Raw genomic sequence first — 55,100 nt, 5'->3', positions numbered from 1 at the left:
TGCTTCTGGGCGTCACGGGGTGCGTGAAGGACGAGGGGCCCAACCCCTCCGAGGAAGAGCGGGCCTCCACGGCTGCGTCCCCTTCAGCGGGGGCCACGCCGGGCGCGGGGGGCGCCCCCCAGGCCGTCGAGGGAGACCCGGACACGCCGATGCCCGTCCCCGGCTCCTCGCCGGAGGCGCCGGCGGACCTGGTGGACGCGATCGAACAGGCGGCCCTGACCCGTGTCACCACGCGCTTCGAGGCGACCGCCACCCTCAACGGCATTCCCAGGGCTCGGGCCTCCGGTGGCTACGCCTTCCATGAGAAGGACCGCGTCGACTTCACCGCGGACCTGGAGATGAGCAGCAGGGAAGGCGACGACTACTCGGCGCGCTCCGTCGCGGTCGGCGAGGACTTCTACCTGCGGCCCCCCAGCACCGAGGGAATGCCTGAGGGAACCTCCTGGGTCCTGCGCTCCCGGGAGGACTTCGAGGATCCCCCCGAACCACGGGCGCTCTACGCCGAGACGATCAGGGCGATCTCCGGCATCCGCGACTGGAGCATGATCGCCGCGGCCTCGGACCTGGTGCCGGCCGGCGCGCGAACCGTCGACGGGGTGCGGGGCAGCGGCCATCACGCGACCTTCGACGTCCTCGACGGCATGGCGAACGTCAGCGGGAAGGGCGGCGCGTGGCGGGTACTCCAGGATCTGCACGCCCAGGGGGTGGAGGAGATCTCCTTCACGGTGTGGGTGGACGACGAGTATCTGCCGCTGGCGGTCCTCGTCCACATGGACACCGAGGAAGGACCCGGACATGTGGACCTGACCTTCACGGACTGGGGGACCACGATCGAGTTTCCGCTACCGCCGCGGGCCGAAGTCTGGCAACGTTCCTAACGCGCCGTACGGGGGAAGATCCATTACGTGTGAGCCGTCCCGAAGACGATGGCGCGCGTACCCGGAGACCCGGGTGAGGCCATAGGCTCTCAGGTGCAGGACGGTAATCCAGCGACAAGGGGTGCAGGAACTGGTGGCGACGAACGGCGCGGCGGGCAACATCAGCCAATTCAGACTGGACAACGGACTGCGGGTGGTGACCGCTCCCGCGGCCACCGGACAGGTGGCGGCGCTCAACCTGTGGTACGGGGTCGGCTCCCGTCACGAGGTGCCCGGCCGTACCGGCTTCGCGCACCTGTTCGAGCACCTGATGTTCCAGGGCAGCGGGAACGTCGCCAAGGGCGAGCACTTCGACGCGGTGGAGCGTCTGGGCGGCGACATCAACGCCTCCACCTCCACCGACCGCACGAACTACTACGAGACCGTTCCCGAGCACGCTCTCGATCTCGTCCTGTGGCTGGAGGCGGACCGCCTCGCCACCCTCCGGGACGGGATGACCCAGGAGGTTCTCGACAACCAGCGCGACGTCGTCAAGAACGAGCGGCGCCAGCGGTACGACAACGTTCCCTATGGCACCGCGTTCGAGCGGATCCTCGCCCTGGGCTATCCCGAGGGACACCCCTACCACCATCCGACCATCGGTTCGATGGCCGACCTGGACGCGGCCGACCTCGACTACGTGCTGTCCTTCCACGAGCGCCACTACGGCCCGGACAATCTCGTGGTGACCGTGGTGAGCAATCTCGAACCCGGCGACGTGCGCGACCGGGTGGAACGCTACTTCGGCGGGATCCCGGCCCGCGAGGTCGTCGCCGAGGCGCCCGACGCGACACTGGAGGGTCTCATCGGCGGTCCGCTGCGTGAGACCGTCACCGAGAAGGTCCCGGCGCCGGCCGTCTTCCTCGGCTACCGCGTCGGCAACTACGGCAGCCGCGACTTCGACGTCATGCACCTGGCCTCGGCCGTCCTGGGACAGGGGCAGGGAAGCCGGCTGTACCGCAGGCTCGTGGTGGAGCGCGGACTGGCCAGCGACGACGGCGGAGGGGCGGCCGACCTCCTGCCGTTCCGCTACGCGCCGAGCCTCATGCTCGTCAGCATGATCGCGCGCGAGGGGGTCAGCGGCGACGAGCTGGAGGCCGCGATCCTGGAGGAGGTCCAGGGCCTCGCCGACGGGATCTCCGAGGAGGAACTGGAACGCGCCCGCGCGGTTCTGGAGCGCGACCACCTCCAGAGCATCTCCACCCCCGGGGGACTGGCCGACGCGCTCGGCAGCTGCACCCAGCTGTTCGACGACCCCGAGCTCGTCCACACCTGGCCGCAGCGCTGGAGCGAGATCAGCACGGACGAGGTCGTGGCCGCGGCCAAGCGGTTGCTCGGCGAGGACAACCTGCTGGTCGTCCGCTTCGAGCCCGAGGCCAAGACCGGCTCCACGCCGGTCGAAGCCTGATCCGCCCCGGCCACGCCCGCCCAGACCTCGAAGGAAGAGTCGTTGTGAGTATGCTCCAGCCGCGTCCCACGCTCGGTGACGCCAGCCCCTACACGTTCCCCAAGGCACGACGTCTGCAGGTCGGTGGGGGGACCGTCGTCGCCATCGACGTCCCCGGCCAGCCCTATGCGGCGGTCCGGCTCGTCCAGCCCGCGGGCGGGACGAGTGAGCCCCTCGACCAGATGGGGGTGGCCGCGCTGGCGAACGAGGCGCTGGAGGACGGCCCCGAGGGCAACAGCTCGCTGGCGCCCGCCCTGGAACAGTACGGCGCGGAGTGGGTCTCGCGCGTCACCTGGGACAGCTTCGTCACCGGTGTGGACGCCCCGGCGAGCCGGATCGCCGACGCGACCGCGCTGTTCGCCGAGGCGGTGCGCGCTCCGGCCCTGCGGGACGATGACGTGATCCGCCGTCGCGACCAGCTCGTCGAGCGGTTCTGGCTCGAAGCGTCGATGGCCTCGACCGTGGCGGCCCGCGCCATCGGAGGCCAGCTCTTCACCGGCCGTTACGCGACGCCGCTCAGCGGTGGCCCCGCCAACCTGCAGCGGCTCACGCCCGAGACCGTCCGGGAATTCCACGCGGGTTCCGTCGCGGCTGTCGCCGGCACGCTGGTGGTCGTCGGGGACCTGTCCGGGGTGGACCTCGAAAAGATCGGAAGGACGGTCTTCGGGGACGCCCAGCCGACCCCGAGCCGTTCCACCACGGCCCCCGAGGGCGCCCCGGGGGAGCTCCCCCGCGTCCTCGTCCTGGACCGCCCGGGCTCGGTGCAGTCCGCGCTGGTCCTGGCGCACCGGGCGCCGGCCCGTTCCGAGATCGACCTGCCGCGGGCCAACGGCATGAGCGATGTGCTCGGCGGCATGTTCACCTCCCGGCTCAACATGGAGCTGCGTGAGCGCCTCGGCTACACCTACGGGGTCGGCTGCCGGTTCGACCTGCGCCGCGACAGCGGGGTGTTCTTCATCAGCACCCAGGTCGAGGGGCCGACGACCGCCCACTCGGTCACGGCGTCGTTGGAGCAGATCGAGCGGCTCCGCAACGAGGGGGTGACCGATGGCGAGCTCTCGGCGGTCCGCGAGTCCAACACGGTCGGGCTTCCGGTCGGCTACTCCACCGCGCGTAGCCTGGCGAGCGCGTTGGTCGAGGCGGTCGTGCACGACCTGCCCGAGGACCACGTCGACCAGCTGCGTGCCGGTTTCGAGCGGATCACCGCCGAGGACCTGCACCAGGCGGCGCGCGACTACCTGCACCCGAGCGAGTTCGTGATCATCGTCGCGGGCGACGCCAAGGAGGTCGCGGGGCCGTTGGAGGAGATCGGGGTCGGACCGGTCACGGTCCGCGACCCCGAGGCGTTGTGGGCCTGATCCCCGTCCCATCTCCCACCGGACGGTGAGTCGAGGCAAGGAGAGGCGAGCCACGGGACGCGGTACGGGCGGTGGGAGATCGCGAAATCGGGCCCGTGCTCCTGTGCTCCCGTGGCGACCTGCTCTAATGTCCTATGTAGCTGATATGACAGACGAATCGCCGCCGCGGCGGCGGGACGACCCCCGTACGAGTCCGCAGGAGGCCGCTGTGGCCCGTGACCTGACGCTTTAGAAGCCGTGTCCTCCATCGACAAGCCCCACGCAGAGCGGCAGACCTCGTCGCCGCTCGAATCAGCGCGCCCTGCGACTCTCGAAGTGGCTCCCGGCGAGCGCGTGCTGGCGGGGCGCTACCACCTGCGGGAGCAGATCGCGCGTGGGGGCGTCGGCACCGTCTGGCGTGCCACCGACCTCTTCCTTCACCGCGAGGTCGCGGTCAAGGAGTTGCGCCTGCCGAGCGATCTGAGCGAGTCCGAGCGCACTTCGCTGCTGCGCCGCACCACCCGGGAGGCCCGGGTCGCGGCACGGCTGACCCATCCCGCCGTGGTCACCGTCCTCGACGTCGTCAACGAGGACGGCCGGCCGTGGATCGTGATGGAACTCGTCGTGGCGCACACGCTCGCCGAGCTCATCGAGCTCGCCGGGCCACTGCCCTACCAGCGTGTGGCCGAGATCGGGCTCCATCTGATCGGCGCGCTCAAGGCGGCGCACGACGAGGGCATCATCCACCGCGACGTCAAGCCCGACAACGTGATGATCAGCGAGGACGGACGGGTCGTCCTGACCGACTTCGGCCTGGCCGCCTGGACGGGCGAGTCCGCGTTGACCACCTCGGGGCGGATCGTGGGGTCGCCTTCCTACATCCCGCCCGAGCGGGCCAAGGCCGGTCCCATCGGTCCGGCCTCCGACCTGTGGTCGCTGGGCGCGACGTTGTACGCCGCGGTCGAGGGGCATCCGCCCTACAACCGCAAGGGCTACATCGCGATCCTGCGCGGGGACGAGCTGGAGGAGCCGCCGCCGGCGGAGAACGCCGGCCCGCTCGCGCCGGTACTGGCCGGACTGCTCCACGTGAACCCGGCCGACCGGTTGACCGCGGAGAACGCGACGAAGATGTTGCGCATCGCCGCGCTCGCGCCGTGGGCGCCGGCCACCAGCCCCGAGACCGCGGCCAAGACCGCCGCGCAGGAGGTGGCCCAGCCCGCTTCCCAGGAATCGGCTCGGGAACACTTCCGGGCCGGAGCGCACGTGCTGCGCAGTTCCCTCCAGGAGTCGGTGTCGGAGTCGGTCTCCTCCCTACAGGAGGCGCTGCACCGCCACCGTCCGGAGTCGGTGAGCGCGTTGCTCACCTCGATCCGCGAGTCGACCGACACGCTCGGCCTGACCAGTTCGGGCAAGCACCGGAGTAAACGGCCGGTGGCGATGATCGCGGGCGTGGTCGTGGGGGTCGTGGCCCTGCTCGCGGTCGTGCTGTGGGCGTTGCTGTTCCGCTAGCCGGGCGGCGAACAGACAGAAGAGGCGCGGGATCGGGATCCCGCGCCTCTCGTCTGGGTAGGGCCGGCGGGATTCGAACCCGCACTGTACGCGACCTAAACGCGCCGCCTCTGCCGTTGGGCTACGGCCCCCCACCTTCGCGCTCCTCGCCGGGATGGCCGGTGACGGGTGGCTCTCCCGAGGGTGACACCGGTGGGGGAAGAGCGCAAATCCCCCGCTCCGGTGGTCCGGCGCGGACCACTGTGGTCGACGTCCCATGGTAGTGCTTCGCCACGTCGGCTGTCGCCAGGCCGGCTGAAGACGCGGTCGGCGCATCCCGTGGGCCGCGCGGTCCACTCGCCGAGCGGACCGCGCGGCACTGCTCACAGACCCAGCTCGCGCTTGATCCGTTCGACGTGACCGGTGGCCTTCACGTTGTAGAAGGCCTTCTCGACGGTCCCGTCGGCGCCGATGATGATCGTGGAGCGGATGACGCCCTGGACGACCTTGCCGTAGTTCTTCTTCTCCCCGAACGCGCCGTAGGCGCGCAGGACCTGCTTGTCGGGGTCGCCGAGCAGGGGGAAGGTGAGTCCCTGCTGGTCGCGGAACTCGGCGAGACGCGCGGTGGAGTCGGGCGAGACGCCCATGACGGTCAGACCGGCCTGTCCGAAGGCGCGGAGGTTGTCGCGGAAGTCGCAGGCCTGGGTGGTGCAGCCCGGGGTCATGGCGGCGGGGTAGAAGTAGAGGACGACGCGCCCCTTCTCCCTCACCACCTCGCTCAGCGTGACGGGCTTGCCATCGGCGTCGTCGAGGGTGAAGTCCGGCGCGGTGTCACCGGGCCTGAGGCGGACGGCGGGGTCGCTCACGGGGGCTCCTTCCAGGTCGTGGGGCGTGCCGGCCCCTTCGAGTCGTCCCAGCCTATTGCCGTCGCCGGCGCGCTGTGGCGCTGGTGTACCCCCGGTGGGCGGAGGGAACGGGCGGCGCGGCCGGTGCGGTGGAGTTCGCCCGTTCCGTGCCGAGGGGCCTGGCGCGTGACCTATGGTTGTCCGAACCCGTGCGTCCGCTCCGATCGGCCGGGGACCAGGGTGCGTAGACTCTGCGGCACTCCGGTGGCCGGTGGGCGCGCTCGGAGGACGTTGCCGATTCGCGTTGTTGGGAGAGCACCCCCGATGGCCGGTTTCACATTGGACGAGGTCAAGGAGCGCGTGTGCAAGACGCGCGATTCCTGGTGGACCGTGTGGCTGGTCGATCCATTGGCGTTGCGGTTGGTGCGGTTCGTCGCGAACCGGACGTCGATCACCCCGAACCAGGTGACGGTGGCGGCGCTGCTGTCCGGTCTGGGGGCGGCGGCCTGCTTCGCCCTGGGCTGGTGGCCCTTCCTGGTCGTCGGCGCGTTGCTGTACTACCTCTGCTTCCTGCTGGACTGCGTGGACGGCAAGCTGGCCCGGCTGACCGGTCAGGAGTCGCTGTTCGGCGCGTGGATGGACTACGTGTTCGACCGGTTCCGGGTACTGGTGTGCGCCATCGCGTTGATGGGCGGACAGTATGTGCTCACCGGCGACGTGACCTTCGTGTGGCTGGCGCTGGCGGTGGTGTTCTGCGACATGCTGCGCTATCTCAACGCGTTGCAGGTCTACAAGGTCCGCCGGGAGATGCGGTCGCACATCGCGGGGGCGTTGGAGCGGGCGCGGGCCACGCTGTCCATGCTGGAGCCGGAGTCGCGCGGACAGCGGGGAGCACTGAGCGACACGGGCGAGCAGGCGGTGCTGCGGCACGGGATCTCGGTCCTGGAGCAGATCCTGCGGACGCAGGCGGAGAAGGAGTCCCGTTACGACCGTGACGCCGGTAAGCAGCCCGACGTGCGGCTGCCGAAGGTGGACCTGCACCAGGAGTTCCGGATGCGTTTCCCCTGGTACCAGCGGTTCTGGGATTTCCTGCGCGTTCGGCGTATCCGCACCCACCTGGTGAGCGGCATCGAGTTCCAGACGGCGGTGTTCATCCTCGCGCCGTTGGCGGGGGCGGTCGCGCCTGCCGCGATCGTCTGGATCGTCGTACCCGTGGGCGTTTTGCTCCTCGCGTTCGAGATTGCGATCGTCTATAAACTGTGGTTGTCCACGCGCGACTTCTTCCGCGTCGTGGACGGAATCGAAGGCGCGTTGAACGTCACGCGCTCGCCTGAAGCGCCGACGGGCCAGGAAGGCCCGGGCGGCGATCGGTCTCAGGCGACCCTGCGCTAGCGGAAGGAAGCGGCTTTGACGGAGGGACGCGACCCCGCAGGGGCGCGACGGGACCCGGCGGCGGTCCAGGCCGAGATCGAGCGCGTCCAGGCGCGCCTGGCCCGCACCATCGACGAGATCACCGATCGCACGAAGCCGGCCAATGTGGCGCGTCGAGGCTGGGAGCAGGTTCGCGGGGCCGGAGAGCACCTGGTCGAGGAGGCTCGCTCGCTGGTGTCGGGGTCGGGGGCGGTCCGGTTGGGAAGCCACGTCGTCGAGCCGCCCGAGGGCAGTGTGCGCCTCAAGGGCGACGACGAGGTCGTGACGACCTATTCGACGAGGGCGCCGTTGCCGCCCGAACTCGTGGCGCTGGGAGTGGGCGTCGGCCTGGCCGTGGTGGTCGGTGTCGTCGTCGCCTGGCGGCGGAGGCGGGGACACTGAATCTCTGAAGAGGGGAGGGACCGGATGGTCCCTCCCCTCTTCCGTGTTCCCGCGCGTTCAGAGGAACGTCTGTCCCTCGCCCCGGTAGGTGGGGACGGTGGCGACGAGCCGGTCCCCGTCGATGAGGTGGAGTTCGGCGAAGCGCTCGCACAGCTCCCCGGCCTTGGCGTGGCGTAGCCACACCCGGTCGCCGATGGACAGGGAGGCGGCGGAGGCGCCGAGAAGCGGGGTCTGGACCTCGCCGGCGCCTTCGGTGGGGGAGAGGGAGAGACCGGCCGGGAGGTGCGGGCTGGGCAGCCGGGTGGGGTCCGCGGTGCCGGAGGCGGGGTAGCCGCCGCCCAGGACGGTGACCGCGCCGGGAGCGGGGCGGCGGACGACCGGAAGCGCGAACAGGGCGGCGGGCCGTCCGCTGAAGCCGCGGTAGTGGTCGAACAGCGTGGGCTGGTAGAAGCCGGAACCCGCGGCCAGTTCGGTGATGGCCCGTTCGCGGCGGGTGGTGTGCAGGCTGCCGGTTCCACCTCCGTTGACGAAGCGCAGGTCGGCGACGTCGCGGACGGCGTTGACGATGGCGGCGCGGCGGCGGGCGAGCTCGGTTCGGGAGTGACGCTGGACCCAGCGCAGGAGACGGCCGTAGCCGGGGCGTCCCGGCGGGTTGTCGCCGACTCCGGCGATCTGGGCCTCATAGGCCATGATCCCGTCGAGGTGGAGCCGGGGGTCCCGGGTGATCGCGCGGGCGAGCGCGGCGGCCTGGGCGGGGGTGCGTACGGGGGAGCGCAGGGCTCCGATCCGGCTGCGCGGGCCGAGGGGCTGCCAGCTGGTGTCGATGTCGATGCAGACCTTGATGGGATGGGCCGGGTCCGGCGCGGCGGCGGTGATCAGGTCGAGGTGGGCGACATCGTCCACCATGAGGGTGATGCCGCGGGCCGTGTCGGGGTGGGCGGCGAGTTCGGCGATGGCGTTGGTGTCGGCGGTGGGGTAGGCGACGAGGATGTCGTCGCAGACACCGTCGCGCGCCAGCCACAGGGCTTCGGGGAGGGTGAAGGCCATGAGGCCGCTGAAGCCGGGGAGGGCGAGGGCTTCGCGGAGGAGGTGCCGGCAACGGATGGACTTGCTGACGACGCGGATGGGGGTGCCGGCGGCGCGCCGGGCGAGGTCGGCGGCGTTCGCGTGGAACGCGGCCAGGTCGAGGACGGCGAAGGGAGGGTGGAGGTGGCGGGTCGCCGCTTCGTAGCGTTCGCGAGCGCTGCTCATGTGGGGAGCATGCCACAGATTATGAAACTTCTTCACGTATGATCCTCGGCTCCTTCCGGCGATTCCCGTCATCGAGGCGTGGGCACGCGGATAACCTGGAACTTCACGGCTGCTGACTTTGGAGTTTCCTGGCCATGACCGACCACGAGTACGTGCTGACCCTGTCGTGCCCCGACGCCCGCGGAATCGTCGCTGCTGTGGCGACCCTGCTGGCCGGAAACGGATGCAACATCACCGAGAGCCAGCAGTACGGAGACCACTACACCGGACGCTTCTTCCTGCGGGTGCAGTTCGAGGCGGGGCGGGAGGCCCCAGGGGAGGACGAGCTGCGCGCGGCGCTGGCCGGACTGGCCGGGGAGTTCGCGATGGAGTGGGAGCTGTGGCGGCGCGGCGTGCGCCCGCGCATGCTCGTCATGGTGTCGAAGTTCGGGCACTGCCTCAACGACCTGCTCTACCGGCAGCGAAGCGGCCTGCTCGACGTCGAGATCGCCGCGGTCGTCTCCAACCATCCCGACCTGGAGTTCCTCGCGCGTTCCTACGGGGTGGACTTCCACCACCTGCCGGTGACGCCCGAGACCAAGCCCCAGGCCGAGGCCAGGCTGCTCGGCCTGGTCGACTCCTACGGTGTGGACCTGGTGGTCCTGGCCCGTTACATGCAGGTGCTCTCGGAGGAGTTGTGCCAGAAGATGGCGGGACGGATCATCAACATCCACCACTCATTCCTGCCCAGCTTCAAGGGGGCCCGCCCCTACCACCAGGCGCACGCCCGGGGGGTGAAGCTGATCGGTGCGACCGCGCACTACGTCACCGCCGACCTGGACGAGGGACCCATCATCGAGCAGGAGATCGCGCGGGTCGACCACACCTACAGCCCCGAGCGTCTGGCGGCCGTGGGCCGGGACCTCGAATCGGTGGCGCTGGCACGCGCGGTGGGCTGGCACGCCGAGCGACGGGTTCTGCTCAACGGGGCGAAGACCGTCGTCTTCCGCTGAGACGCCGGTCCGCATAGCTCAGGACAGGTCGACGACCTCGACGTCCACGCGGATCAACGTCCAGCCCAGCTGGTGCCTGGCGGCGTCGCGCACGGCCCGCCGGGCCGCTTCGGCGAGTTCGGGGATGGCGGCGCCGGTCTCGACCCGAGCCGTCAGGAGAACGCTCAGGCCCTCGTCCTCCTCGCTGATACGGCAGCGGCCGACACTGATGCCGCCGACCGTCTCGGCGGCCGTTCGCAGGATCCGCGCCGCGGCGGGCTCGCGCACCCGTGTGACACCGTGCTGCTCCGGCGGGACGGGCAGGGCACGACCAGGCCGCCCCTCGGTGCGGACGACACGCATGACCTCGTCGAGCAGTTGCGGCGGCGCGGAGACCGACTCGGAGGCGAGGTCGTCGCGTGCGCTGTCCAGCGCGCGCAGTCTCCGCACGGCCCCGCGGCAGTGAGAGCAATTCCGCTCGTGCGCGGTCAGCGCTCCCTCGGCCAGATGGCCGGCGAGCGTGGTCAGATCGGTGCCGCAGGGCAGGCGGTCGTGGTCAGTGGGCTCTACCGCCATAGACGTAGCGCCTCCACGAGGTGGGTACGGGCGCGGTGGATGCGGCCGCGTACGGCGGTCGGGGTCGCGTTGACGATCTGCGCTATCTCCTCATAGCTCATTCCTTCCAGTTCGCGCAGTATCCAACACGCGCGCTGCCCCGGGGGCAGGTTGGCCAGCGCCCGAGTCAGCGCGCCCCGCAGTTGTGAGGCCATGGACTGGTGCTCGGGCCCCGGCGCGGCGGTGGGCAGCCCCTCGTCGATGGGCGCGGCGGGGATGCGGGACCGGACGGCGTTGAGCGCCCGATTGGTGACGATCCGGTAGAGCCACGCGGAGAACACCGCGGTGTTCTCCAGCTCGGGTAGTTTCCGCCAGGCCGTGATCAAGGCCTCCTGGGCGGTGTCTGCGGCGTCGGCCGCGTCGCCGAGGACGCGCAGCGCGATCCGGTAGACGGTGTCCTGGTGGCGACGGAGCAGGGTGTCGAACGCGCCGGTGTCGCCGTCCTGGGCGCGTTCGGCCAGCGTCGCGTCCGGGGAGAGTGGTCGATCCTCCATCTGGCTGTCCGCCACCTCCTTGTGCGCGCCGTCCCAACGTTACTTTAAGCGTCCGATCAACTACATTGAGTTCCGATGCGGTGAAGTCGCTTCAGTTCGCGTTCGATGACGATGTGGCGTGGATCACGCCGAATCGGGCGTGAGGAGATCGGCCCGTGCCGTGTCCTCATGGGTGAAGCGGTCGAGGGCGGCTTCCGCACGCGACCGGCCGCCCGCTTCGGGCGTTGCCGCCGCCGCGAGACAGACGCCCACCGAGCGATAAGGAGTGCACGACAGTGAGCGAGACCAAGACGGAGACCAAGGTGCCCTCGGCACGCGAGTCCGGGGCGAGCGCACAGGGCGGCAGTACACGCGACCTCGTGACCAGCAATGGCCGTACCTCCATCGCCGACCACGTCGTCGCGAAGATCGCCGGTATGGCCGCGCGCGAGGTCGGCGGGGTCCACCGGATGGGGGGCGGGGCGGCCCGGGCCTTCGGCGCGGTGCGCGACCGGATCCCCGGTGCGAGCAGCACCACCAACGCCTCACGCGGCGTCAGCGTCGAGGTCGGCGAGCGCCAGGCCGCCATCGACATCGACCTGATCATCGAATACGGGGTCGCCATCCCCGACCTCGCCGCGGCGGTTCGCCGCAACGTCATCAACGGTGTCGAGCGGATGACCGGTCTTGAGGTCACCGAGGTGAACATCACCGTCGGTGACATCCACCTTCCCGACGAGGAGGACGACGACAGCAGCGCCCCCTCCGAGCCGCGGGTGAGGTGATCCCGTGACGGGCGCCGGAACCGATTCCGTCGAGGACGTGACACGACGCATCGCCGACCGGCTGCGCGGGCTTCCCGACGTCGCCGCCCTGTCCGCGGGCAGGTTCGGCACGGTCACCACGCCTGTCGTGGGCGGGCGCATCGAGGGGGTGGCGTTGCGACCCGACAGCGTGGAGGTCGGCGTGGTGGTGCGCTACGGGCGTCCGCTGCCACAGCTCGCCGCCGACCTGCGTGCGGAGATCGCGCCGCTGGCCCGTGGACGCAGGATCGACGTGTCGATCGAGGACGTCGTCCCCCCACCGGCGGGGGCACGGCCATGAACACCGACCGCAGGGCCCTGCGCGACTGGGTTCGCCGCAACCATCCCGACGTGGGGGGCGACCCCGAGGCGTTCGCCCTGGGGTTGGCGCGCCTGCGCGGAACGATGTCCCGCGCCCCGGTCGACGGCCGAACCCACATCGAGATCCACCGCGCGCCACGGGGTCCCCTCGGCCATCTGGCCGAGGCGGTGCGCCGCAGGCGCCGCCGCCGCGCCCGTGCCCGCCGGCTGCGTTGACGGGGCGGCGCAGTAACACTCACCGAACTGGAGGAGGGGCCATGTGGCCGATCGTGGGACTGGCCTTCGGGTCGCTACTGGGGCTCGCCGGCGCGTTCGGCGGTTTCGAGGCGTTCGCCTTGGTCCTGGTGCTCGGAGTACTGGGATTCCTGGCGGGGCGCGCGTTCGAGGGCGAGATCGACCTCGTCGACCTGTTCACGCGGCGCTCGTCCTGACGCCGCCGGATCGGAGACAACGATGAGCACGACGGCCGCACCGCCACGGACGGTGCCCCGGCAACGCCCCCGACCCGCCGAGCCCGAACAGCGGGGCACCACCACCATTCCCGAACGGGTCGTCGCCAAGATCGCGGCTCGGGCGGCGGCGGAGGTCGGAGGGACACGCCGGGTGGGCGGCGGGGTCACCGCCCTGCTCGGTTCCTCGTCCCGCCCGGCCAAGGCCAGCGCCCGGATCAACGGCACAACGGTGTCGTTGCGTCTGGGGATCGCGGTGCGCTACCCCGCCCCGGTCCGTTCGACGGCCCGCGAAGTACGGGAACACGTGCGGGAGCGGGTCGAACAGACCACCGGGCTCACGGTGCGCCACATCGACATCGAGATCACCGGCCTGGTACGGGAGGGGCGCGCGGATTGACCGCCCGGCCGCACACGACGAGGAAGCCGGCGGCGAGCCGGCTTCGGAAAGGAGGGGGAGCACATGACGACAGTGGAGGACGCGTTGACCCGGCCGGACCCGGCCACCACCCGGCGAGCGCGCCGCGTGGCCGTGCACACCTTCCGGCCGCGCCGTTCCTGGCCGGCGTTCATCGTCGGTGCGCTCATCGTGGTGGTGGCCGGCCTGGCCGCCGCCGAGGTCATATCGACACTCGTCGGCAGCCCGTTGCGGATCCTGCCCGTCGACAAGGCCGCCGACTACGCGGGCAGCGCCCGCTGGAACGACCCGTCGGTACAGGTGGCCTCCGCCGTACTCGCGTTGATCGGTCTGGTGCTGATCTCGTTGGCCCTGGTACCGGGACGGGGACGCTGGACGGTGCTGCGCACCGACGATCCCGCTCTGGTCGTTGGGCTCTCCCGGGCGGGAATGCGCCGTGCCCTGACCGCCGCGGCATGCGAGGTGGACGGGGTGCGCGGGGCGTCCGTCCGGGTCGGCCGGCGCCGGGTCAAGGTGCGCGCCGAGACCGTGCTGCGTCACGCCGGCGATCTGCCCGCGCAAGTGCGCGCGGCCGTTCAGGGACGACTCGACGAACTGGATCCGGTCCGCAAACCGAAAGTACGTGCACAGGTACGGTACGCGAAGGCGTGATGGTCGATGACGGTAGGGAAGAGGGCGCGCAGATCCGCGCGTGGTAACCGGTGGGGGCTGGCCCTTGTGGGACTGCTGCTCGTGCTGGCGGGCGCGGCGGCGTTGGCGACCGGGTGGGGCCTGTTCGGTGTCGGCCCCGCGCGTTCGGCGCTGGTGGGCGCCCCCATCGTGGACGGCCTGCGACGCCCTTGGGTGCCCTACGTCGTCGCCGCCGTCGCCATCGTCGTGGCGCTGTTGGCGTTGCGCTGGCTGGTCGTCCAGGGGCGGACCGACACGGTGGGCCGGTTGCGGATGGACCCCGGCGACGAGGGCGGAACCACCGAGATGCCCGCGGGGGTGGCGCGTTCGGTCTTCGAGGAGGAGATCGGCGACTACGCGGGGGTCCGCAGGGCCCGGGCCCACATCACCGAGTCGGGGGTCGACCCGCAGCTGAGGGTGGACCTGACACTCAACGACGACGCCGACGCTTCGGCGGTGTGGCGCCGGATTCGCGCCGAGGCACTGGACGACCTGCGTACCTCGCTGGAACTGGAACGGCTGCCCGCGGTCATCCGGATGTCGATGACCGCACCGCCCCGCAACCCCCGCCGGGAGCTGGTGTGATCGGCGGTCGTTGACAACGAGCCACTGTGGAGGGACGGCGCCGGGGGTCTGTGAGGGGAGCCTCCGGCGCCGTCCCGTTTTCCCACCCGGTTCAGCTCAGCAGCGCCGCCATGACCGTGTCGGTGTCGGAGAGGTCGGGCAGGACCGTCGTGGCGCCGGCGGCGCGCAGCGCGTCGGCGTCGCTGAGCCCCGTGGCGACGGCGATGATCTGCGCACCCCCCATGAGGGCCGCCCGCACGTCGTTGGGAGCGTCGCCGACCAGCACGGTCGTCGCGGGAGTGAACTCCAGGCCGGTCGCCTCGCGTACCCGACGGCGGGCGATGCGTACCAGCTCGGCGCGATCCCAGTGGTCGTCGCCGTACCCTCCCAGCTCGAAGTCGACCAGGTGGTCCAAGGCGAGGGCGGCGAGCTTGCGCTGCGCGTTACGCCGGGTGTTGCCGGTCAGTACCGACGAGATGACGTCGGGGGCCTCGGCGCAGCGGCGCAGCGCCTCCTCCGCGCCCGGCAGGACCCGCCCGCGTTCGGGCAGTTCGTGGGCGCGACGCTGGAACTCGTCCTCCAGGATCTCCAGGAAGCGGGCGAACTCCCCCGAGCGGTCGGCCAGACCGTTCACCTCAAGCGTGTCGTTGAACCACTGCCATTCGGTACGGCCGGGGCCATGTGTGTCGATGTGGTCGGTCAGCCCGCTGAACGTGGCGAAGGCGGCGGAGAAGGCCTCGAATCCGGTCCCGTCCATGTCCACCAGCGTCTTGTCGATGTCCCACAGCACCAGCCGTTCGCCCACGACCCCTCCTCGCGCCGGTCAGCGTGCCCACCGTATCCGAGGGGAGGGTCATCCACCTCCCGGGCTCGCGACCGTGGGGACGGCCGTGCCGGGGCGTGGAGGGGGCGGGGCTCCCATTCGGCTGCCGCTGAGGATAGGCTTACCTACGAACGCCTTTTCAGGGTCGCGTAGGGGGTGCCCGTGCACAGTTGCCATCCACTGGCCGGTGTCGTGCGTTGGATCAACGAGCATGAGCTCTATCTACAGGTGGGTCTCCTCGGGGCCGAGGAGGAGGCGCCGGCCGGACCGGGATGGGTGCGACTGGACGAGCTGCCCGCCAGGGTGCCCGACCTGCTCGACCTGCTCACCGAGGTCTCCTGCGGCGGTAACCGCACCTCCGCGTCGGCCTTCCTCGCGGCCGACCTCGGGCACCAGCTGGTGTCCTTCGCCGCCGGGACCGTCTACCTCACCGCTCGGGCCCCGCTGCCCTCCGCCGACCGGTTGTGGGTGCGTGTTCACGAGAGCGGCCGGCTCTACCAGGTCGCCCTGCAACGTCCCGATGTCGCGGTACTCCCCGGCGATCCCATGGCGCGCCGTCCGGGAGTCGAGGTCGTCGAGGACGAGGACGCCCTCGACCTTCGTTTCATGTCCGCGATCGTCGCGGTGCTGGAGCCGGTGGTCGAGGCGGTGCGCGCGCACACCCGTTACGGAACCCGGCAGCAGTGGGGCATGATCGCCGACGCCGCCTACCAGGCGTTGCTCACCCTGTCCGCGGAGATCGGACGGGACCAGCGCGAGGGGTGGGAGCGCGCCGCCCGTATGGTGGGCCACCTCAACGCGGGGACGCCCCGGGCGATCACCCGGCAGCGTCCCTTCCCGCTGCGCCTGGCCGAGAAGGACACCGACCGGCTGTTCCTGGTGCGCGGGGGATGCTGCTTCTACTACCGCTACGGTGACGCCAAATGCGCCACCTGCCCGCTGGAGGCGGACGACCAGCGCGAGCGGGTGCTGCGCACCCAGTACGAGGCGCCCCAGCACGCCTGAGCGCGCGGACGCGCTGGACGGGACGTCTCGCCGCTCCACCGTGGGCCGGTGAGCAGGTCCACCGCGCCACCGGCCGCGACCCCGTGGCCGCCGTGCGCGGCTCCGGGCGGAACCGGCCGACCCCACGTGCGGCCCGGTTCGGTGCCACGCCTGCTCCGGCCGACGTTTCCGCAGGAGCCGGCCCGAAGGCCGGTCGGGGCTCCTTACCGGCATCGCGGGTGTTCGGGGCGGCCGAGGACGGCGGCGAGCTCGGCCACGCTTCCTCCGGTCCGTTCCCACGTGTCGTGGGAGGCGGGGCACCGGCACGACGCCCTGGGGGGGGAGCGGAGTGGTGCGCGTCTCCTCCGTCGTTGGGAGGTCATCGCCGTAGCGATGTCGGGTGCGGTCCCTCGTGTCTCCGGCGCGGAGCGGAGAAATGTCAGTGGTGCTTGTTACGTTGCTCACATGAACCGAAAGATCTTCGTCAACCTGCCCGTAGCGGATCTGAAGCGGTCCGTCGACTTCTTCACCGCGCTCGGCTTCACCTTCGACCAGCGCTTCACCGACGACAACGCCACGTGCATGATCGTCGGCCCGGACAGCTCCGTGATGCTCCTGGTCCGCGACTTCTTCGAGGGCTTCACCATGTCGAGGAAGGCCGCCGACACCACGACCCAGGCCGAGGCGATCATCGCGTTGTCCGCGGAGAGCAGGCAGGAGGTGGACGCCATCGTCGACGCCGCCCTGGCCTCCGGGGGAGCGCCCTCGATCGACACCATCGACCAGGGGGCGATGTACAGCCGCAGCTTCCAGGACCCCGACGGGCATCTGTGGGAGGTCATCCACATGGACATCGCGGCGCTTGAGGAGGAGACGGAGTAGGTCGGCAAAGCGCGCGGAGACCGTCGTGACGCGCTGATCGGAGCGGCCGGGGAGGCCCGAGGACCCGAGGGGAAGCGGGTTCGTCTGGGCCGTCCCCGGCCGCCTGCCGGAGAAGTGCGGTCCGTTTTTCGGAAACTCCATGTTTCCGTTCTGTTTCGCTGGGTAATTAGAGAAGTACTTGGGAGCGCTCCCAGTATCCGGAACCCCCAGCCGGAATCGGAGACCGCGCATGCACTCTGAGAAGACTGCAACCACCACCCGGCGGGCGCGTCGCGCCCTCTCCCTACTGTCCGTGTCCCTTCTCTCCCTCGTCGCCTGGACGGGTACCGCCTCCGCCCACGGGTCCGTCGTCGACCCCGCCTCCCGCAACTACGGTTGCTGGGACCGCTGGGGCAGCGACCACCTGAACCCCGACATGGCGCAGGAAGACCCCATGTGCTGGCAGGCGTGGCAGGACAACCCCAACGCCATGTGGAACTGGAACGGTCTGTACCGCGACTACGTCGGCGGCGACCACCAGGGCGCCATTCCCGACGGGCAGCTGTGCAGCGGCGGCCACGCCGAGAGCGGTCGCTACCGCTCCCTCGACGCGGTCGGGGAGTGGAAGACCACGCCGGTCGAGGACAACTTCACGATCCACCTCTACGACCAGGCCAGCCACGGCGCGGACTACTTCCTGGTCTACGTCACCAAGCAGGGGTACGACCCCACCACCGAGCCGCTCGGCTGGGACGACCTGGAACTCGTCGAGGAGACCGGCAGCTACGCCCCGAGCCAGAACTACATGATCGACGTCAACACCTCCGGGCGCACCGGCCACCACGTCGTCTACACGATCTGGAAGGCCTCGCACATGGACCAGACCTACTACCTGTGCAGCGACGTCGACTTCGGCTGACGCGCTGAGCACCACCGCGGACCCCGCCGGACGCCCTTCCGTCCGGCGGGGTCTCCCCACGCCCGGACACCTCGAAACGCGGGCGTGGGAACGCCTCTGGGAACCGGCGCGGCCGGAGCCGCGAGGGCGCGCCGAGCACCAACCGATTGCGGCCGTACCCGCTGCCGCCTCGGGACGGCGCCCACCGCGTGGGAGCGCCACCCCTCGAGGGTCACAGGTCGATACGGGCGACCTTGCGTCCCACCTTGAGGTACAGATCGGAGCCTTCGGCCACCCCCGCCTCGCCAACGACCGCACCGAACGTTCGCTGAACGGTGCCCTCCGCGAGTGGTGTGACCCGCCGGCCGTCGGCCGAGTCCCGGATCAGGCGCAGACCGTTCTGCCGGGCCACCCGGCGCACGGCGGAGATGCTGGGAGCGGAGCCGAGCGTGTGGCTGATCAGCGTGCCCGGCGTGTCCTCGGCGTGCTCCCCCAAGGAGGCGGCGGGCAGGTTGCGGGCGTCCCCGAAGGAGCGTGTGGAGAGAAGCGCGCCGTGAACTCCGCGCGGGCGGTGGCGGATGGAGGGCGGCCACCACCTCACCGGCCAGGACGCGCTCCACCCGTCACTACGCGCGAAGCGGACGGGCTCAGCACTCGATGACGTTGACAGCGAGGCCGCCGCGCGACGTCTCCTGGGACGTGCCGTGCATGTCACGGCCGGTGTCCCGCACGGTCGTGGTGATCTTGGCGAGTGCAACGGTTGACAGTGGTCCACCGGAGCGGCCTCGGGCACCACAGGGGTGATGCCTCCCCTCACTCCCGGCCGTGGCCGTCGTCCTCCTCCGCGTGGACGATCCGCTCCGCTTCCATGACCACCTCGTCCCTGAGCGTGCGCATGTAGTAGTGCTCGTCCTTCATCAGCATGAGGCCATAGAAGAGTTGGTCGAGTAGTCGGTCTCCCTCGAGCTCGTCGGGGATGCGGCAGGAGCGTCCGGTCAGCTCGACCTCGAACTCTCGGACGGTGGGTTCACGCTCGCCGTTCTCAGACCTGGTCCAGCCGTGGACGTGGAACGTCCAGCGGTTCATGCCCCGGTCCTGCAGGATGTAGTACTCGGAGTCGCTGTGGTGGAACTGCACCGGCAGCCTGACGGCGAGCGTGTGATGGACGCGCCGCCACGGCGGCTCCGGGCCGAAGTGGTACAGGTCGGAGAACAGTCTCTTGCGTAGTTCCTGGTACGACTGGGCCAGGTGGGTGAGGTTGCTCGTCACCGTGAGCAGGTCCTGGTCGTTGTCGCACCAGTCGATGCTGGAACGCCTGCTCTCCCACTCCGAGATCACCCAGTGGTGGAGTTCCTCTTCCAGGGGAGGTGGGAGGCGGTAGGCGTCTTCGATGGTCTCGATGGCGAACCGGATCCCGTTGTGGAGCTGGGCGTAGCGCTCCTGCAGGTCCATGTGACCACGCTCTCCGTTCAGATGGTGGGGGCGTTTCTCGTCTGTTCGACGCGGTGCGTGCGGCCGTGGTTCGGGTGGGGCCGTCAGCACTCGATCACGTTGACGGCGAGGCCGCCGCGCGAGGTCTCCTTGTACCTGTCGTGCATGTCGCGGCCGGTGTCCCGCATGGTCGTGATGACCTTGGCGAGCGCAACGGTTAACAACAACGTGCCGCCGTAGCGTCTTCTGGAAGATCAGGTAGCCGCGGCACTTGCGGAGCTGTCGGGTGTCGCGTCCACCATGGGAACAGGCATCCGACCAGAGAACAGCATGGGGGCCAGAGCGTCGTGCAGTTCGCTCGTGGTCCGGCTGATCTCGGCGTGGAGGCGGGCCTTGTCGTCCAGGGCTTCGAGGGACGCACCGATCTCCTGCTGAACGTGCAGGGGAGGTAGCGCTGTAGGGAGCGACCGCAGTGTGTCCACCGTGAGCGACCGGACCGTGCTTCCGGAGGCGTGTCTGTCGATCCAGTCCTGGATTGGGGGCAGACTCAGGTAGTGCACCAGGTAGACGGGGTCTATGCGATCAGAAGATCGCACCCGCAGCAGTTGAGTGCTGTACAGCCAGTCTCGCTGATCCGAGGTGACCAGGGCGAATCTGCCGATTGTTCCGGTCCTGGTGCCGACGATATCGCCCGAGCGGAGCCGGTAACGGCGCAGTCGTCCAGCCGTCGTGCGGGTGACGTGGGCCAAGCCGGTGTCCGACACCCGCCGGTCGGCGATGTCGCCGGGTCTGACCAGGGGGGTCCCCTGCTCACCGAACTCCCGGGAGGGCAGGCTCGCGCCGGAGGGGCCTGCCTGGATCTCGCAGACCTCTTCAAGCCGGTGTTCGCTCCAGGCATCGGGTAGCGGGCCGATCAGCGAATCCATTTCCGTGCCTCCTGGAGCACCCGATTGGTTCTGGCGTCGATGTAGGGAATCTGTGCCTCCAGAGAGTCCAGCCGTTGGATGAGTGATGTGAGCGCCTCCGCTTGCTCTGCCTGGCTCGTCTGCGGTGCACGTCCGGTCACATAGATCGATGGGCGAAGTGAGTACTTCTTGTCGCGGATCTCCTGAATCGTCGCGACGTGGCTGATACTCGACGCGTCACTCCCGAAGTCATCTCGCTCCCCGTCACGCCATCCGTTGTAGGCGCGTTGGATGAGTGCGATGTCCTCCTCCTGGAGAGTTCGGGTCGTACGCGAGGCCATACGGCCAAGTCTGCTGGCATCAATGAAGAGGATCTCCTCACACCCGCCTGTCGGAGCTTTCAGTATCCACAGGGTCACGGGGATGGCAGTGTGCTGGAAGAGCTGGCCGGGTAGGGCGATGAGGCATTCCACGGCACCGTCCTCGACCATGTTCGCCCTGATGGCGGCTTCCTTGGCGTTGGCGGAGCTTGATGCGCCGTTGGCCATCACCACGCCCGCCCGACCGTTCGGGGAAAGGCGATCGATCACGTGCTGGAGCCAGCGGAAGTTCGCGTTCTCCTTCGGTGGTTCTCCGTAGCGGAAGCTCTCGTGGGGGGAGCCTTCGGACGGGCCGCTCAGGTTGAACGGCGGATTGGTCAGGACGAGATCTGCGGTGTCGTGTGCGGCGTCGCGGTCCCAGGGAAATCCGGGGCGGGGACCGAACTCGGCCTCGATACCGTGGATCAGCATGTTCATGCCCGCAATACCGAAGACCAGCTCGTTGGGAACGGTACCGCTGACACGGGGGATCCGCGCTGGGTCGGTTTCCGTTCGTACGCGTACGGCCTCGGTGAGGAAGTCGCCTATCCGACAGAAGGGGTCGTACACGCTGTCGAAAGGATTGTCTGGCGTGAGGATGTCCACCATCGTGCGCACCACTGACTCCGGGGTGCGCAGAATCGAGTGGCGGGGGTCCCAGTTTTTCTCCAGGAAGGAGAGAGCGCTGTTGAAGGCGGCCAACAGGATGTCCCGCTCTTGGCCGTGGGTGTCGATCGAGTCGACTCCGCGGACCGCCGTGGTGAAGGCGTCAGGTCCCAGTCCTTGGAGGGCACCAGGGACGAAGGGAGGGAGGTGCTCACCGAAGTCGGCCGCGAACACGGACGCATCAACGGTGCCGTGACCGGTCCGCTCTCGCAGAAGGCTCCACTGGTTGGCATCTGAGGAACGGAGGAAGACGAGTACCGCGATGAGGAGCGCGGACTCGGTGGGCGCGCACAAACCCCGAAGGTCGGCCAACAAACGGAAGACGGCGTTGTCGACGTCGTCGGTGCCGACCGGGGATCGGTGTCCGGGCGCTGACGTCGCTCCCGGGGCGTCGGCGGCCGCTGTGGCGCGCACACGGTCGGCGTAGGTGGCGTCGACAGGTTCGTTCGGGCGGCGGGCCTTGGCCGGGATGGTGCGTGAGGACAGCCAGTCGATGACCTGGTCGAGATCGAAGAGCTCAGACTTCGTGTCCTCCGGTTCGGGGAAGTCATGGTGCCGCTTCTGCCACGTGGTCACCGCGGCCCGGCTGACCCCGGCGTATCGGGCGAGTTGTGCACGCGACACGAGCCTTGGTCCGTTCTGGTCCACGATGGCCTCCCTCAGAAGCTCGGCGGAAGATCGCCCCTGCACATCTGTTCCTTGACCATGAGCACCTCGGGCACCCTGTCCATGGGCTTGATCCCGGACGCGGCCTCGGGGCTGATGTAGGAAAGTACGCGGTAGAGCTTCGCGTGGTCCTTCTCCAGGTGCCGCCGGTGGATGGGCTCGTAGTGCATGATCCGGTTGCGGAAGAGGCGGAGGGATTCCAGTTCCTCATGCAGGGCATCGCGGCGACCTCGGTACCCCGGAAAGGCCTTGCGGAGGACGGGTACCCACAGAGTCCGGTCGTACCGGCGGGCGGTCAGGGAGACCCAGAAACCGAAGGTGAGCTCGGTGATCATGTCGTCCGGTGTGGTTGTTGATTTGCGACGCTGACATGCCTGCCTCGCCTGGTCGACCAGACTGGGACCGGGACGTTGCAACTGCACGCTCTCCCACCAGTCCGCTCGATCGAAGTGGGCGGACAGCTGGTTATGGACGGAGTTGCGCAGTGCCATCTCGAACGTGTGCAGCGGACCGTAGAAGGCCGCCGACACCATGACGTTCCAGTGGTACAGGTTGACGGCCATCGTGACGTCGCCGTCACACCACCGCAGGTAGGGGGCGAGGCGAGGGGACGAGTACGCGGAGACCATCCATTCCGGGATGCCGGGGCTCACGATGACCTTCGTTCTATCTCGACTGAGGGCACGAGAGGACAGGGACGAGGGGGTTTGGTATCGTTGCCGGTGTAAGCCCCGGGTTCGCCTCTGCATTGCACGCCACCCGGGGCACGGCTTTATCCGGGGTCAGGGCACGCGGGCTCGGCCCCGATCAATCCGCCTGGAACGCGATCGCGTGCACCATCCTTCGAGAAGAACGGTACAGATAGCGATCACGTCGGTCAAGCGCACTCCAGTGCGCGAAGTTTGTTAACGCGTACTCTGTGGCGCAACCCTCGTTAACACGTGCGGAGGAGACCGTCAGCACTCGATCACGTTGACGGCGAGGCCGCCGCGGCTGGTCTCCTTGTACTTGTCGTGCATGTCGCGGCCGGTGTCCCGCATGGTCGTGATGACCTTGTCCAGCGACACGAAGTGGCTGCCGTCGCCGCGGAGCGCGATCTTGGTGGCGCTGATGGCCTTCACCGCGGCCAGCGCGTTACGCTCGATACAGGGAACCTGGACCAGGCCGCCGATCGGGTCGCAGGTCAGCCCGAGGTTGTGCTCCATCGCGATCTCGGCCGCGTTCTCGACCTGGGCGGGGATTCCGCCAAGCGCCTCGGCCAGGCCACCGGCGGCCATCGAGGACGCGGAGCCGACCTCCCCCTGGCAGCCGACCTCGGCGCCCGAGATCGACGCGTTCTCCTTGAACAGGATGCCGATGGCGCCGGCCGTGAGCAGGAACCGGACCACCCCATCGTCGTCGGCGCCCGGCATGAAGTGCAGGTAGTAGTGCAGGACCGCGGGAACGATGCCGGCGGCGCCGTTGGTCGGCGCGGTCACCACGCGCCCTCCCGCGGCGTTCTCCTCGTTGACCGCCAGCGCGTACAGCGTCACCCAGTCGCTGCCGCGCATCGGATCACCGGTCAGATCGGGTCCCGGAGCGAGCAACCCGGACTCGTCACAGCGCCCGCCCAGCTGGCGGTACAGGCGGTGGGCGCGCCGGGGCACCTTCAGCCCGCCGGGCAGTGTGCCCTCGGTCGACACGCCGCGGCGCACACACTGGCGCATCGCCCGCCAGATCTCCAGCAGCCCCGAACGGATCTGTCCGGGGTCACGGCCGAACGCCCGCTCGTTGGCGAGCATGATCGCGCTGATCGACATGCCGGTGTCACGGCACAGCGCGAGCAGCTCCGCGGCCGTGGTGAACGGGTAGGGCAACGGGGTGTCGTCGGGTTTGATCCGGTCGGCGCCGACGGCCTCCTCGTCCACGACGAACCCGCCGCCGACGGAGTAGTAGACGGCGCTGTGCAGGGGGGTGCCGGCGGCGTCGAGGGCGGTGAAGCGCATGCCGTTGGGATGGCCCGGAAGACGTTCCCGCCGCCGGAATTCCACGTGTTCGCGGGGCGCGAAGGCGATCTCGTGCTCGCCGCCGAGCGCGAGACGCCCTCGGGCGCGCACCCGCTCCAACCGCTGGGACACGGAGTCGACGTCCACCCCCTCGGGCGTCTCACCGAGCAGCCCCAAGATGACGGCGGTGTCGCTGCCGTGGCCCTTGCCGGTGAGCGCGAGCGAACCGTACAGGTCGGCGCGTACCGTGGCGACGCGGGGCAACAGGCCGAGCCCGGCCAACCCGTCGACGAAGGCGCGGGCCGCCCGCATCGGGCCGACCGTGTGCGAACTGGACGGCCCGATGCCGATGCTGAAAAGGTCGAAGACACTGATGGCCATGGGTTCCCCCTGAAATCCTGCGGCGGGGTCGGGCCGCTCGGCGTGCGCGGGGCCGGCTTGTGGCCGGACCCCGCGCGTGTCTCCACCGGGAAGGGGATCGCCCGCCGAGGGCGCTACAGACCCGGGTAGAGCGGGTACTTGCGGACGAGCGCGTTGACGCGGCCCCGCAGCGCCTCGGCGTCGTACTCGGGCTTCAAAGCCGCGGCGATGATGTCGGAGACCTCGGCGAAGTCCTCCTCGCCGAAGCCGCGGGTGGCCAACGCCGGGGTGCCGATGCGCAGCCCCGAGGTGACCATGGGCGGACGCGGGTCGTTGGGAACGGCGTTGCGGTTGACCGTGATGCCGATCTCGTGCAGCCGGTCCTCGGCCTGCTTGCCGTCGAGCTGCGACTCGCGCAGGTCCACCAGCACCAGGTGGACGTCGGTGCCGCCGGTCAGGACGTTCACGCCGGCCTCGACCGCGTCGGGACGGGTGAGCCGTTCGGCGAGGATGCGCGCGCCGGCGACCGTGCGCCGCTGCCGGTCGGCGAACTCCTCGCCGGCCGCCACCTTCAAGGCCACGGCCTTGGCCGCGATGACGTGCTCCAGCGGACCCCCCTGCATGCCGGGGAACACCGCGGAGTTGATCTTCTTGCCGTACTCCTCCTTGGCGAGGATCAGGCCGCCGCGGGGACCGCCCAGGGTCTTGTGCGTGGTGGTGGTCACGATGTCGGCGTGCGGCACCGGGTTGGGGTGCAGGCCGGCCGCCACCAGACCCGCGAAGTGGGCCATGTCCACCATGAGCAGCGCGCCGACCTCGTCGGCGATCCGGCGGAACCGGGCGAAGTCGAGCTGGCGCGGGTAGGCCGACCAGCCGGCCACGATGAGCTTGGGGCTGTGCTCCTTGGCCAGGGCCTCGACCTCGTCGTAGTCGACGGTGCCGTCGGACTCGCGCACGTGGTAGGCGACGGCGTTGAGGACCTTGCCGGAGTAGTTGATCCGCATGCCGTGGGTCAGGTGGCCGCCGTGGGCGAGGTCCAGGCCGAGGATGGTGTCGCCCGGCTTGAGCAGCGCGAAGTAGACCGCGGTGTTGGCCTGGGCGCCGGAGTGCGGCTGGACGTTGGCGTGCTCGGCCCCGAACAGCTCCTTCGCGCGGTCGATCGCGAGCTGTTCGACGACGTCCACGTACTCACAGCCACCGTAGTAGCGGCGGCCGGGGTAGCCCTCGGCGTACTTGTTGGTCAGCACCGACCCCTGCGCCTCCAGAACCGCCTGGGGGGCGAAGTTCTCGGAGGCGATCATCTCCAGGGTGTCGCGCTGGCGGCCGAGTTCGGCGCCGACGGCCTTGGCCACCTCGGGGTCGACTTCGGCGAGTGACTGGTCGAGCAGGTTCTTCTCGGCGGCCATGTGGTTAACCTTCACCTTCGGTGAGCTGCGTGTACTGCTCCGGGGTGAGTAGATCGGTCGGTTCCTCGGCGAGTTCGACCTTGAACAGCCAGCCCTGGCCGTAGGGGTCCTCGCCGATGATCGCCGGATCGCCCACCGCGGTGGGGTTGACCTCCACCACCTCGCCGTTGACGGGGGAGTAGATGTCGCTGACCGATTTGGTGGATTCGACCTCGCCACAGGTGTCACCCGCCGCGACCGTCGCACCGACCTCCGGGGGCTCCACGTAGACGATGTCGCCCAGGGCCTCGGCGGCGTACTCCGTGATGCCGACGGTGGCGACTCCGTCGCTGATGGCCACCCACTCGTGTTCGCTCGTGTAACCCAGCTCCGCGGGAACGCTCAATTCAACTCTCCAGGAGGTTTTCCATTATCCAGCACGGCCGACGACCGGCGCGCGCAGCCTCGACCCGCCCGGTCCGCGGGCGGGAACCGCGGACCGGACGGGCCACACCTCGGATGGTCTAGCGCTCCCGCCGGTAGAACGGAAGCTCGACCAGGTCGACCGCCTCTGCGCGGCCACGCACGTCCACCGCGAAGGTTCCGCTCGCGGTGTCGACGTCGGCGTCGACGTAGGCCACCGCGACCGGCTTGCCCAACGTGGGGGACGGCGCGCCACTGGTGACCGTGCCGACCTGCTGATCGTCGCGCATGACGGCGTACCCCTGCCGGGGAACGCGCCGGCCACGGCCGACGAGGCCGACGAGTTTGCGAACGGGGCCGCTTTCGGCCCGGGCGGCGAGGGCGGCGCGGCCGACGAAGTCGCCGGGCTTGTCGAGTTTCACGACGCGGCCCAGCCCCGCCTCGTAGGGGGTGACGTCGGTGCTCAGCTCGTTGCCGTACAGCGGCATGCCGGCCTCCAGGCGCAGCGTGTCGCGGGCGGACAGGCCGGCCGGGAGCAGCCCGTGCGGCCGTCCCGCCGCCACGAGCGCCTCCCACACGGTGGGCGCCTGGTCGCCGGGGCGCAGGAAGATCTCGAACCCGTCCTCGCCGGTGTAGCCGGTGCGGGCCAGCAGGACCGGCTGCCCGGCGACGGTGTGCCGGTAGCCGGCGTAGTACTTGATGGTGTCCAGGTCCGCGTCGGTGAGCGGGGCCAGGATCTCGGCGGCCCGGGGACCTTGGATCGCGATGAGCGCGTAGTCGGCGGACTCGTCGGAGATCTCGGCGTCGAGGCCGGCGGCGCGCTCCCGCAGCGCGGCGGCGACGACGGCGGTGTTGGCGGCGTTGGCCACGACGAGGAACTCCTCGTCGGCCAGACGGTAGACGATGAGGTCGTCCAGCACGCCGCCGTCGGCGTCGGTGATCATCGTGTAACGGGCGCGCCCGACGGCCACCGCGGACAGGTGACCGACCAGCGCGTAGTCGAGCGCTTCGGCGGCCTGCGGTCCGGCGACGTGGATCTCGCCCATGTGGGACAGGTCGAACAGGCCGGCGGCCTCGCGTACGGCCTTGTGCTCGGCGGTCTCGCTGCCGTAGCGCAGGGGCATCGCCCAACCGGCGAAGTCGACCATGGTCGCGCCGAGCCGTTCGTGGACCTCGTGCAGCGGGGTGGTGCGGGTGGTGGGCTCCGTCATAGGCGCTCCCGAGAGGATGGACGTCGTTGTTCCACAGGCGTTGCCATCCTCCCCCTCTGTCATCGGGGCCTGAGAGCTTCACCGCGCCGTGACGCGGTTTGCACCTTCGGCGAGGGGCACGCCCCTGCTTTCCAGAGTGGTCTCGCCCGTACGGTCCGTGCGCCTGAGAGGTTGTGGGGAGGGATTGCTCCTTCGGCGGTCCGCGCAGGCTGCGTGGACGCTCTCCCGTGCGGGGTCGGCGACCGCTCGCCAGCCTAGCAGCGCCCGCCCGGCTTGTCCGGACCCGGAGGGGGCGCCGGCACGGCCGGCCCGCCGCCCGGGGAGGGGGCGGCGGGCCGGGGCGGGACCGCCGCGGGTCACCGTTGGGCAGCGGCCACCTGGTCGGGGGAGGGGGCCCTGGTCACGAGGCTGACGGCGACCAGGGCGACCAGCGCCGCCGGCAGGGCCACGATGACCCCGTTGAGGTCGCCCGGCGTCCCGGCCAGTTCCCAGCCGATGGTCGTCAGGGCGCCGACCAGCAGGGCGGCCGCCGCGCCGGCGGTCGTGGCCCGCCGCCAGAACAGCACCGCGAAGACCACCGGGGTGATCGCGGCACCGTAGATGGTGTAGCTGTACATCTGCAGCTCCAGGACCGTGGGGAAGAACAGGCCGAGCGCGAAGGCCGCCACGGCGATCCCCAGGACCGCGCCGCGCTGCACCAGGAGCCGGGCGCGGTCTCCCGGCTCCTGCTTGGCGAAGCGGACCCACAGGTCGTAGGTGATGTTCGAGGCGCCGGAGAGCATGAAGGACGACGCCGTGGTGATCACGAAGGCCACCGCTCCGGCGAGGAGGAGACCGCCGATGACGGCGGGCAGGTACCCCTGCGAGGCCAGGCCCAGCACCGACAGGTCGCCGTTGATCCCCGGCATCAGGATGGCGGCGGCGGAGGCCAGCAGGACGACGGGGACGATCACCAGGAAACTGGTGTAGAACATCCCGAGCGTCGAGGAGCGCGCGGCGCGCTCATCACTGGCCGCGGTCATGCGCTGGTAGATGTTCTGGTCGGCGAGCAGCAGCAGGAACAGCGGCAGGAAGTAGCCGAGCAGCTGGAGACCGGACAGGCCGCCGCTGAAGGTGGTGGCGTGCTCGGGCAGCGCCGCCCAGTAGGCGCCGGGCCCGTCGACGGCGGCGAAGACCAGCGGCAGCGAGACCAGCAGGGCGAACAGGATGAGGATGCCGGAGACGAAGTCGGTGTAGGCGACGGAGAACATCCCGCCCGTGACGGTCAGCACCGTGACGACGACGGCCACCAGGATCGTCCCCTGGGTGGGGCTCAGCGGGGTCACCAGGCTCACGACGTAGCCGCCGCCCATGAACTGGGAGGCGACCAGGCCGAGGTAGGCGACCGTCGTGACGATCGCGGCGACGGTGCGCACCCCCGTGCCGAACCGGGCCTCCAGCAGCTCGGGGATGGTGTAGCGCGAGGCGCGGCGGATGCGCCGGGCGATCAGGACGAGGACGAGGATGCCGCAGGGGGTGCCGGCGAAGAAGACCATTCCGGCGAGCGGGCCGTAGGTGTAGGCGAAGTTCGCGCCGCCGATGATCGTCCCCGATCCGACCCAGGTGACCAGCATCGTGATGATCATGACGGGCCGGGGCAGGCTGCGACCGGCGAACATGAAGTCGTCGCCGCCGCCGATGCGACCGGAGCGCAGGAAGAAGAACGCGACGCCCAGCATGAGGACGAGATAGACGCAGAGGATGACAAGGTGAATGGTGTGCACGGGGCCGCCTTGGAACCGGGGAGAGGACCAGCCGAGTTCGCACGATGAAAGCAGTGTCGCATCCCACAATGCAACATTTATTGCAGATAGTGTGACGCGGAACACCCTCGGCGAGACCTTCCCGGCCGGGCCTCCCGTCCCGCCGCGCGCCTCCTCAGAAGAGGCCGGCCTGCTCCCACAGGCGCTCGTTCTCGCGCGCCGCGCGCAACGCCCTCTCGCCGCCGACCCGCGCCAGCTCGGCCAGGATCGCGTGCACCACCGTCATCACCGGGGCGAGGGAGGGGAACATCCCCGCCCCCTCGCTGGGCACCAGGACCACGTGCGCGGCCGTCTCCACCAAGGGGGAGTCCCGGCGGTCGGTGAGGACCGCGGTCCGCACCGACCGCCGCACCGCGATCTCGGCGGCCGAGGCGATCGCCCGGGGCAGCCGCCACAGGTCGCACAGGATCAGCAGGTCCCCCTCCCCCATCCGGGCCAGGTCGCTGACCAGCCCGGTCCCCCCGGACTGGCGCATCTCCACGTCGTAGCCCATGATCCCCGCCGCGTGGGCGAGCTGTAGGCCCGGCGCCGCGAAGGTGCCCGAACCCAGGACCAGGGTCCGTCGCGCCCCGTGGAGCGCCGCGGCGATCGCGCGCACGGCCGCGACGTCCAGCGTGGCCGCGAGCATCCGCAGCGCCTCGCGATCCGAGCGGACCGCGGCCTGGACGGGATCCGCGTCGGAGGGGGCGTGCTCGGCCAGCACCTCGCCCGCGCTCAGGGAGGCCAGGTAGCGCGAGCGCAGTTCGATGCGGAGCGCGGGCCAGCCCGCGAAGCCGAGGTGCTGCGCCGCGCGTACCACGGTGGCCACGTTCACCCCGGCGCGCTCGGCGAGCTGGGAGGTGGTGGCGTAGGAGGCGAACCGGGGCTCGTCGCGAAGGACCCGGATCACCTGTTCGCCGGCCCTGCCCAGCCGGCCGCCGGCCAGTGCCTCCTCGATCCAGTCGGGCATGGTCTCCCTCGTCCTCCGCGGCGTGGTCGGCGCCGGTCCGGCTCCCTGTCGGACGGCACCCATGATTCCCCGTCGGTCCGGCGTGCCGTGCCGGCCCCTCGGGGGTCTTCCCCGAGCCTCTTGTGCAACATATATTGCACAAGGGCGCGGTCCTTTGCCGTGCCCGAGCACACCACCGGAGGAAACCCATGTCGACCCGACCGGTCCTGTTCACCGACGCCAACCTCATCGATCCCGAGGCCGGGACCGCGCGCCCCGGATCGTGGCTGCTGGTCCGGGACGGGCTGATCGCCGACCACGGGACCGGGACGGCGCCCGGAGCCGACGCCGACGTGATCGACCTGGCCGGCGCCAGCCTGCTGCCCGGTCTCGTCGACGCCCACGTCCACGTCACGGCGCTCAGCGCCGACCTGGGATCCGTCTCCGACCGGGCACCCTCCTACGTCGCCGCCTACGCGGCCCGCGCCCTCTCCGACATGCTGCGACGGGGCTTCACCACCGTCCGCGACGTGGGCGGAGGCGACCACGGCCTCGCCGACGCCATGGCCGACGGACTGTTCGTCGGCCCCCGCCTGATCTTCGGGGGCAAGGCGCTGTCGCAGACCGGGGGGCACGGGGACTTCCGGCCGCGCGGCCGGCACGTCCACGACGACCACGCCTGCTGCCCGGGCGCCGCGATCGTCTGCGACGGCCCCGTCGCGTTCCGCAAGGCCGCCAGGGAACAGCTGCGCACCGGCGCCCACCACGTGAAGATCATGCTGTCGGGCGGCGTCGCCTCACCCACCGACCGGATCGACTCGGTGCAGTCCGCCGACGACGAGATCCGCGCCGTCGTCGAAGAGGCCGAGGCCGCCAACCGCTACGTCACCGGTCACGCCTACACCGCCCGCGCGGTCAACCGCGGCCTGCGCCTGGGGGTCCGTTGCATCGAGCACGGCAACCTCATCGACGAGAGCAGTCTCGACCTCTTCCGCGAACACGACGCCTACCTCGTCCCCACCCTCGTCACCTACCAGGAACTGGCACGTCAGGGCGCCCGCAACGGTCTGCCCCGCGAGAGCCAGGACAAGGTCGACACCGTCCTCGCCCGCGGGCTGGACGCGCTGCGCATGGCCCACGAGGCGGGGGTCAACCTCGTGTTCGGCACCGATCTGCTCGGGGGGATGCAGGCCCACCAGAACGAGGAGTTCGCGATCCGGGCGCAGGTACAGCCCGCCCCGGCCGTCCTGCGCTCGGCCACGGTCACGGCCGCACGGCTGCTCGGCCTGGAGGGGCGGATCGGAACGGTCCGGCCCGGCGCGCACGCCGACCTCATCGTGGTGGACGGCGACCCCCTCCAGGACGTCACCGTGCTCGCCTGCCCCGAGGAGAACCTGCGGCTGGTGATGGCGCAGGGAATCGTCCGCCACGGACAGGTCGGCTGAGACGCGGCCGAACGTCGGGAGGCGGCACGGCCGGGTACGGACGGCCACCCGCGCCCGAACGTCCGACGACGAACCGACCGGCGCCGCCGGCCCGGCGGCGCCGGGGAGGGGTCAGCCGGTGGTCTTGCGCCGCCGCCGGACCGCCTCGGCCAGTCCCACGAGCACGTCCTCGGTGGTCTCCCAGCCCATGCACTTGTCGGTGATGCTCTGACCGTAGGTCAAAGAGGCCGGGTCGCCGAGCTTCTGGGCCCCCTCGACCAGGAAGCTTTCGAGCATGACGCCGATGATGCCCCGCTGTCCGTCGGCGACCTGGGCGCAGATGGCCTCGGCGACCCCCGGCTGGCGGCGGTGGTCCTTGCCGCTGTTGGCGTGGCTGGCGTCGATCATCAGACGACGCGGAAGACCGGCCGCGCCGATCACGTCCAACGCCGCGTTCACGTTGTCGGCGTCGAAGTTGGGGCCCGAACGGCCGCCGCGCAGGATGACGTGGCAGTCGGGGTTACCCGACGTGGTGACGACCGCGCCGGCGCCGGTGGGGTCCACCCCGAAGAAGGTGTGGGAGGCGGCGGAGGCGCCGCAGGCGTCCACGGCCACCTGGACGTCGCCGTCGGTGCCGTTCTTGAAACCGACCGGCATGCTCAGGCCGCTGCCGAGCTGGCGGTGGACCTGGCTCTCGGTGGTGCGGGCACCGATCGCGCCCCACGCCACCGCGTCGGCGATGTACTGCGGGGTGATCGGGTCGAGGAACTCGGTGCCGGCGGGGATGCCGAGCGCGCCGATGTCGAGCAGCAGTTGGCGCGCCGTGCGCAGGCCGCGGTGGACGTCGTAGCTGTCGTCCAGGCCGGGGTCGTTGATGAGGCCCTTCCAGCCCAGCGTGGTGCGCGGCTTCTCGAAGTAGACGCGCATCACGACACGCAGCTCGTCGTTGACGGAGGGGATGAACGCCTTGAGGCGCTGGGCGTAGTCCAGCGCCGACACCGGGTCGTGAACCGAGCAGGGGCCGACCACGACGAGCAGGCGGTCGTCGTGGCCGTCGAGCACGTTCTTGATCTCGGCGCGTGCCTCGGCGACCAGGGCGGTGCGCTCCGGACCCATCGGCAGCTCGGCCAGGATGTCCTGCGGCGCGACGAGCGGTTGGTAGCTCACGACACGGGTGTCATTGGTACTCGGCATGTCTTCCTTCATCCCTCTCCGATGGGCCCACTCGAAACACTAACGCGCTGACCTGATGTGTTTCCCGGGCTGGCCCCCAGGTGTGGCGGGTGTCATCACGCCGGAAAGAGGGATCCGGACGGGGCCCGCGGGACCGCCGCGCCCGTTCACCGGCGGGGCGCGGCGGTCCCGGCGCTCACCCCTTCAGGCCGGGGAAGTCCTCCTCCCAGTACTCTCCGGGACGGCGCGAGCCCGCGGCGATCGTCCCGCGCTCCTCCTCGACCGTCCGCAGGTGCACCCGGCGGATCTTGCCGGAGATCGTCTTGGGCAGGTCGGAGAACTCCAGCCGGCGCACCCGCTTGTAAGGCGCGAGCTTCTCCCGGGCGTGGGCGAGGATCGAGCGGGCGAGCTCGGGACCCGCCTCGGCGCCGGTCACCAGGGTGACGTAGGCCTTGGGCACGGCCAGGCGCACCGGGTCGGGGGAGGGCACCACCGCGGCCTCGGCGACCGCCTCGTGCTCGATGAGGACGCTCTCCAGCTCGAACGGCGAGATCCGGTAGTCCGACGCCTTGAACACGTCGTCGGAGCGGCCCACGTAGGTGATGTGGCCGTCGGCGCCACGGGCCGCGACGTCCCCGGTGTGGTAGCGGCCGTTGCGCATGGCCAGCGCGGTGCGCTCCTGGCTGTCGCGGTAGCCCGTCATCAGCCCGGCCGGTCTCGGGTCCAGGGCCAGGCACAGTTCCCCCTGGTCGCCCAGCTCACCGGTGACCGGGTCCTCCAGCACGACCGTGTAACCGGGCAGCGGGCGGCCCATCGAGCCGGGGCGCACCTGCTGTCCCGGCGTGTTGCCGATCTGGGCGGTGGTCTCGGTCTGCCCGAACCCGTCCCGCACGGTCAGCCCCCAGGCCCGCCGGACCTGTTCGATCACCTCGGGGTTGAGCGGCTCGCCGGCGGCGACCGCCTCGCGGATGGGCACCTTCCAACGGCCCAGGTCCGCCTGGATCAGCATGCGCCACACCGTCGGAGGCGCGCAGAAGGTGTCCACGCCACAGGCGGTGACACGGTCCAGCAGCGACGCGGCGTCGAAGCGGGGCTGCTCGACGACGAGCACGGTCGCCTGGGCGTTCCAAGGGGCGAACACACTGGACCAGGCGTGCTTGGCCCACCCGGGGGAGGAGATGTTGAGGTGGACGTCGCCGGGCTGGATCCCGATCCAGTACATCGTGGACAGGTGGCCGACCGGATAGGACAGGTGGGTGTGCTCCACCAGCTTGGGCGACGCCGTGGTCCCGGAGGTGAAGTACAACAGGAGCGGGTCCTCGGCCCGGGTGTGACCGGTCGGTTCGAACTCCGGTTCCACCGACTCCGAGTCGGACAGGGACAGCCATCCCTCCACCAGGCCCACCGCGATCCGGGTCCAGTGTCCGCCCAGCGAGGCGAACTTCGACGTCTCGGCGGCCTCGGCCACGACGTGGGCCACCCCGCCGCGTTCGATCCGGTCGGCGAGGTCGGCCTCCGACAGCAGCGTCGTGGCGGGGATGACCACCGCGCCGAGCTTCATCGCCGCCAGCATCACCTCCCACAGCTCGACCCGGTTGCCGAGCATGAGCAGGATGCGGTCCCCGCGGTGTACGCCCTGGGCGCGCAGCCAGTTCGCCACCTGGTTGGAGCGGCGCGCCAGGTCGCCGTATCCCAGCCTCGTCTCGGAACCGTCGGCGTGGGAGATCCACAGCGCGAGCCGGTCGGGGTGCTCGGCCGCCGCGACGTCGAAGTGGTCCAGCGCCCAGTTGAAGCGGTCGAGACGAGGCCAGGAGAATTCGCGTACCGCGGTCTCGTAGTCGGTACGGGTGCGCAACAGGAGATCGCGGGCGGCTCGGAACGTCTCGGTGGGCGTGCTCGGCATAGACCTACCTCCCAGTAGTCGCTGTGACGACGGTCACTCTAGCCCAGGGGGTCGTGGGCGACGCGGGGGGAGACGGCCAAGATCATCCAGCGGCACCGTCGTCGAGCGGCGCCCCAGGCCGTCATGGGCCACGGGGCAGCGGAGGCAAGCGACGGTCACCGTGTGTGCCGGGCCTTTAGGATGAGGGCGATGGACGAGTTGCGCGGTGAACCAGGGTCTTCGGCGCTGCAACGGTGGGGTCGTCCCGACCTGCCGGGGCCCGGGCCACAGAGCCCGCCGCCGGTGATCTCCGTCCCGTCTTCGCCGGGAACGCCGGGAAGCAGAGCCGCAGCTCCCGTGCCCCGTTCACAGCCATGAGCTCGCCTCCCGCGTGACGAGGCCGTGACAGCGCCGCGGACCTCCGGGCCGGACCGGCCCTCCCGCTCCAGCCCGTCCTCCGCTGCTCCCGGCTCCCCGGCCTCGCCGCTCGGTCCTCTCCCCCTTGCACGACCGACAGCCTCGTCTTTAGAAGGGCGCCTCTTCATGCGCACGCTGTATCCGCCCATCGAGCCGTATGACAGCGGGATGCTCGATGTCGGCGACGGGCACCGCATCTACTGGGAACTGTGCGGCAACCCGGCGGGCAAACCCGTGGTCTTCCTGCACGGTGGACCGGGCGGAGGGTGCGCCGCCGTCCACCGTCGGCTCTTCGATCCGCGTCACTACCGGATCCTGCTGTTCGACCAGCGCAACTGCGGACGCAGCACCCCGCACGCCAGCCGCATGGACACGGAGCTGCACACCAACACCACCTGGAACCTCGTCGAGGACATCGAGCGGCTGCGTCGCATGATCGGCGTGGACAAGTGGCAGGTGTTCGGCGGTTCCTGGGGAAGCGCCCTGGCCCTGGCCTACGCCGAGGAGTATCCGGAGCGGGTCAGCGAACTGATCCTGCGCGGCATCTTCACCCTCCGCAACGAGGAGCTGCGCTGGTTCTACCAGCACGGCGCGTCCTTCCTCTTCCCCGACCTGTGGGAGTCCTACATCGCGCCGATTCCCGAGAAGGAGCGCGACGACCTCATCGGCGCCTACGCGGAGCGGCTCAACTCCCCCGACCCGGCGGTGCGGCTGGAGGCCGCGCGGGCCTGGAGCGTGTGGGAGGGGTCGACGGTGACCCTGCGGCCCGACCCCGGCCTGCGCGCCGAGCACGCCGAGCCCTCCTATGCCCTGGCCTTCGCCCGGATCGAGAACCACTACTTCCTGCACGGGGGGTTCTTCACCCCGGGCCAGCTCATCGAGAACGCCGGGAAGCTGCGGTCGATCCCCGGCGTGATCGTGCAGGGCCGCTATGACGTGTGCACGCCGGCCAAGACGGCGTTCGACCTGCACCGGGCCTGGCCCGAGGCGGAGTTCCACCTCATCGACGACGCCGGCCACGCCTTCAGCGAGCCGGGGATCCTGCACCATCTGATCGAGGCGACCGACCGCTTCGCCCAGGAGTGAGGGGAGCGGCCGTCCCGGTCCGCCGGGACGGCCGCCAGGCCCCTTCGCCGGCCCCCTGCCGCCGCGGGTGGGACGGGGCTAAGCTCGCTGTCAGCGATCGTGAGGTGAGGACCATCCCCCTGAGGAGGGGCGCTATGCGCGTCAACGTCGATTTCGACCTGTGCGAGAGCAACGCGGTCTGCATGGGGATCGCCCCCGAGGTGTTCGAGGTGCGCGAGGACGACTACCTCTACGTGCTCCAGGAGGAGCCGGCCGAGGAGCAGTGGGCGAAGGTCGAGGAGGCCGCCCGGATGTGCCCGAAGCAGGCCATCAGGCTCCAGCGGTGATCCCGGCCGCGGCCAGCGCCTCGTCCCAGGTGGTGGGCTTCTCCAACAGTCCCCGGTAGCGCATGACCTTGGGGGTCGAACGCAGCCCCAGCACCCCGACGAGCATGCCGCCGTCGCCGAAGAAGGCCACGAACTTGCGGTCCTCCGGTGAGCCGTGCACGAACTCCACGGTCTCGGCGGGCGCGGCGCGGCCCAGGAGCTGGATCTTCATCCCGTACTGGTCCGACCAGAAGTAGGGGACCGGGGTGTAGGGGCGTCGCCCGTTCTCGCCCGCGAGCAGGTTGCGCGCGGCCAGCTCGGCCTGCTCCCCGGCGTTGGTCCAGTGCTCCAGCCGGATCCGTCCGCCGTAGCGGGGGTGCGGCCAGCTCGCCAGGTCGCCCACCGCGTAGACACCGGGCACCGTCGTCGCGCAGTAGGCGTCGCAGCGCACACCGCCCAGGCGCTCGTCGAGCTCGACGCCGGAGCCGGCCAGCCAGCCGGTGTTCATGGTGACGCCCAGTCCCGCCACGACCAGCCCGGTCTCCACCGCGGTCCCGTCGGAGAGCCGGACCCGTTCGACCCGGCCGTCCCCCTCGAAACCGGTGACGGCGGTCCCCAGCCGCACCTCCACCCCGTTGTCGCGGTGGAGGTCGGTGAGCACCCGGCCCACACGTGGGTCCACGACGCGGGTCAGCGGTGTCGGCGCGGCCTCGACCAGGACCACGTCCAGGCCGAGCGAGCGCGCGCTCGCGGCCACCTCGGCGCCGATGAAGCCGGCCCCGGCCACGACGATCCGCTCCTCGGTCTCCAGGGCCGCGCGCACGGCCCGCGCGTCGTCGAGCGTGCGCAGCACGTGCACGCCGGCCAGGTCCGTATCGGGGCGGCGGGCGGCGGCCCCCGTCGCGATGATCACACCGTCGGCGGTGACCGATGTGCCGTCGGACAGGTCGACGGCGCGTCCACCCGGCCGCAGCCGTTCGGCGCGCACGCCCGTGCGCAGGTCCAGGTGGAGCGCATCGAACTCCGGCTCGTCCCGCAACACCACGCCGAGCGGCGACCCCTTGCCGGTCAGCACCTCCTTGGACAGCGGCGGGCGCGAATAGGGGCGGTGCGGCTCCTCGCCGATCAGGGTGATCGTGCCGTCGAAGCCCGCGGCCCGCAGTGCCTCCGCGGCCCCGAGCCCGGCCATGCCGGCCCCGACGATGACGATGTCGCGCATCCGTTCTCCCTACCTGCCGCCACCGCGTCCCCGTGGACGCGCTTGTCCGAGATGTCGCCGGGGAGGTCCGGCCACATCGTGCTCAACGCGCGTCGTGGCCGGCCTGTTTCCGCCTCGCGCGCGGCCCGGCCCGGGTCAGGCCGGGATGGGGCGGATCACCCCGACCGGCTCGCCGCCCCCGAGCACGTCGCCGCTGAGGAGGTCGGAGACGGGGGAGACGTCCACGCCCATGGCGGCCAGCTCGCTCAACGCGACCATCGTCCGGCAACGGGTCAGGGGGTCGCCGTCGGCGATCTTGACCGCGACGGTGCGCCCCTCGGAGGTGGCCATCACGATGACGCCCTCGGCGCCGATCTTGGAGACCAGTCCCGGTAGCCGGCGCATCAGGACCGTGTCGTCACGCCGGTCGCCGGCGACGTACTCGGGGAAGTCCCGCATCGCCGCGATCACGGCCGCCTCCGCACTGCCCTGCGGCGCGCGGACCATGGCGTTGATGCCACGGGCCAGGCCGGTCAACGACACCGCCAACTGCGGGGCGCCGCACCCGTCCACGGCGGTGTGGGCCACCGGCTCGCCGCACAACTCCTCGATCACCTCGCGGACGAGCAGCTGCAACGGGTGGGCGGGATCGAGATAGGTGTCGGTGTCCCAGCCCCGCCGCACGCAGGCCGTCAGCATCGCCGCGTGCTTGCCGGAGCAGTTCATCAGCAGCCTGCTCCGCGCCCCGCCGGAACGGACCAGCTCGTCCCGTGCCGCCCGCCCCATCGGCCAGTCCTCGGGACAGCGCAGCGCGGAGGGCGCCAGACCGGCCTCGGCCAGCATCCGCTCCACCTCGGCGACGTGGAAGTCCTGGCCGTTGTGGCTGCCCGCCGCGATCGCCAGGGCCGCGCCCGACAGGGGCGCCCCGGCGCGCAGGCAGGCCAGAGCCTGGAACGGCTTGGCCGAGGAGCGCGGGAACATCGGGGCGTCCACCGGACCGCGGGCCCGGACCACGGTGCCGTCGGAGTCCACTCCCACCACGGCACCGTGGTGCACCCCTTCGCGCAGGCCGGATCGGATGACCTCGGCGAGGGGGACGTAGGCGGGCGGGGCCTCGGACATGGGAACTCCTCGAACGATCCGCCGGGACGCCATGGCGCTGGCCCGGCGCCGGCGGGGTGCCGGCCAGGCCAGAGCATAGACGCCGCCCGGCGGCGGCGCGTCCGCGGCCCCGGCAGCGCCGGTGGTGACGGCGATCTCCCCCAGGTGCCGCCACGTGCCTGTTTGACGGGTTTCGTCGCCGCCAGCGGGTAGTGTCGGGGCTTGGCCCGGCCGGGAGGATCCGGCGCGGGCGTCCGGAGTCGGAAAGGCCGCTGCGACAGACAGGGGACGAACGTGCTGCACGATGGGCGTGCCACCCGGCGAGCACTTCGCCTGGGGGCCTTGACGCGTGGTCGCGCCGGCCGCTTGGCGCGGGAGCTCGACTACGCCGTCGTCGATGTCGAGACCACCGGCCTGGAACCCGGTTCCGGCGCGAAGGTCTGCGAGATCGCGGTGGTCCGCATGCGCGGTGACGGCACGGTCCTGCGCGAGTTCACCACCCTGGTCGACCCCCGCATCCCCGTCACCGGTCAGGAGTTCCACGGCATCGCCGACGGTGACGTCGTCGGGGCTCCCACCGCGGGCGACATCGTCGGCGAACTGACCGAGCTGTTCTCCGGGGCGGTCCTCGTCGGGCACAACCTCGACTTCGAGGAGCGTTTCCTCACCGCGGACTTCGTCCCGCTGGGTCTGCCCGCCGACATGCCCGGACTGTGCACCCTGCGGACGCTGCGCGCCCAGATCGACCTGAAGCGCTACTCGCTGCCGCGGGCCAGCCACGCGCTCAACGGACACTGGCCGACCGGGCAGCACACCGCGCTGGGGGACGCCCGCGCCTGCGCCCAGCTCCTGGCCGAGCTGCTGTGCAACGCGCCGGGGGAGCTGCGCTACGTCGGGCCGCAACCGGTGGAGCTGCCGGGCCGCTCCGAGGGGGCGCGGCTCAAGCCGCGCCGCAGGGTCGACGGCGTCGAGCAGCGCCTGGCCGACGGCGTCGCCAGGCAGGCCCCCGTGCAGGCGTTGAGCCGCTGGCCCTCCCTGTGGCGCCCGTTGGAGCTGGACCCGCGGATGTGCGGGGGGCGGTTCGACGAGGAGGAACGGGCCGCGGCGGTGGCCGCCGCCCGGGAACGCCGTCGCCGCAGCCACCGGGCGTCGGCCACCGCCGCCCTGACCGGGGCCCTGGCGACCGCCGCCGCCGTGGCGGCGCTGACCCGCCGGCTGCGCGCCTACTGAGCGGAGGGAGGTCCGGCCCGGTGGGCCCGGACCGGTCCGGACTCCTCGTGTGCCCCCTTGTTGCGCCCGATGGCGTCGCGCACCGCCCGTTCGGCGGTCGAGGAGGCCACGCCCAGCGCCCGCAGCGTGAAGGTGGTCACCAGCGCGTGGGCGTCGTCGAACCCGGTTCCGCCGTGCAGCAGCGGGACCCGCTGCGCCCCGATCATGGCGAACACGAGCTTCGCGGTGGCCTCGGCCGGCAGGTCCGCGAACTCCCCGGATTCGGCCCCCTCGCGCAGGATCTCCACCATGAGGCGCTGCATCGGCGCGACGTGCTCGGCCAGGGCCTGGTAGGCGTCGGGGCCCAGGCTCGCGCCCAGTTCGGCCGCCGCCGGATGGGGGTGCTCGACGATGCCCTCCAGCTGGAAGCGGATGAACACCGACAGCCGTTCCGCGGCCCCGGCGCCGTGGGGAAGCTCTCGCTGGTAGCGGCGGACGAAGCCGGTGGTGACCTGCTCGGTGAAGGCGAGCAGCAGCGCGGCCTTGTCGGGGAAGTAGTTGTACAGCGCCGTGCGGGTGATCCCCGCCGCCGAGGCCACCTCGGTCATGGAGATCTCGTCGATGCCCTGTGATCGGGTGAGCGTCGCCACCGCGTCGAGGATGCGTCCGCGGATCTGCGCCCGATGGGCGGCGATGGTGGGAGCCGAGATCTTGGGCATGGCGCTATCGTGCCACGCCGGTGAGGGCGGGGGGTCAGGCGACGAGTTCCGGGGGCAGGCCCCGGCCGAGATCGGCCAGGAGCCCGGTGGAGAACCGGTAGGACAGGCGTGCCTCGTCCAGGGTGTGGCGGATCTCGGCCTCCGGCAGCGGTAGCGCGTCGAGCCGGGCCCGGTAGCCCTTCTTGAAGCGGGGCAGCGAGCCGAGTTCGCCGAAGTCGTAGAACCCCACGCCGTGTCCGTCCCGCAGGCCGTAGGCGCGCTGCACGGCCCGTCCGATGAACTGGCCTCCCGACAGGTCGCCGAGGTAGCGGGTGTAGTGGTGGGCGACGTAACCGGAGGGGCGGGCGGCCGTACGCCGGATGTGGTCGGCGTAGGCGGCGGTGGTGGGGCCGGGGGTGACACGTCCGCGCCAGCCGGGGCCGTGGAGGGCCTCCAGGTCGCGTTCGAGCGCCGGCACGCGGTCGAGCGCGGGGGACAGGAGCGTGCCGACGATGGGATCGTCGGCCAGCTCGGCGGCGGTCTCCTCCAGCGCGGCGTAGACGAAGTAGTGCTGGGCCACCATCTCGGCGTAGCCGGAGAGGGGGACCCGTCCTTCGAGGAGCGCCCGGGTGAAGCCGTGCTGTTCGGCGCTGTCGTGCTCGTCACTGGTGGCGTCCCGCAGGCGCCGGGAGAGGGAGACGGAGGAGGCTCGGGGGGATCCTGCGTTCACGTCGGGCACCTTCCGGTTCGGGCGCGTGTCCGGGGAAGGGCACGTGCCACGGAACGACCGCGTTTGCGACATGATGTCAGCAAGGTCGGTGATCCTGTCAAGGGTTTGGTGACGATGTGTCGGTAACGCGGAAGGGGTGGCAGGTGGCACAAGAGGCACCGGATTGTGGCAGCCTCGCCGCCACCAGCCCGTTCGTACGGTCGTGAGGGCGGTATCCTTGCGACGGAAACGACGCGGCGACGGGCGCATCGAGCGCGGAGGTTCCCGAGGTGGGCGTTGGGTGTCTCTGGCGCACTCCACCTGGCAACGGGACGATCCGGGCCATTATCGTCTTGGCTGCCGCGGAAGTGCGCGTGCTGACGCCTCGCTGAGCGGGTGGCCGCAGTCTCCGGTGAGTGCCAGGACCGAGGTCCGGCACCGCCGCGCGGACGAAGAGGAGGGGTTCGGGCGTCGGAAAACCATGACGACGGCGCCACCGAGCGCCGAAGAACTGGTCGACGTAGAGGCGATGTGTGGATATTAGGGAAACGCAACACGACCCCATGGCCGTGACGGATGATCCCACCGCGGGATCGAAGGGAGCCGGGCACCTCGACGGTGACGCGATGACGCGTTCCATGGCCGCTCCCATCGAGTCGGTCGACGTCCTCCTCGTCGAGGACGACCCCCAGGACGCCTTCCTCGTCGAGGAGCTGCTGGCCGACACCGCGCTGAGCGTTCACATCACCTGGGTCGCCACGTTGCAGGAGGCCCGCCGGCACCTGCCGGGCTTCCGAGGATGCGTGCTGCTCGACCTCAACCTGCCCGACGCCGGTGGGATGGACCTGCTGCGTGAGGTCCTGACCTCCGCCTCCTCGGCCGCGGTCGTCGTGCTGACCGGTCTCAACGACGAGCACGAGGGCGCCGCGGCGGTGGCCGCCGGCGCCCAGGACTACCTCGTCAAGGGGCAGGTCGACGGGTCGCTGCTGGCGCGCAGCCTGCGCTACTCCGTCGAACGCCGGCGCTCCGACGAGAACGCCCGCCAACTGCGCGAGGCCGAGCTGTACGCCCGGGAGAACATGCGCCTGGAGCGCGGGCTGCTGCCCCAGGTGCTGCTCGAACGCTCTCCGCTCAGTCACCGCTCGTTCTACCGTCCCGGACGCAAGCGGGCCCTGGTGGGCGGCGACTTCTTCGACGCGGTCGAGAAGGACGGCACCACCCACGTCATCATCGGCGACGTCAGCGGACACGGCCCCGACGAGGCCGCCCTCGGCGTCTCCCTGCGCATCGCCTGGCGCGCCCTGGTCATGGGAGGGGTCCCCGAGACGTCGCTGCTGCCCGCGCTGGAGGAGATCCTCGTCAGCGAACGGGCGCAGGAGGAGATGTACGCGACGCTGTGCCAGGTCAGCCTGGACACCGGCAGCGAGTCGGCGCGGGTACGCCTGTTCGGCCACCCGCCACCGCTGCTGATCACCGACACCGTCGTGGAGACGAAGGCCACGCCGCGCCCGCCGCTGGGGGTGTTCCCCGAACCCGAGAACGAGGTCGAGGAGTTCCCCTTCCCGCGCGGCGCCACGCTCATGCTCTACACCGACGGCCTGGTCGACGCCCACGCCGGGGAGGGGGCCGAACGGCTGGGCGTCGAAGGACTGGGCCGGACGTTGAGCACCGTACTGAACAGGGGAGTCTCGATCGTGGACCTGCCCGAACGACTGGTCGACGAGGTCGAGCGGTACAACGGGGGACCGCTCCAAGACGACGTGGCCATGCTGTTGGTGACGCACGGGGACGTCGGATGAGCGGACTCGCCGTCACCGGCGCCGCGAAGACGCCGGAAACGGACGGTCGCCCCTGGACCCTGCGGCGCCGTGTCACCGTCCTCCTCTCCTCCGTCGCGGTCGTCCTGATCGCGTCGATGGCCACCATCACCATCAGCGTCGTCCAGGCGCGTGACGCGCTGATGCGCCAGATCGAACAGCTGACCCCGGCCCAAAGCGCCGTCCAGCAGGCCATGGCCGCCTACCTCAACCAGGACAACGGTGTGCGCGGGTACGCGCTCACCAGGGACGAGGAGTTCCTGACCCCCTACCAGCAGGGCCGGACCGCGCTGGAGGAGAGCCTGCCCACGCTGCGCAAGGTGGCGGGGGACAACGAACAGATCGACTCCGCCATCGGCGCGCTGCTGGCGGCCGGCGAGGCGTGGAACGACGACTTCGCGGTGCCGACCCTGGACAAGGTCGAGGCCGGCGACGAGGTCACCGCCGAGGACTACCGGTTGGGCCGCGAACGCTTCGGCGACCTGCGTTCCGCCGCCACCGAGGCCGAGCAGATCATCGCCGAGGAGCTCGTCTCGGCCCAGGAGGGGCTGACCGACGCCACGCAGCAGGTGGTGGCCCTGCTCATGCTGGTGGGCGTGGTCGTGACCGTGCTGTGCGTGTTCCTGTGGGTGATGCTCCAGCACTGGGTGCTGCGTCCGCTCGACGAGCTCGGCCGCCACCTCCAGCAGGTGTCGGACGGCTACTACGCCCACCGCATCATCCTCGAAGGGCCACCGGAGATCCAGCGGGTCGGCCGGGACGTCGACGCCATGCGCGAGCGCATCGTCAGCGACCTCGACGAGGTGGGCACCGCCCGGCGCACCCTCCAGGAGCAGTCGGAGCTGCTGGAGCGCCAGACCGAGGAGCTGCGCCGCTCCAACCTCGAACTGGAACAGTTCGCCTACGTCGCCTCCCACGACCTCCAGGAGCCGTTGCGCAAGGTCGCCAGCTTCTGTCAGCTCCTGCAACGCCGCTACCACGGGCAGCTCGACGAGCGGGCCGACTCCTACATCGACTTCGCGGTCGAGGGCGCCAAGCGCATGCAGACCCTCATCAACGACCTGCTGGCCTTCTCGCGGGTCGGCCGGACGAAGAACTTCGCCCCGGTGGACCTCAACGAGGCCCTCAACGACGCGCTGGGCAGCCTCGATTCCGCGCTGGAGGAGGCCGACGCGGTCGTCACCGGTGACGAGCTGCCCGTGGTCCAGGGCGATCGGACCCTGCTCACCCAGGTCTTCTTCAACCTCATCGGCAACGCCGTGAAGTTCCGCGGTGAGGAGCCGGCACGGGTGCGCATCAGCGTTCGCCAGGAGGGGGAAGAATGGGTCTTCTGTTGCGCCGATAATGGAATCGGCATCGAGCCGCAGTACGCCGAACGCATCTTCGTGATCTTCCAGCGGTTGCACACGCGGGACAAGTACGGCGGCACCGGTATCGGTCTGGCCATGTGCAAGAAGATCGTGGAGTTCCACGGCGGCCGTATCTGGCTGGACGCGGAATCGGACGAACCGGGCACCCGCATCTGCTGGTCGCTCCCCGCCGACGTCGAGAGGGAGGACGAGGCGACCGAGGACGTCGTCACCATCTCCGGGCCGATGGCCCAGGTCGGCGGAGAAAACGAAGGACTGAGGGAATGAGCGAGGTCACGATGGTGCAACCCATAGAGGTGCTGCTGGTCGAGGACGACCCCGGTGACGTCCTGATGACCAAGGAGGCGTTCGAGGAGCACAAGGTGGGCAACCGCCTGCACGTGGTCTCCGACGGCGTCGAGGCGCTGCGCTTCCTGCGCCGCGAGGGAGAGTACGCCGACGCACCTCGTCCGCACCTGATCCTGCTCGACCTCAACCTTCCCCGCAAAGACGGGCGCGAGGTGCTGGAGGAGGTCAAGAAGGACGAGACGCTCGCCCACATCCCGATCGTGGTCTTGACCACCTCCGAGGCCGAAGAGGACATCCTGCGCAGCTACCGGCTGCACGCCAACGCCTACGTGGCCAAGCCGGTCGATTTCGACCAGTTCATCAACGTGGTGCGCCAGATCGACGACTTCTTCGTCACCGTCGTACGGCTTCCCAGGGGCTGACCCGCCGAGCCGGAGCCCGGAGGGTGATGCCCTCCGGGACATGACGCTCCCCGGCGCATCCCGGCGGGACTCGCCATGGGCGACCACCGCGACGGGGTCCGGGCCGGCTCGCCCGTCCCGGTGAGTTCTGGGCGGCCCGTCACATCCGCCGGTCCGGACGGTCCGCCCGCGTCCTCGGCGACGCGGCCCCGCCGTCGTAGCGCCGGTTCTCCGGCGGGGAGCCCGGCATCCGCGCAGCGCGCCGGACCGGCACGTGGAGGCGGGACCCGGTGACGGCCGGCCTCGTCTACGACGGTCCGGTCACGGGTGTTCGGCGCGCCACCACCTCCGCCGAGCCGCTCGACGACGCGTCCGGTGGCCGGTGCCCCGGGTACCCCACGATGCGGGGCCGCCGATGGCGAGGAGCCCACGCCGCCCTCCGTGATCAGGGAAGCGTCGGTGGCGGAGGGGACGATCGGCGCTGGTAGGGGAATGACCAAGGTCACTTCGTCCCGATGTTTCCGTTTTGTTCCTACCTAAATATGATCGGACAAGTAGGAAATTCGGCCGCCGCGGTTCCTCCACGGCGGCCGTCCGTCTATCCCCGTCCGACCCATCAGGGAGCACAACGCCATGCGCCGCATCACCGCCGCCGTCACGGGAGCCACCGTCGCCCTGGGCCTCGCGGCCTGTGGCGCCCCCTCGGAACAGGCGGGAGGGGGAGAGGACACCCTCACGGTCGGCGCCACCGCCGTCCCCGCCGGCGAGGTCCTGGAATTCGTCCGCGACGAGCTCGCCGCCGACGCCGGACTCGACCTGAAGATCCAGGAGTTCGCCGACTACAACGCCCCCAACGCCGCCCTCGCCGAAGGCGAGCTCGACGCCAACCTGTTCCAGCACGCGCCCTTCCTGGAGGACTACAACGCCAACAGCGGCACCGACCTCGTCCCGGTGACCGAGGTCTACCTGCCGCCACTGGGGCTGTACTCCTTCACCGTGGATTCGGTCGAGGAGCTGCCCGACGGCGCCACCGTCGCGCTGCCCAACGACCCCACCAACGAGTACCGGGCGCTGCTGCTGCTCCAAGAGGGCGGGCTCATCACCCTGGCCGAGGGGATCGAGGAGAGCTCCTTCTCCCTGGCGGACATCGAGGACAACCCCAAGGACCTGGAGTTCCGCGAGATCGACGCCGCCCAGCTCCCGCGCTCCCTCGAGGACGTCGACGCCGCCATCGTCAACGCCAACTACGCCCTGGACGCCGACCTCAGCGCCAACGAGAGCGCCATCCTGCTGGAACGCTACGAGGGCAGCCCCTACATCAACATCCTCGCCGCCCGCCAGGACAACCAGGACGACCCGCGGGTACAGAAGCTCGCCGAGATCCTCACCTCCGAGGAGGTCGCCCGGTTCATCGAGGAGGAGTACAGCGGCACGGTCATCCCGGTGGCCTCCGGACAGTCCTGAAGACCCCCGGCCGCCCGCGGTAAGGCGTGACCGGGCCCTCCTGGGAGACGGCCGCTTCTCCTGTCCGGGGCGCCGGTGACACGGCGGCTCCCCACGCGGCTCGTCCGGTCCGGCGCGCCGCCACCGGGCCGGACCGCGTTCGTCCACGCCCGCGGGCCACGGGACGCCGTCGGTGGTCGGGGACGCCCCCACCGGCCCGCTACTGAACAGCGCCCCCGCCCGGGACCGGGGATCCGAACCTCGACGCGCCGGGGCCAGGCCGGTGCCGGGCGCCCGTCCGGCCACGGCGGGCGGGCGCGTCGGACGCGGCCCCGATGCCCGGTTCCGGCGACGCCTCCGGCGATGAGGGACCGGATCGCGCGGGCCGCCGGACGCGGAGAACGACACCGGGAGCGCGATCAGGAGGAGGCGGTCCCGTCCTCCCGCTCCAGGTGGGCGGTGCGAGCGTAGGCCAGGGCGCCGGCCCCGCCCGACACCCAGCCCAGCCCCAGGGCGAGGGCCGCGGTGCCGTGGGGCAGCAGCGAACCCGCGAAAGGGGACGGGGAAGCGTAGTCGGCGTCCATGCTCAGGCCGCCGTGCGCCTGAGGTCCGAGCGGGGTGTAGGCGAACCACCCGAACGACGGCTCCGTGCCCGCCCCCACGGCGATCCCACCCAGCGCCAACTCGTTGTTCACCAGGGTGGCCACCGCCTCGCCCGCGCCCGCGGCCAGCACCACCACGCCCCAGCCGAGGAGGAACACGGCCATCGTGGCCGCCCGGGACGCCACACCCGGCAGGGCGACGCGCAGCAGCAGTACGACCACCCCCACCGTCACGGCCACCTGGACCAGCGTCACCGGCCAGGACAGGAAGGACGACCGCCACCCGTCCAACAGGGCGATCAGGACGGTGGGAACGACGACGGCCAGCGCGATCGCGCGGCGACGTGAGAGGGCCATGGGGCGACTGTAGGGGCGGGGGCCGACAGAAGACCAACCACGGCGTCACACGGTCCGAAGGCGGCCGGGGAGACCGGACCCGGCGGCGCAGCACCCCGATCCGGACCCGACCGCGCCGGGTCCCCGTCTCCCGAGGGGAACTCGGTTACCGTGGGACACATGAGCCTGCCCCAACCCCGTGACCCCGAAGGTCCGTACCGCATCTGCTTCGTGTGCCTCGGCAACATCTGCCGCTCCCCGATGGCCGAGAAGGTACTGCTCGCAGATCTGGAGCGGGCCGGCCTGGCGAACGAGGTGTCCGTGGACAGCGCGGGCACGGGCGACTGGCACATCGGCTCGGCCATGGACGAACGCGCGGCTTCCGCGCTGCGTGTCCACGGTTACACGTTCGAGCACGTCGCCCGCCAGTTCGACGCGGGCTGGTTCGCCGAACGCGACCTCATCTTGGCGATGGACACCGACAACCTCGCCGACCTCCGCGCCCTGGCGCCCGACGAGGACGTCGCCGAGGGCAGGATTCGGCTGTTCCGCTCCTTCGCCCCCGGTGTCGGGCCCAACCCCGAGGTCCCCGACCCCTACTACGGGGGTGACGACGGCTTCACGGCGGTGCTCAGCATGATCGAGGCCGCGGCCAAGGGGCTCACCGACGAACTGACCGCTCTGCTCGGCCCGCACTAGGAGGGGCGCCGTGCCGTCCTCGATCGCCGACCGCGTCGCCGGGCTCACCGGGCGCGACGTCGCCACCGTCATCCCCCTGGGCACCAGCCACACCTGGGAGCTCTACCGGGCCGAACGCGCCGACGCCTCCCCACTGTTCGTCAAGGCCGCCGCCGGGCACGACCCCGACGGGGTCCCGGTCGGACTCTTCCGGGCCGAGGCGCTCGGCCTCGGCTGGCTGAGGCGCTCCTTCGGGGCGCCGGTCCCCGCGGTCGCCGGTTGGGACGACACCATGCTGGTGTTGGACTGGGTGGAGGAGAGCGCCCCCTCCCCGGAGGCCGCGGAACGTTTCGGGCACGCCCTCGCCGCGATGCACCTGGCCGGTGCGGACTCCTTCGGCGCCGAATGGGACGGCTACATCGGTCCGCTGCCGTTGGACAACACCCCCCACGACTCCTGGCCCGAGTTCTACGCCGAGCAGCGCGTCCGGCCCTACCTGCGGCGGGCGGCCGATCGGGGCGCGCTCACCGCCTCCGACGTGCGGCTCGTCGAGAAGGTCCTCGACGCCATCGATGACCTGGCCGGCACCCCGGAGCCCCCCGCGCGCCTGCACGGCGACCTGTGGAACGGCAACGTGATCTGGCAGGACGACGGCGCCGTGGCCGTCGATCCGGCGGCGCACGGGGGCCACCGCGAGACCGACCTCGCGATGCTGTCGCTGTTCGGGCTCCCCCACCTGGACCGGGTGCGCGACGCCTACAACGAGGCGGCTCCCCTGGCCTCGGGGTGGCGCGCCCGTGTCCCGTTGCACCAGCTCCACCCCCTGCTCGTGCACGTCTGCCTGTACGGTGCGGCCTACCGGACGACGGCGCTGGAGGCGGCCCGGGCCGCGCTGAACGCCGGTTGAGACCCCGGCCGCCCGGCTCCCGGGCCGTACCGGTGCGGAACGGGCGCGCGTCGATCCTCTAGAGTCGGGGCCGTGACTTGGCCTGGACACGATCCGAGGGGCGGTGGCTGGGAGCGGCCCGCCACGCACGAGCCCCGACGCCCCGCGGCCGGGGGCGTGAGCCCCATGATGGCGGCGGTCCTGGCCATCGTGTTCGCCGCGGTGCTCATCGTCGCGGGCGCGGTGGTCGTCATCACCCTGCGCGAAGACACGGGGGAGGCGGTCGCCTCTCCCCCGCAGGGCGGCTCCTCGCAGGAGGCCGCGGCCCCCACACGGGAGGAGACCCCGTCCTCCCAGGAGGAGGAACGGCCCCCGGCGGAGGCCCCCGCCGAGCCGACCCTTCAGGAAGGGTGGACCGCGGTCCGCGTGGCCAAGTGGGGATTGACCTACGAGGTCCCCGGCGGAGACGGCTGGACGGTCGACACCCCCACCACGATCCGCGGGTGGGAGGGAGCCGAGGGGGACCAGGTCTCCATGAGCGGGACGGCCGGTTACCACGACGGATACCGCTGTGACCACCGATCGCTGGCAGAACTGGGCGCGCGCGGCATCGTCGACTCCGCCGACACCGAGGAGATGACCGAGGCGGCGGCCCTTCAATGGGCGCTCGCCTCCTACCACACCGAGGCGGGACAACCCGAGGTCTCCACGGCCTCGGTCGAGGAGTTCGCGGCCAATGGACTGAGCGGGCACCACGCCGTCGTCGACGTCGAGGTGCGCCAGGACGATCCCGACTGCGACCCGGCGACGGCCCGTGTCCACGCCGTCGGGGTCCCCACCGACGGCGACGGCGCGGGGACCCGCCTGCTGATCATCGACGTCCACACCGGGGTGGAGGGCGCCCTGGGCGAGGACGTCGTCGAGACCATCGTCTCGACCCTGCGCGACAGCGACACCGATATCGCCTGAGCGGCGCCGGGGTGCGACCGCGACGCTCACGGGTCCTTCTTCACTCACCGGGCGCGGCACGGGCGGCCAGGCGGTACTCGCTGGGGCGTACACCGCGGACGCGCTTGAAGGCGCCGCTCAGGCTGAAGGCGTCGGCGTATCCGACCTGTCGGGCGATGGTGGCCACGGTGTCCTGCGTCTGGGTGAGCAGGTCGGCGGCCAGGCACACGCGCCAGGCGGTGAGGTAGGCCATCGGCGGCTCGCCGAGCAGTTCGGTGAACCGGCGGGCGAACGTGGCCCGGGAGACCCCCGAGCGGGAGGCCAGCTCCGCCACCGTCCAGGGGTGGGCGGGGTCGTCGTGCATGAGCCGCAGCGCCCTTCCGACCACGGGGTCGTCCAGGGCCCGGTACCAGGCCGGGATGGTGACCCCGGGGCGGGCGAACCACTCGCGCAGGGTGCTCACTAGCAGCAGGTCCAGCAGGCGGTCGAGGATGACCTGCCGCCCCGGCGCGTGTCGCGCGGTCTCGGCGACGATGAGGTCCATGACGGGGCGGGGGCCGTCCGGAGGAACCACGAGGACCCGCGGCAGTGCGTCCAGCAGCCACGCGCACAGCTCCTCACGCAGCCGGCAGGAACCGATGAGCAGCACCGCGGGGTCTTCGGTGTCCGGTGGGGCACGGTGGTCGCGGTCCGGGGCGCCGGGGGCCTCTTCGCCCTCCACGGCGAGGCAGGAACCGTCACCACGGACCAGGAACCGCGGTGGTGTGGTGACGGTGTCGGCGACCGTCCAGGGACGGGGGCCCACCACGATCGCGACATCACCGGAACCGATCGGTACCGGTGCGGTGTCGTCGGGCACGATCCACCCCTGACCGCGCAGCGATGCCACCAGGGTGAGCGGGGTCTCGCCGAGGAACCGGAGCGACCACGGGGGCGTCAGCGCGGAGTGGTCGAATACCGCTCCGCGCGCGTTCAGGTCGTAGAGGAGGTCGGTGAGCACGTCCATACCGACGACCTTAGACGCCTGGACATTGAAATGAGATATCCGCCCATGGATCGTCCAGGTTCGCGCTGTTTGGCTGTGGATATGACGAAAACACCGAACACGGACGTGCTCGTCCTGGGCGGCAGCGGCAAGACCGGCCGCCGTGTGACCGAGGCGCTGCGCCGCCGTGGCGCACGCCCCCGCCCCGCCTCGCGCTCGGGCGGCCACAGGTTCGACTGGTACGACGAGGAGACCTGGGAACCGGCGCTGGCGGGGGTGGAGGCGGTCTACCTGGTCGATGCGCAGAGTGCCGACGCCGCGGAGCGGATGCGGGCCTTCGCCCGGCTCGCGGTGGACGGCGGAGCGCGCAGGCTGGTGCTGTTGTCGTCGCGGGACCTGTGGATGATAGGGGATCCCGCGCTCCTCACGGTCGAACAGGCCGTACAGGACTCCGGTGCGGAGTGGACGCTGCTGCGGCCGAGCTGGTTCTCGCAGAACTTCACGGAGGCGTGGTTCATGGCCGAGGGGATCGCGGCGGGGGAGCTGCGCCAGCCGACCGGAGACGGGTTGGATCCCTTCATCGACGCCGAGGACATCGCCGAGGTGGCGGTGGCCGCGCTCCTCGATGACGGTCACGCGGGGCAGGCCTACGAGCTGACCGGGCCGCGCCTGCTGTCCTTCGGCGACGCGGTGGCGGAGATCGCGCGGGCGACGGGCCGGGACATCGGCTACGTCCCGGTGACGGAGGAGGAGTACGCGAAGGAGATGGCGCGCAGGGGCGTCGCGGCCGAGGAGATCGAACAGTTCATCATGCTGTTCGGCAGGATCCGGCGTGGAGCGAACGCCTATCTCGCCGATGGTGTCCAGCGGGCGCTGGGCCGAGAGCCCCGGGACTTCGCCGACTACGCCGCGTCGATCGAGGTTCGGGGGTCCTGAGACGCCGGTGCGTTCACGGCCGACCGAGGGAGGGCCCGGATGGGTCCGACCGCGCGGTGGGAAGTCCCGTGGGCGGCGCCGGACCCGCCCGGAGAGGACGGAGGGGCAGGGCCGAGGCGACCGGTGCCGGCGTGGACCCGGCTCGATCACCGCCCACAGGCGGCGGACCGGCCCTGACCATGGGGGCACCCGGTCCGGGTGGCGCCCGATCGCTCCCCCGCCCCGCGGGCCTCGGCCCGCGGGGCGGGGGAGCGGAGCCGCAGTGTTCAACGCCGGCCCTTGGGCGGGGAACCGGGGGTCCAGTTGAGCGCGCTGGCACGCTCCATGAACTCCTCGACGCTCAACTCGCCGCGCGCGAACCGTTCGGCCAGCATCCGTTTCGCGCTGGTCTCGGGAGGTTCGGCGGCCGGACGGGCCCACGGCGGGCGGCCCCCATGGCGGCGGACGGACAGGAACACGACCAGTCCGATCAGCAGGAACAACAGGAACATGGTGCCTCCGAAGGCGTGCAGGAACAAGGGCGGGCCGTCGCCCCAGGAAGGGGCGGCCTGGGCGATGGCACCGGATGCGGCCGCGCCCGTGGCGAGGAACATGCTGTACATGCGGAGATGATCGCGCGCGGAACCCCGCCGTGTCGTCGCCCCGCGGGCGGCTTCGCGGCTACGCACCGCTGCGTAGCGCGGATACGCACGGCGGCCGACGTCCGATGAGGGGCGGAGGACTATCGTCGTTAGCGCGGCCCGTACCGGCACATGAGAGGGGGTGCCGCAGTGCCGCCGAGAACCACACGTGTCCTGGCCCTGGACATCCCGCTGGGGATCCTCCTCGGCTCCCTCGTCCTGTTCGCGACGCGGGCCCAGCTCGGCATGGGCGAGGGCGGCCCGCAGCCCGGGGCCGCGGGCCCGCCGTGGGCGGGCGACCGTCTCCCCCCGTTGCCCGTCACCGTCTATGCGGCGGTGGCGGTGGCGACCGCCGGCGTGATGGCACAGCGGGTATGGCCGCGCACGGCGTTCGCGCTCACCGCGGCCGCGGTCACCGGGTTCCTCGCCACGGGCCGTCCCTTCGGGCCGATCCTGCTGCTGTTCGCGGTGGGGCTCTTCTCGCTGGCGGTGACCCTCCCGCCGCGAGTCTGGGCACCCTGGTCGGCGCTGATCCTGCCCGTCATCGCCGCGGGATGGTCGGGCCCCCTCTCCCCCTGGCGTGCCGATCCCGCCACGCTACGTTCCGCCGTGGGGTTCCTGGCGCTGACGGTGCTGGCCATGGCGCTGGGCTCCCTCGTGCGGATCCGCCGCGAGAACACCCGCCGGGACCGCGAGGAGGAACTCCGCCGCTCCCTCTACGAGGAGCGGCTGCGTATCGCCCGCGAGGTCCACGACGTCGTCGGCCACAGCCTCTCGGTGATCAGCATGCAGGCGGGTGTCGCGCTGCACGTGCTGGACCGGCGCCCCGAGCAGGCCGCGCCGTCGCTGGAGGCCATCCGCCGCACCAGCAACGAGGCGCTCGCGGAGCTGCGCGGCACGCTCGCGGTGTTCCGCGACCCCGACAACGGTCGCGAACCCCGCGCCACGGGACCCGCCGCCTCCCCGGCCCCGCTGCCGGGCCTGGAACGGGTCGGCGACCTCGTCGCCACGGTCACCGCCGCCGGGCGCCGGGCGCGGCTCCAGATCCACGGCGATCCCTCCCACCCGCCGGCCGCGGTCGGCCACGCGGCCTACCGCATCGTCCAGGAGGCGCTGACCAACGCCGTCCGCCACGCCGACGGTGCCGACATCCTGGTCACCCTGTCCCACCTGCCGACGCACCTCGTCGTCGAGGTCGCCGACGACGGGCCGGCGCGCTCCGCGCCCGTCGAGGGGACCGGGATCACGGGGATGCGCGAGCGTGCCAGGGCGGTGGGCGGCGCTTTGCGGGCCGGTCCGCGCCCCGGCGGCGGGTTCGAGGTACGCGCCGAGCTTCCGCTACGCGGGGCGGGGGAAGGAGGGTGACCAGGATCAGGGTGGCCGTCGCCGACGACCAGGCGCTGATCCGCATGGGACTGCGGGTCCTCCTGGACGCCGAGGAGGACCTGGAGTTCGTGGGCGAGGCCGCCGATGGCCGCGCCGCTGTCGAATTGGTCCGGCGTGAACGGCCCGACGTGGTGCTGATGGACGTGCGGATGCCGGTCCTGGACGGTATCGCGGCGTTGCGCCGGATCGCCGGCGACGAGTCGCTGGCGACCACCCGGGTCGTCGTGCTCACGACCTTCGAACTGGACGAGTACGTCTTCGACGCGCTCGCCGCGGGAGCCGCGGGCTTCCTGCTCAAGGACAGCGACCCCGGCGAGCTGCTCCGCGCCGTCCGGGTCGCCGCCGCCGGCGAGTCACTGCTCTCCCCCTCGGTGACACGACGGGTCATCGCCGAGTTCGCCGGCGGGGCGCGGACCCGCGGTACCCCCGGCCCCGACCTGTCCGCGCTCACCGAACGCGAACGCGAGGTCCTGGCGTTGGTCGGCGAGGGGCTGACGAACGAGGAGATCTCCCGCCGCCTCGTCGTCAGCCCCGCGACCGCGCGCACCCACGTCAGCCGGGCCATGGTGAAGCTGGGCGCCCGTGACCGCGCCCAGCTGGTCGTCATCGCCTACCGGGCCGGGCTGGTGCGCTGAGCTCAGCCCTTGACGCTGCCGGCCAGCAGGCCGCGCACGAAGTAACGCTGGAGCGAGAAGAACACCAGCAACGGCACGATCATGGAGACGAACGCGCCCGCGGTGAGGCGCTGCCACTCGTTGCCCCGTGTCCCCGCCATCTCGGCGAGCCGGACCGTCAACGGCGCGGTCTCCACACCGCCTCCGGCGAAGATCAGCGCGACGAGCAGGTCGTTCCACACCCACAGGAACTGGAAGATCGCCAGCGACATCAGCGCCGGAACGATCAGGGGGGTCACCACGCGCCGGAAGATCACCCCGTGCCCCGCGCCGTCGACCCGGGCGGCCTCGAACAGGCTGCGCGGCAGCTGCGCGATGAAGTTGTGCAGCAGGAACACCCCGAGCGGCAGCCCGAAGATCGTGTGCGCCACCCACACCGTGGTGAACTGGAACGCGCCCTCCAGCTCCCAGGCGGGCAGCACCTGGACGCCGCCGATGCTCACCCCCTCGGAGAAGAAGCT

Annotated in this window: 57 protein-coding genes, 1 tRNA gene, 1 pseudogene and 1 riboswitch (2 of these 60 cut by a window edge); of the genes and pseudogenes, 31 read left to right on the top strand and 28 right to left on the bottom strand. The window is 71.1% G+C overall.

All coding sequences use genetic code 11. The features are described from left to right. The 4 genes from ACYVHU_RS14420 to ACYVHU_RS14405 all read left to right on the top strand — a co-directional run. Window positions 1-878 carry the 3' portion of an SCO4651 family lipoprotein gene (locus ACYVHU_RS14420; protein WP_144390140.1) on the top strand. 43 nt of this gene lie to the left of the window's left edge, so the window shows 878 of its 921 coding nt (coding positions 44-921); its start codon lies off the left edge, out of view; its stop codon occupies window positions 876-878. A 133-nt stretch (window positions 879-1,011) separates the two neighbouring features. Further along, window positions 1,012-2,325 (top strand): M16 family metallopeptidase, encoded by a 1,314-nt coding sequence (locus ACYVHU_RS14415; RefSeq protein ID WP_078762366.1) that lies wholly within the window; start codon window positions 1,012-1,014, stop codon window positions 2,323-2,325. A 50-nt stretch (window positions 2,326-2,375) separates the two neighbouring features. Continuing rightward, a complete protein-coding gene (locus ACYVHU_RS14410; RefSeq protein WP_498948752.1) occupies window positions 2,376-3,722 on the top strand; it encodes a M16 family metallopeptidase in 1,347 nt (448 codons plus the stop codon). A gap of 315 nt (window positions 3,723-4,037) precedes the next feature. After that, entirely contained in the window at window positions 4,038-5,210 is a 1,173-nt protein-coding gene (locus ACYVHU_RS14405) for a serine/threonine-protein kinase (protein ID WP_432938940.1), read from the top strand. A 58-nt stretch (window positions 5,211-5,268) separates the two neighbouring features. Here the strand turns inward: ACYVHU_RS14405 and ACYVHU_RS14400 are convergent. Together ACYVHU_RS14400 and bcp are read right to left on the bottom strand one after the other, a co-directional pair. After that, window positions 5,269-5,341: transfer RNA gene (locus ACYVHU_RS14400), tRNA-Leu, on the bottom strand. 231 nt (window positions 5,342-5,572) lie between these two features. Next, window positions 5,573-6,055, bottom strand: coding sequence for a peroxiredoxin (gene bcp / locus ACYVHU_RS14395; RefSeq protein WP_498948748.1), 483 nt, complete (start codon window positions 6,053-6,055; stop codon window positions 5,573-5,575). Window positions 6,056-6,358: 303 nt separating this feature from the next. On the opposite strand from bcp, the gene ACYVHU_RS14390 reads away from it, so the two are divergent. Both ACYVHU_RS14390 and ACYVHU_RS14385 read left to right on the top strand, forming a co-directional pair. After that, a complete protein-coding gene (locus ACYVHU_RS14390) occupies window positions 6,359-7,426 on the top strand; it encodes a CDP-alcohol phosphatidyltransferase family protein (RefSeq protein ID WP_432938946.1) in 1,068 nt (355 codons plus the stop codon). 15 nt (window positions 7,427-7,441) lie between these two features. Then, window positions 7,442-7,846 (top strand): DUF3618 domain-containing protein, encoded by a 405-nt coding sequence (locus ACYVHU_RS14385; protein ID WP_078762336.1) that lies wholly within the window; start codon window positions 7,442-7,444, stop codon window positions 7,844-7,846. A 57-nt stretch (window positions 7,847-7,903) separates the two neighbouring features. On the opposite strand, the gene ACYVHU_RS14380 is transcribed toward ACYVHU_RS14385, so the two are convergent. Continuing rightward, the gene (locus ACYVHU_RS14380; RefSeq protein ID WP_498948746.1) at window positions 7,904-9,097 is read right to left on the bottom strand and encodes an amino acid deaminase/aldolase; all 1,194 of its coding nucleotides are present in this window, start codon (window positions 9,095-9,097) and stop codon (window positions 7,904-7,906) included. Between the two features lie 134 nt (window positions 9,098-9,231). Between ACYVHU_RS14380 and purU the strand changes: the two genes are divergently transcribed. Continuing rightward, window positions 9,232-10,089 (top strand): formyltetrahydrofolate deformylase, encoded by an 858-nt coding sequence (gene purU, locus ACYVHU_RS14375; RefSeq protein ID WP_078762334.1) that lies wholly within the window; start codon window positions 9,232-9,234, stop codon window positions 10,087-10,089. An 18-nt stretch (window positions 10,090-10,107) separates the two neighbouring features. Here the strand turns inward: purU and ACYVHU_RS14370 are convergent, their stop codons facing one another. After that, on the bottom strand, window positions 10,108-10,644 hold the full coding sequence (locus ACYVHU_RS14370) for a hypothetical protein (protein WP_078762333.1): 537 nt from the start codon (window positions 10,642-10,644) through the stop codon (window positions 10,108-10,110). Further along, window positions 10,635-11,177, bottom strand: coding sequence for an RNA polymerase sigma factor (locus ACYVHU_RS14365; protein ID WP_078762365.1), 543 nt, complete (start codon window positions 11,175-11,177; stop codon window positions 10,635-10,637). The genes ACYVHU_RS14370 and ACYVHU_RS14365 overlap by 10 nt, the downstream gene beginning before the upstream one ends. Before the next feature lie 275 nt (window positions 11,178-11,452). Between ACYVHU_RS14365 and ACYVHU_RS14360 the strand changes: the two genes are divergently transcribed. From ACYVHU_RS14360 to ACYVHU_RS14330, 7 genes are all read left to right on the top strand, one after another. Next, the gene (locus ACYVHU_RS14360) at window positions 11,453-11,941 is read left to right on the top strand and encodes an Asp23/Gls24 family envelope stress response protein (RefSeq protein WP_498948744.1); all 489 of its coding nucleotides are present in this window, start codon (window positions 11,453-11,455) and stop codon (window positions 11,939-11,941) included. 4 nt (window positions 11,942-11,945) lie between these two features. Further along, a complete protein-coding gene (locus ACYVHU_RS14355; protein WP_498948742.1) occupies window positions 11,946-12,260 on the top strand; it encodes a hypothetical protein in 315 nt (104 codons plus the stop codon). Then, the gene (locus ACYVHU_RS14350; protein ID WP_498948741.1) at window positions 12,257-12,496 is read left to right on the top strand and encodes a hypothetical protein; all 240 of its coding nucleotides are present in this window, start codon (window positions 12,257-12,259) and stop codon (window positions 12,494-12,496) included. The genes ACYVHU_RS14355 and ACYVHU_RS14350 overlap by 4 nt, the downstream gene beginning before the upstream one ends. Before the next feature lie 41 nt (window positions 12,497-12,537). Continuing rightward, complete coding sequence (locus ACYVHU_RS14345) at window positions 12,538-12,711, top strand: hypothetical protein (protein WP_498948739.1); 174 nt, start codon at window positions 12,538-12,540, stop codon at window positions 12,709-12,711. 22 nt (window positions 12,712-12,733) lie between these two features. Further along, entirely contained in the window at window positions 12,734-13,129 is a 396-nt protein-coding gene (locus ACYVHU_RS14340; protein ID WP_498948737.1) for an Asp23/Gls24 family envelope stress response protein, read from the top strand. Window positions 13,130-13,192: 63 nt separating this feature from the next. After that, complete coding sequence (locus tag ACYVHU_RS14335) at window positions 13,193-13,798, top strand: Asp23/Gls24 family envelope stress response protein (RefSeq protein ID WP_498948736.1); 606 nt, start codon at window positions 13,193-13,195, stop codon at window positions 13,796-13,798. 6 nt (window positions 13,799-13,804) lie between these two features. Then, window positions 13,805-14,401 (top strand): hypothetical protein, encoded by a 597-nt coding sequence (locus ACYVHU_RS14330; RefSeq protein WP_078762327.1) that lies wholly within the window; start codon window positions 13,805-13,807, stop codon window positions 14,399-14,401. Between the two features lie 91 nt (window positions 14,402-14,492). Here ACYVHU_RS14330 and ACYVHU_RS14325 read toward each other — a convergent pair whose 3' ends face one another. Further along, window positions 14,493-15,185, bottom strand: a complete 693-nt coding sequence (locus tag ACYVHU_RS14325) for a haloacid dehalogenase-like hydrolase (RefSeq protein ID WP_200813652.1) — start codon at window positions 15,183-15,185, stop codon at window positions 14,493-14,495. 180 nt (window positions 15,186-15,365) lie between these two features. On the opposite strand from ACYVHU_RS14325, the gene ACYVHU_RS14320 reads away from it, so the two are divergent. The 3 genes from ACYVHU_RS14320 to ACYVHU_RS14310 all read left to right on the top strand — a co-directional run bounded on the left by ACYVHU_RS14320 (window position 15,366) and on the right by ACYVHU_RS14310 (window position 17,967). Further along, the gene (locus ACYVHU_RS14320) at window positions 15,366-16,208 is read left to right on the top strand and encodes an IucA/IucC family C-terminal-domain containing protein (protein WP_078762363.1); all 843 of its coding nucleotides are present in this window, start codon (window positions 15,366-15,368) and stop codon (window positions 16,206-16,208) included. Window positions 16,209-16,652: 444 nt separating this feature from the next. Further along, window positions 16,653-17,069 carry a VOC family protein gene (locus ACYVHU_RS14315; RefSeq protein ID WP_078762326.1) on the top strand — a complete coding sequence of 139 codons (417 nt, stop codon included), beginning with the start codon at window positions 16,653-16,655 and terminating at the stop codon, window positions 17,067-17,069. Window positions 17,070-17,298: 229 nt separating this feature from the next. After that, complete coding sequence (locus ACYVHU_RS14310; protein ID WP_078762325.1) at window positions 17,299-17,967, top strand: lytic polysaccharide monooxygenase auxiliary activity family 9 protein; 669 nt, start codon at window positions 17,299-17,301, stop codon at window positions 17,965-17,967. 211 nt (window positions 17,968-18,178) lie between these two features. Here ACYVHU_RS14310 and ACYVHU_RS14305 read toward each other — a convergent pair whose 3' ends face one another. From ACYVHU_RS14305 to ACYVHU_RS14250, 12 genes and pseudogenes are all read right to left on the bottom strand, one after another. Continuing rightward, window positions 18,179-18,547, bottom strand: a complete 369-nt coding sequence (locus tag ACYVHU_RS14305; RefSeq protein ID WP_432938959.1) for a hypothetical protein — start codon at window positions 18,545-18,547, stop codon at window positions 18,179-18,181. A 212-nt stretch (window positions 18,548-18,759) separates the two neighbouring features. Beyond that, window positions 18,760-19,398 (bottom strand): hypothetical protein, encoded by a 639-nt coding sequence (locus ACYVHU_RS14300; RefSeq protein ID WP_078762323.1) that lies wholly within the window; start codon window positions 19,396-19,398, stop codon window positions 18,760-18,762. An 83-nt stretch (window positions 19,399-19,481) separates the two neighbouring features. Beyond that, window positions 19,482-19,592, bottom strand: a pseudogene (locus ACYVHU_RS14295) (L-serine ammonia-lyase, iron-sulfur-dependent, subunit alpha); the annotation flags it as partial. Window positions 19,593-19,631: 39 nt separating this feature from the next. Then, entirely contained in the window at window positions 19,632-20,303 is a 672-nt protein-coding gene (locus ACYVHU_RS14290) for a restriction endonuclease subunit S (RefSeq protein WP_078762322.1), read from the bottom strand. After that, the gene (locus ACYVHU_RS14285; RefSeq protein ID WP_498948733.1) at window positions 20,291-21,955 is read right to left on the bottom strand and encodes an N-6 DNA methylase; all 1,665 of its coding nucleotides are present in this window, start codon (window positions 21,953-21,955) and stop codon (window positions 20,291-20,293) included. Before ACYVHU_RS14285 ends, ACYVHU_RS14290 begins: the two co-directional genes overlap by 13 nt. 11 nt (window positions 21,956-21,966) lie before the next feature. Beyond that, window positions 21,967-22,626, bottom strand: a complete 660-nt coding sequence (locus tag ACYVHU_RS14280; RefSeq protein WP_144390138.1) for a hypothetical protein — start codon at window positions 22,624-22,626, stop codon at window positions 21,967-21,969. Window positions 22,627-22,929: 303 nt separating this feature from the next. Next, window positions 22,930-24,339, bottom strand: coding sequence for an L-serine ammonia-lyase (locus ACYVHU_RS14275; RefSeq protein ID WP_498948731.1), 1,410 nt, complete (start codon window positions 24,337-24,339; stop codon window positions 22,930-22,932). Window positions 24,340-24,452: 113 nt separating this feature from the next. Continuing rightward, a complete protein-coding gene (gene glyA / locus ACYVHU_RS14270; RefSeq protein ID WP_498948730.1) occupies window positions 24,453-25,724 on the bottom strand; it encodes a serine hydroxymethyltransferase in 1,272 nt (423 codons plus the stop codon). A gap of 4 nt (window positions 25,725-25,728) precedes the next feature. Further along, on the bottom strand, window positions 25,729-26,109 hold the full coding sequence (gcvH, locus tag ACYVHU_RS14265; RefSeq protein WP_078762318.1) for a glycine cleavage system protein GcvH: 381 nt from the start codon (window positions 26,107-26,109) through the stop codon (window positions 25,729-25,731). 118 nt (window positions 26,110-26,227) lie between these two features. Next, entirely contained in the window at window positions 26,228-27,337 is a 1,110-nt protein-coding gene (gene gcvT / locus ACYVHU_RS14260) for a glycine cleavage system aminomethyltransferase GcvT (protein WP_498948729.1), read from the bottom strand. A 46-nt stretch (window positions 27,338-27,383) separates the two neighbouring features. Beyond that, window positions 27,384-27,482, bottom strand: a riboswitch (glycine riboswitch). 211 nt (window positions 27,483-27,693) lie between these two features. Next, on the bottom strand, window positions 27,694-29,100 hold the full coding sequence (locus ACYVHU_RS14255; RefSeq protein WP_078762316.1) for a sodium:solute symporter family protein: 1,407 nt from the start codon (window positions 29,098-29,100) through the stop codon (window positions 27,694-27,696). Window positions 29,101-29,254: 154 nt separating this feature from the next. Beyond that, window positions 29,255-30,088, bottom strand: coding sequence for a MurR/RpiR family transcriptional regulator (locus ACYVHU_RS14250; RefSeq protein WP_078762315.1), 834 nt, complete (start codon window positions 30,086-30,088; stop codon window positions 29,255-29,257). A gap of 188 nt (window positions 30,089-30,276) precedes the next feature. Here ACYVHU_RS14250 and ACYVHU_RS14245 point away from each other — a divergent pair, with 188 nt between their 5' ends. Next, window positions 30,277-31,512, top strand: coding sequence for a metal-dependent hydrolase family protein (locus tag ACYVHU_RS14245; protein ID WP_498948727.1), 1,236 nt, complete (start codon window positions 30,277-30,279; stop codon window positions 31,510-31,512). A gap of 111 nt (window positions 31,513-31,623) precedes the next feature. Here the strand turns inward: ACYVHU_RS14245 and ACYVHU_RS14240 are convergent, their stop codons facing one another. Next, the gene (locus ACYVHU_RS14240) at window positions 31,624-32,685 is read right to left on the bottom strand and encodes a 3-deoxy-7-phosphoheptulonate synthase (RefSeq protein WP_078762313.1); all 1,062 of its coding nucleotides are present in this window, start codon (window positions 32,683-32,685) and stop codon (window positions 31,624-31,626) included. A gap of 175 nt (window positions 32,686-32,860) precedes the next feature. After that, window positions 32,861-34,567, bottom strand: coding sequence for an AMP-binding protein (locus tag ACYVHU_RS14235; protein ID WP_078762312.1), 1,707 nt, complete (start codon window positions 34,565-34,567; stop codon window positions 32,861-32,863). A 522-nt stretch (window positions 34,568-35,089) separates the two neighbouring features. Here ACYVHU_RS14235 and pip point away from each other — a divergent pair. Both pip and ACYVHU_RS14225 read left to right on the top strand, forming a co-directional pair. Further along, complete coding sequence (gene pip / locus ACYVHU_RS14230; protein ID WP_498948725.1) at window positions 35,090-36,049, top strand: alpha/beta hydrolase family protein; 960 nt, start codon at window positions 35,090-35,092, stop codon at window positions 36,047-36,049. A 134-nt stretch (window positions 36,050-36,183) separates the two neighbouring features. Further along, window positions 36,184-36,375 (top strand): ferredoxin, encoded by a 192-nt coding sequence (locus ACYVHU_RS14225; protein WP_078762310.1) that lies wholly within the window; start codon window positions 36,184-36,186, stop codon window positions 36,373-36,375. On the opposite strand, the gene ACYVHU_RS14220 is transcribed toward ACYVHU_RS14225, so the two are convergent. Continuing rightward, window positions 36,359-37,573, bottom strand: coding sequence for an NAD(P)/FAD-dependent oxidoreductase (locus ACYVHU_RS14220; protein WP_078762309.1), 1,215 nt, complete (start codon window positions 37,571-37,573; stop codon window positions 36,359-36,361). The genes ACYVHU_RS14225 and ACYVHU_RS14220 overlap by 17 nt on opposite strands. 135 nt (window positions 37,574-37,708) lie before the next feature. After that, on the bottom strand, window positions 37,709-38,674 hold the full coding sequence (locus ACYVHU_RS14215; protein WP_078762308.1) for an asparaginase: 966 nt from the start codon (window positions 38,672-38,674) through the stop codon (window positions 37,709-37,711). A gap of 321 nt (window positions 38,675-38,995) precedes the next feature. Between ACYVHU_RS14215 and ACYVHU_RS14210 the strand changes: the two genes are divergently transcribed. After that, on the top strand, window positions 38,996-39,883 hold the full coding sequence (locus ACYVHU_RS14210) for a 3'-5' exonuclease (RefSeq protein WP_327308613.1): 888 nt from the start codon (window positions 38,996-38,998) through the stop codon (window positions 39,881-39,883). On the opposite strand, the gene ACYVHU_RS14205 is transcribed toward ACYVHU_RS14210, so the two are convergent. Together ACYVHU_RS14205 and ACYVHU_RS14200 are read right to left on the bottom strand one after the other, a co-directional pair. Continuing rightward, window positions 39,877-40,581, bottom strand: coding sequence for a TetR/AcrR family transcriptional regulator (locus tag ACYVHU_RS14205; protein ID WP_078762306.1), 705 nt, complete (start codon window positions 40,579-40,581; stop codon window positions 39,877-39,879). The genes ACYVHU_RS14210 and ACYVHU_RS14205 overlap by 7 nt on opposite strands. Window positions 40,582-40,615: 34 nt before the next feature. Continuing rightward, window positions 40,616-41,299: a biliverdin-producing heme oxygenase gene (locus ACYVHU_RS14200; RefSeq protein WP_394330056.1), complete on the bottom strand. Its 684-nt coding sequence runs from the start codon at window positions 41,297-41,299 to the stop codon at window positions 40,616-40,618. 533 nt (window positions 41,300-41,832) lie between these two features. On the opposite strand from ACYVHU_RS14200, the gene ACYVHU_RS14195 reads away from it, so the two are divergent. From ACYVHU_RS14195 to ACYVHU_RS14180, 4 genes are all read left to right on the top strand, one after another. Next, window positions 41,833-43,068, top strand: a complete 1,236-nt coding sequence (locus tag ACYVHU_RS14195) for a PP2C family protein-serine/threonine phosphatase (protein ID WP_078762304.1) — start codon at window positions 41,833-41,835, stop codon at window positions 43,066-43,068. Then, window positions 43,065-44,723: a sensor histidine kinase gene (locus ACYVHU_RS14190; RefSeq protein WP_078762303.1), complete on the top strand. Its 1,659-nt coding sequence runs from the start codon at window positions 43,065-43,067 to the stop codon at window positions 44,721-44,723. Before ACYVHU_RS14195 ends, ACYVHU_RS14190 begins: the two co-directional genes overlap by 4 nt. Continuing rightward, window positions 44,720-45,166, top strand: a complete 447-nt coding sequence (locus ACYVHU_RS14185) for a response regulator (protein WP_078762302.1) — start codon at window positions 44,720-44,722, stop codon at window positions 45,164-45,166. Before ACYVHU_RS14190 ends, ACYVHU_RS14185 begins: the two co-directional genes overlap by 4 nt. Before the next feature lie 612 nt (window positions 45,167-45,778). Continuing rightward, the gene (locus tag ACYVHU_RS14180) at window positions 45,779-46,609 is read left to right on the top strand and encodes a MetQ/NlpA family ABC transporter substrate-binding protein (protein ID WP_078762300.1); all 831 of its coding nucleotides are present in this window, start codon (window positions 45,779-45,781) and stop codon (window positions 46,607-46,609) included. Window positions 46,610-47,007: 398 nt separating this feature from the next. On the opposite strand, the gene ACYVHU_RS14175 is transcribed toward ACYVHU_RS14180, so the two are convergent. Then, window positions 47,008-47,547 carry a hypothetical protein gene (locus ACYVHU_RS14175; RefSeq protein WP_078762299.1) on the bottom strand — a complete coding sequence of 180 codons (540 nt, stop codon included), beginning with the start codon at window positions 47,545-47,547 and terminating at the stop codon, window positions 47,008-47,010. Window positions 47,548-47,706: 159 nt separating this feature from the next. Between ACYVHU_RS14175 and ACYVHU_RS14170 the strand changes: the two genes are divergently transcribed. From ACYVHU_RS14170 to ACYVHU_RS14160, 3 genes are all read left to right on the top strand, one after another. Beyond that, complete coding sequence (locus ACYVHU_RS14170; protein ID WP_432938989.1) at window positions 47,707-48,225, top strand: low molecular weight protein-tyrosine-phosphatase; 519 nt, start codon at window positions 47,707-47,709, stop codon at window positions 48,223-48,225. A gap of 10 nt (window positions 48,226-48,235) precedes the next feature. Next, on the top strand, window positions 48,236-49,111 hold the full coding sequence (locus tag ACYVHU_RS14165; protein ID WP_078762297.1) for a fructosamine kinase family protein: 876 nt from the start codon (window positions 48,236-48,238) through the stop codon (window positions 49,109-49,111). 72 nt (window positions 49,112-49,183) lie between these two features. Next, complete coding sequence (locus tag ACYVHU_RS14160; RefSeq protein WP_432938992.1) at window positions 49,184-50,059, top strand: DUF8017 domain-containing protein; 876 nt, start codon at window positions 49,184-49,186, stop codon at window positions 50,057-50,059. Between the two features lie 40 nt (window positions 50,060-50,099). Here the strand turns inward: ACYVHU_RS14160 and ACYVHU_RS14155 are convergent, their stop codons facing one another. Continuing rightward, window positions 50,100-51,044: an AraC family transcriptional regulator gene (locus ACYVHU_RS14155; protein ID WP_078762295.1), complete on the bottom strand. Its 945-nt coding sequence runs from the start codon at window positions 51,042-51,044 to the stop codon at window positions 50,100-50,102. A gap of 81 nt (window positions 51,045-51,125) precedes the next feature. On the opposite strand from ACYVHU_RS14155, the gene ACYVHU_RS14150 reads away from it, so the two are divergent. Beyond that, complete coding sequence (locus ACYVHU_RS14150) at window positions 51,126-51,959, top strand: NAD(P)H-binding protein (RefSeq protein ID WP_078762294.1); 834 nt, start codon at window positions 51,126-51,128, stop codon at window positions 51,957-51,959. Window positions 51,960-52,225: 266 nt separating this feature from the next. Here the strand turns inward: ACYVHU_RS14150 and ACYVHU_RS14145 are convergent, their stop codons facing one another. Further along, entirely contained in the window at window positions 52,226-52,561 is a 336-nt protein-coding gene (locus ACYVHU_RS14145) for an SHOCT domain-containing protein (protein ID WP_078762293.1), read from the bottom strand. A gap of 168 nt (window positions 52,562-52,729) precedes the next feature. Between ACYVHU_RS14145 and ACYVHU_RS14140 the strand changes: the two genes are divergently transcribed. Together ACYVHU_RS14140 and ACYVHU_RS14135 are read left to right on the top strand one after the other, a co-directional pair. Then, window positions 52,730-53,944 (top strand): sensor histidine kinase, encoded by a 1,215-nt coding sequence (locus ACYVHU_RS14140; RefSeq protein WP_235001004.1) that lies wholly within the window; start codon window positions 52,730-52,732, stop codon window positions 53,942-53,944. 5 nt (window positions 53,945-53,949) lie between these two features. Continuing rightward, window positions 53,950-54,600, top strand: coding sequence for a response regulator transcription factor (locus ACYVHU_RS14135; RefSeq protein ID WP_394330058.1), 651 nt, complete (start codon window positions 53,950-53,952; stop codon window positions 54,598-54,600). 2 nt (window positions 54,601-54,602) lie between these two features. Here the strand turns inward: ACYVHU_RS14135 and ACYVHU_RS14130 are convergent, their stop codons facing one another. Then, window positions 54,603-55,100 carry the 3' portion of a carbohydrate ABC transporter permease gene (locus ACYVHU_RS14130; protein ID WP_078762290.1) on the bottom strand. Its footprint extends 441 nt past the window's final position, so 498 of the gene's 939 nt are visible here — the last part of the coding sequence; its start codon lies beyond the right edge, outside the window — the gene reads right to left on this strand; its stop codon occupies window positions 54,603-54,605.

The organism is Marinactinospora endophytica (assembly GCF_054780875.1).
This window is presented reverse-complemented; position numbering and strand designations above follow the sequence as displayed.

Bases quoted from the DNA above. Each gene is read 5' to 3' on its own strand.
- ACYVHU_RS14340 (WP_498948737.1), top strand. From the start codon at position 12,734: ATGAGCACGACGGCCGCACCGCCACGGACGGTGCCCCGGCAACGCCCC.
- ACYVHU_RS14315 (WP_078762326.1), top strand. From the start codon at position 16,653: ATGAACCGAAAGATCTTCGTCAACCTGCCCGTAGCGGATCTGAAGCGG.
- ACYVHU_RS14380 (WP_498948746.1), bottom strand. From the start codon at position 9,097: ATGAGCAGCGCTCGCGAACGCTACGAAGCGGCGACCCGCCACCTCCAC.
- ACYVHU_RS14350 (WP_498948741.1), top strand. From the start codon at position 12,257: ATGAACACCGACCGCAGGGCCCTGCGCGACTGGGTTCGCCGCAACCAT.
- ACYVHU_RS14335 (WP_498948736.1), top strand. From the start codon at position 13,193: ATGACGACAGTGGAGGACGCGTTGACCCGGCCGGACCCGGCCACCACC.
- ACYVHU_RS14345 (WP_498948739.1), top strand. From the start codon at position 12,538: ATGTGGCCGATCGTGGGACTGGCCTTCGGGTCGCTACTGGGGCTCGCC.
- ACYVHU_RS14240 (WP_078762313.1), bottom strand. From the start codon at position 32,685: ATGCCGAGTACCAATGACACCCGTGTCGTGAGCTACCAACCGCTCGTC.
- ACYVHU_RS14365 (WP_078762365.1), bottom strand. From the start codon at position 11,177: ATGGAGGATCGACCACTCTCCCCGGACGCGACGCTGGCCGAACGCGCC.
- ACYVHU_RS14190 (WP_078762303.1), top strand. From the start codon at position 43,065: ATGAGCGGACTCGCCGTCACCGGCGCCGCGAAGACGCCGGAAACGGAC.
- ACYVHU_RS14310 (WP_078762325.1), top strand. From the start codon at position 17,299: ATGCACTCTGAGAAGACTGCAACCACCACCCGGCGGGCGCGTCGCGCC.
- ACYVHU_RS14170 (WP_432938989.1), top strand. From the start codon at position 47,707: ATGAGCCTGCCCCAACCCCGTGACCCCGAAGGTCCGTACCGCATCTGC.
- ACYVHU_RS14245 (WP_498948727.1), top strand. From the start codon at position 30,277: ATGTCGACCCGACCGGTCCTGTTCACCGACGCCAACCTCATCGATCCC.
- ACYVHU_RS14180 (WP_078762300.1), top strand. From the start codon at position 45,779: ATGCGCCGCATCACCGCCGCCGTCACGGGAGCCACCGTCGCCCTGGGC.
- gcvT (WP_498948729.1), bottom strand. From the start codon at position 27,337: ATGACGGAGCCCACCACCCGCACCACCCCGCTGCACGAGGTCCACGAA.
- ACYVHU_RS14215 (WP_078762308.1), bottom strand. From the start codon at position 38,674: ATGTCCGAGGCCCCGCCCGCCTACGTCCCCCTCGCCGAGGTCATCCGA.
- glyA (WP_498948730.1), bottom strand. From the start codon at position 25,724: ATGGCCGCCGAGAAGAACCTGCTCGACCAGTCACTCGCCGAAGTCGAC.
- ACYVHU_RS14370 (WP_078762333.1), bottom strand. From the start codon at position 10,644: ATGGCGGTAGAGCCCACTGACCACGACCGCCTGCCCTGCGGCACCGAT.
- ACYVHU_RS14150 (WP_078762294.1), top strand. From the start codon at position 51,126: ATGACGAAAACACCGAACACGGACGTGCTCGTCCTGGGCGGCAGCGGC.
- ACYVHU_RS14390 (WP_432938946.1), top strand. From the start codon at position 6,359: ATGGCCGGTTTCACATTGGACGAGGTCAAGGAGCGCGTGTGCAAGACG.
- ACYVHU_RS14330 (WP_078762327.1), top strand. From the start codon at position 13,805: ATGACGGTAGGGAAGAGGGCGCGCAGATCCGCGCGTGGTAACCGGTGG.
- ACYVHU_RS14250 (WP_078762315.1), bottom strand. From the start codon at position 30,088: ATGCCCGACTGGATCGAGGAGGCACTGGCCGGCGGCCGGCTGGGCAGG.
- ACYVHU_RS14155 (WP_078762295.1), bottom strand. From the start codon at position 51,044: ATGGACGTGCTCACCGACCTCCTCTACGACCTGAACGCGCGCGGAGCG.
- pip (WP_498948725.1), top strand. From the start codon at position 35,090: ATGCGCACGCTGTATCCGCCCATCGAGCCGTATGACAGCGGGATGCTC.
- ACYVHU_RS14275 (WP_498948731.1), bottom strand. From the start codon at position 24,339: ATGGCCATCAGTGTCTTCGACCTTTTCAGCATCGGCATCGGGCCGTCC.
- ACYVHU_RS14225 (WP_078762310.1), top strand. From the start codon at position 36,184: ATGCGCGTCAACGTCGATTTCGACCTGTGCGAGAGCAACGCGGTCTGC.
- ACYVHU_RS14175 (WP_078762299.1), bottom strand. From the start codon at position 47,547: ATGGCCCTCTCACGTCGCCGCGCGATCGCGCTGGCCGTCGTCGTTCCC.
- ACYVHU_RS14205 (WP_078762306.1), bottom strand. From the start codon at position 40,581: ATGCCCAAGATCTCGGCTCCCACCATCGCCGCCCATCGGGCGCAGATC.
- ACYVHU_RS14195 (WP_078762304.1), top strand. From the start codon at position 41,833: ATGGCCGTGACGGATGATCCCACCGCGGGATCGAAGGGAGCCGGGCAC.
- ACYVHU_RS14235 (WP_078762312.1), bottom strand. From the start codon at position 34,567: ATGCCGAGCACGCCCACCGAGACGTTCCGAGCCGCCCGCGATCTCCTG.
- purU (WP_078762334.1), top strand. From the start codon at position 9,232: ATGACCGACCACGAGTACGTGCTGACCCTGTCGTGCCCCGACGCCCGC.
- ACYVHU_RS14185 (WP_078762302.1), top strand. From the start codon at position 44,720: ATGAGCGAGGTCACGATGGTGCAACCCATAGAGGTGCTGCTGGTCGAG.
- ACYVHU_RS14300 (WP_078762323.1), bottom strand. From the start codon at position 19,398: ATGGACCTGCAGGAGCGCTACGCCCAGCTCCACAACGGGATCCGGTTC.
- ACYVHU_RS14220 (WP_078762309.1), bottom strand. From the start codon at position 37,573: ATGCGCGACATCGTCATCGTCGGGGCCGGCATGGCCGGGCTCGGGGCC.
- ACYVHU_RS14290 (WP_078762322.1), bottom strand. From the start codon at position 20,303: ATGGATTCGCTGATCGGCCCGCTACCCGATGCCTGGAGCGAACACCGG.
- ACYVHU_RS14410 (WP_498948752.1), top strand. From the start codon at position 2,376: ATGCTCCAGCCGCGTCCCACGCTCGGTGACGCCAGCCCCTACACGTTC.
- ACYVHU_RS14145 (WP_078762293.1), bottom strand. From the start codon at position 52,561: ATGTACAGCATGTTCCTCGCCACGGGCGCGGCCGCATCCGGTGCCATC.